This is a genomic window from Streptosporangium sp. NPDC051023 (genome assembly GCF_040689595.1).
Taxonomy (GTDB): domain Bacteria; phylum Actinomycetota; class Actinomycetes; order Streptosporangiales; family Streptosporangiaceae; genus Streptosporangium.
In genome coordinates this window covers 114,803-165,385 of record NZ_JBFBCE010000008.1, presented here as the reverse complement: position 1 = coordinate 165,385, position 50,583 = coordinate 114,803, and the positions used below count along the sequence as shown (strand labels likewise).

General features: G+C 69.1%; 45 protein-coding genes and 1 tRNA gene (1 of these 46 running past the window's edge). 15 read left to right on the top strand and 31 right to left on the bottom strand.

From position 1 onward, the window contains the following. From AB0395_RS07845 to AB0395_RS07805, 9 genes are all read right to left on the bottom strand, one after another. The coding region (locus AB0395_RS07845; protein ID WP_366278081.1) for a prephenate dehydrogenase at positions 1 to 1,123 on the bottom strand (1,123 nt) is incomplete at its 3' end. A 34-nt stretch (positions 1,124 to 1,157) separates the two neighbouring features. Continuing rightward, positions 1,158 to 1,517 carry a chorismate mutase gene (gene aroH, locus AB0395_RS07840; RefSeq protein WP_271219364.1) on the bottom strand — a complete coding sequence of 120 codons (360 nt, stop codon included), beginning with the start codon at positions 1,515 to 1,517 and terminating at the stop codon, positions 1,158 to 1,160. A 78-nt stretch (positions 1,518 to 1,595) separates the two neighbouring features. Beyond that, positions 1,596 to 3,185: a pseudouridine synthase gene (locus tag AB0395_RS07835; RefSeq protein ID WP_366278079.1), complete on the bottom strand. Its 1,590-nt coding sequence runs from the start codon at positions 3,183 to 3,185 to the stop codon at positions 1,596 to 1,598. Next, the gene (gene scpB, locus AB0395_RS07830; protein ID WP_366278077.1) at positions 3,185 to 3,742 is read right to left on the bottom strand and encodes an SMC-Scp complex subunit ScpB; all 558 of its coding nucleotides are present in this window, start codon (positions 3,740 to 3,742) and stop codon (positions 3,185 to 3,187) included. The genes AB0395_RS07835 and scpB overlap by 1 nt, the downstream gene beginning before the upstream one ends. After that, a complete protein-coding gene (locus AB0395_RS07825; RefSeq protein WP_366278075.1) occupies positions 3,735 to 4,559 on the bottom strand; it encodes a segregation/condensation protein A in 825 nt (274 codons plus the stop codon). The genes scpB and AB0395_RS07825 overlap by 8 nt, the downstream gene beginning before the upstream one ends. 44 nt (positions 4,560 to 4,603) lie before the next feature. Then, on the bottom strand, positions 4,604 to 5,551 hold the full coding sequence (locus AB0395_RS07820; RefSeq protein ID WP_366278073.1) for a ParA family protein: 948 nt from the start codon (positions 5,549 to 5,551) through the stop codon (positions 4,604 to 4,606). A gap of 99 nt (positions 5,552 to 5,650) precedes the next feature. Next, positions 5,651 to 6,577 carry a site-specific tyrosine recombinase XerD gene (locus tag AB0395_RS07815; protein WP_366278126.1) on the bottom strand — a complete coding sequence of 309 codons (927 nt, stop codon included), beginning with the start codon at positions 6,575 to 6,577 and terminating at the stop codon, positions 5,651 to 5,653. A gap of 12 nt (positions 6,578 to 6,589) precedes the next feature. Further along, positions 6,590 to 7,240 carry an NUDIX hydrolase gene (locus AB0395_RS07810; RefSeq protein WP_366278071.1) on the bottom strand — a complete coding sequence of 217 codons (651 nt, stop codon included), beginning with the start codon at positions 7,238 to 7,240 and terminating at the stop codon, positions 6,590 to 6,592. 44 nt (positions 7,241 to 7,284) lie between these two features. Further along, positions 7,285 to 8,955 carry a CTP synthase gene (locus AB0395_RS07805; protein WP_366278069.1) on the bottom strand — a complete coding sequence of 557 codons (1,671 nt, stop codon included), beginning with the start codon at positions 8,953 to 8,955 and terminating at the stop codon, positions 7,285 to 7,287. Positions 8,956 to 9,111: 156 nt separating this feature from the next. Here AB0395_RS07805 and AB0395_RS07800 point away from each other — a divergent pair, with 156 nt between their 5' ends. Beyond that, positions 9,112 to 9,921: an acyltransferase gene (locus AB0395_RS07800; RefSeq protein ID WP_366278068.1), complete on the top strand. Its 810-nt coding sequence runs from the start codon at positions 9,112 to 9,114 to the stop codon at positions 9,919 to 9,921. Here the strand turns inward: AB0395_RS07800 and AB0395_RS07795 are convergent. Genes AB0395_RS07795 through AB0395_RS07785 form a run of 3 tightly spaced genes read right to left on the bottom strand, consistent with a single transcriptional unit; the run spans position 9,881 to position 12,034 of the window. Beyond that, on the bottom strand, positions 9,881 to 10,696 hold the full coding sequence (locus AB0395_RS07795; RefSeq protein ID WP_366278066.1) for an ABC transporter permease: 816 nt from the start codon (positions 10,694 to 10,696) through the stop codon (positions 9,881 to 9,883). The two genes, AB0395_RS07800 and AB0395_RS07795, sit on opposite strands and share 41 nt — an antisense overlap. Before the next feature lie 4 nt (positions 10,697 to 10,700). Beyond that, positions 10,701 to 11,582 carry an ATP-binding cassette domain-containing protein gene (locus AB0395_RS07790; RefSeq protein WP_366278064.1) on the bottom strand — a complete coding sequence of 294 codons (882 nt, stop codon included), beginning with the start codon at positions 11,580 to 11,582 and terminating at the stop codon, positions 10,701 to 10,703. Further along, a complete protein-coding gene (locus AB0395_RS07785; protein ID WP_366278063.1) occupies positions 11,579 to 12,034 on the bottom strand; it encodes a MarR family transcriptional regulator in 456 nt (151 codons plus the stop codon). Before AB0395_RS07785 ends, AB0395_RS07790 begins: the two co-directional genes overlap by 4 nt. A gap of 250 nt (positions 12,035 to 12,284) precedes the next feature. On the opposite strand from AB0395_RS07785, the gene AB0395_RS07780 reads away from it, so the two are divergent. From AB0395_RS07780 to AB0395_RS07765, 4 genes are all read left to right on the top strand, one after another. Beyond that, the gene (locus tag AB0395_RS07780; RefSeq protein ID WP_366278061.1) at positions 12,285 to 13,469 is read left to right on the top strand and encodes a ScyD/ScyE family protein; all 1,185 of its coding nucleotides are present in this window, start codon (positions 12,285 to 12,287) and stop codon (positions 13,467 to 13,469) included. Between the two features lie 164 nt (positions 13,470 to 13,633). After that, a complete protein-coding gene (locus AB0395_RS07775) occupies positions 13,634 to 14,227 on the top strand; it encodes a DUF4126 domain-containing protein (RefSeq protein ID WP_366278059.1) in 594 nt (197 codons plus the stop codon). A 200-nt stretch (positions 14,228 to 14,427) separates the two neighbouring features. Further along, positions 14,428 to 15,042, top strand: a complete 615-nt coding sequence (locus tag AB0395_RS07770; protein ID WP_366278058.1) for a hypothetical protein — start codon at positions 14,428 to 14,430, stop codon at positions 15,040 to 15,042. Between the two features lie 199 nt (positions 15,043 to 15,241). Then, entirely contained in the window at positions 15,242 to 15,820 is a 579-nt protein-coding gene (locus AB0395_RS07765) for a Uma2 family endonuclease (protein WP_366278056.1), read from the top strand. A 79-nt stretch (positions 15,821 to 15,899) separates the two neighbouring features. Here the strand turns inward: AB0395_RS07765 and uvrB are convergent, their stop codons facing one another. Beyond that, positions 15,900 to 18,011 carry an excinuclease ABC subunit UvrB gene (gene uvrB, locus AB0395_RS07760; RefSeq protein ID WP_366278054.1) on the bottom strand — a complete coding sequence of 704 codons (2,112 nt, stop codon included), beginning with the start codon at positions 18,009 to 18,011 and terminating at the stop codon, positions 15,900 to 15,902. Between the two features lie 224 nt (positions 18,012 to 18,235). Here uvrB and AB0395_RS07755 point away from each other — a divergent pair, with 224 nt between their 5' ends. From AB0395_RS07755 to AB0395_RS07740, 4 genes are all read left to right on the top strand, one after another. Continuing rightward, positions 18,236 to 19,912, top strand: a complete 1,677-nt coding sequence (locus AB0395_RS07755) for an SPFH domain-containing protein (protein ID WP_366278053.1) — start codon at positions 18,236 to 18,238, stop codon at positions 19,910 to 19,912. 1 nt (position 19,913) lies between these two features. Further along, on the top strand, positions 19,914 to 21,161 hold the full coding sequence (locus tag AB0395_RS07750) for an SPFH domain-containing protein (RefSeq protein WP_366278052.1): 1,248 nt from the start codon (positions 19,914 to 19,916) through the stop codon (positions 21,159 to 21,161). Positions 21,162 to 21,186: 25 nt separating this feature from the next. Then, positions 21,187 to 21,960, top strand: a complete 774-nt coding sequence (locus AB0395_RS07745; protein ID WP_366278050.1) for a sporulation protein — start codon at positions 21,187 to 21,189, stop codon at positions 21,958 to 21,960. Between the two features lie 310 nt (positions 21,961 to 22,270). Beyond that, complete coding sequence (locus tag AB0395_RS07740; RefSeq protein WP_366278048.1) at positions 22,271 to 22,525, top strand: hypothetical protein; 255 nt, start codon at positions 22,271 to 22,273, stop codon at positions 22,523 to 22,525. Between the two features lie 325 nt (positions 22,526 to 22,850). On the opposite strand, the gene AB0395_RS07735 is transcribed toward AB0395_RS07740, so the two are convergent. The 6 genes from AB0395_RS07735 to polA all read right to left on the bottom strand — a co-directional run bounded on the left by AB0395_RS07735 (position 22,851) and on the right by polA (position 31,210). Next, positions 22,851 to 23,780, bottom strand: a complete 930-nt coding sequence (locus AB0395_RS07735; RefSeq protein WP_366278046.1) for a PIG-L family deacetylase — start codon at positions 23,778 to 23,780, stop codon at positions 22,851 to 22,853. Positions 23,781 to 24,040: 260 nt separating this feature from the next. Continuing rightward, a complete protein-coding gene (gene coaE, locus AB0395_RS07730; RefSeq protein ID WP_366278044.1) occupies positions 24,041 to 24,640 on the bottom strand; it encodes a dephospho-CoA kinase in 600 nt (199 codons plus the stop codon). Positions 24,641 to 24,739: 99 nt separating this feature from the next. Beyond that, positions 24,740 to 25,195, bottom strand: coding sequence for a GNAT family N-acetyltransferase (locus tag AB0395_RS07725; RefSeq protein WP_366278042.1), 456 nt, complete (start codon positions 25,193 to 25,195; stop codon positions 24,740 to 24,742). A 117-nt stretch (positions 25,196 to 25,312) separates the two neighbouring features. Continuing rightward, complete coding sequence (rpsA, locus tag AB0395_RS07720) at positions 25,313 to 26,800, bottom strand: 30S ribosomal protein S1 (RefSeq protein WP_366278041.1); 1,488 nt, start codon at positions 26,798 to 26,800, stop codon at positions 25,313 to 25,315. Positions 26,801 to 27,014: 214 nt separating this feature from the next. Beyond that, complete coding sequence (locus tag AB0395_RS07715) at positions 27,015 to 28,121, bottom strand: polysaccharide deacetylase family protein (RefSeq protein WP_366278039.1); 1,107 nt, start codon at positions 28,119 to 28,121, stop codon at positions 27,015 to 27,017. A gap of 377 nt (positions 28,122 to 28,498) precedes the next feature. Beyond that, positions 28,499 to 31,210 (bottom strand): DNA polymerase I, encoded by a 2,712-nt coding sequence (polA, locus tag AB0395_RS07710; RefSeq protein WP_366278037.1) that lies wholly within the window; start codon positions 31,208 to 31,210, stop codon positions 28,499 to 28,501. A gap of 68 nt (positions 31,211 to 31,278) precedes the next feature. On the opposite strand from polA, the gene AB0395_RS07705 reads away from it, so the two are divergent. Then, complete coding sequence (locus AB0395_RS07705; RefSeq protein ID WP_366278035.1) at positions 31,279 to 31,701, top strand: hotdog fold thioesterase; 423 nt, start codon at positions 31,279 to 31,281, stop codon at positions 31,699 to 31,701. 445 nt (positions 31,702 to 32,146) lie between these two features. Here AB0395_RS07705 and AB0395_RS07700 read toward each other — a convergent pair whose 3' ends face one another. The 3 genes from AB0395_RS07700 to AB0395_RS07690 are packed head-to-tail and all read right to left on the bottom strand — an operon-like array spanning position 32,147 to position 34,629. Further along, a complete protein-coding gene (locus tag AB0395_RS07700; protein ID WP_366278124.1) occupies positions 32,147 to 32,938 on the bottom strand; it encodes an amino acid ABC transporter ATP-binding protein in 792 nt (263 codons plus the stop codon). Then, positions 32,938 to 33,789 carry an amino acid ABC transporter permease gene (locus AB0395_RS07695; RefSeq protein WP_366278034.1) on the bottom strand — a complete coding sequence of 284 codons (852 nt, stop codon included), beginning with the start codon at positions 33,787 to 33,789 and terminating at the stop codon, positions 32,938 to 32,940. Before AB0395_RS07695 ends, AB0395_RS07700 begins: the two co-directional genes overlap by 1 nt. A 3-nt stretch (positions 33,790 to 33,792) precedes the next feature. Beyond that, entirely contained in the window at positions 33,793 to 34,629 is an 837-nt protein-coding gene (locus tag AB0395_RS07690) for an ABC transporter substrate-binding protein (protein WP_366278032.1), read from the bottom strand. A 456-nt stretch (positions 34,630 to 35,085) separates the two neighbouring features. Here AB0395_RS07690 and AB0395_RS07685 point away from each other — a divergent pair, with 456 nt between their 5' ends. Then, on the top strand, positions 35,086 to 35,640 hold the full coding sequence (locus AB0395_RS07685; protein ID WP_366278030.1) for a DUF4352 domain-containing protein: 555 nt from the start codon (positions 35,086 to 35,088) through the stop codon (positions 35,638 to 35,640). A 120-nt stretch (positions 35,641 to 35,760) separates the two neighbouring features. Here AB0395_RS07685 and AB0395_RS07680 read toward each other — a convergent pair whose 3' ends face one another. The 6 genes from AB0395_RS07680 to AB0395_RS07655 all read right to left on the bottom strand — a co-directional run bounded on the left by AB0395_RS07680 (position 35,761) and on the right by AB0395_RS07655 (position 41,707). Then, the gene (locus AB0395_RS07680) at positions 35,761 to 36,495 is read right to left on the bottom strand and encodes an ABC transporter ATP-binding protein (protein WP_366278028.1); all 735 of its coding nucleotides are present in this window, start codon (positions 36,493 to 36,495) and stop codon (positions 35,761 to 35,763) included. Continuing rightward, positions 36,485 to 37,297, bottom strand: coding sequence for an ABC transporter ATP-binding protein (locus AB0395_RS07675; RefSeq protein ID WP_366278026.1), 813 nt, complete (start codon positions 37,295 to 37,297; stop codon positions 36,485 to 36,487). Before AB0395_RS07675 ends, AB0395_RS07680 begins: the two co-directional genes overlap by 11 nt. Beyond that, complete coding sequence (locus AB0395_RS07670) at positions 37,294 to 38,439, bottom strand: branched-chain amino acid ABC transporter permease (RefSeq protein ID WP_366278025.1); 1,146 nt, start codon at positions 38,437 to 38,439, stop codon at positions 37,294 to 37,296. Before AB0395_RS07670 ends, AB0395_RS07675 begins: the two co-directional genes overlap by 4 nt. Further along, positions 38,436 to 39,404 carry a branched-chain amino acid ABC transporter permease gene (locus AB0395_RS07665; protein ID WP_366278023.1) on the bottom strand — a complete coding sequence of 323 codons (969 nt, stop codon included), beginning with the start codon at positions 39,402 to 39,404 and terminating at the stop codon, positions 38,436 to 38,438. The genes AB0395_RS07670 and AB0395_RS07665 overlap by 4 nt, the downstream gene beginning before the upstream one ends. Positions 39,405 to 39,588: 184 nt before the next feature. Next, on the bottom strand, positions 39,589 to 40,752 hold the full coding sequence (locus AB0395_RS07660) for a branched-chain amino acid ABC transporter substrate-binding protein (RefSeq protein ID WP_366278122.1): 1,164 nt from the start codon (positions 40,750 to 40,752) through the stop codon (positions 39,589 to 39,591). A 382-nt stretch (positions 40,753 to 41,134) separates the two neighbouring features. Beyond that, positions 41,135 to 41,707 carry a response regulator gene (locus AB0395_RS07655; protein WP_366278120.1) on the bottom strand — a complete coding sequence of 191 codons (573 nt, stop codon included), beginning with the start codon at positions 41,705 to 41,707 and terminating at the stop codon, positions 41,135 to 41,137. Positions 41,708 to 41,838: 131 nt separating this feature from the next. Between AB0395_RS07655 and AB0395_RS07650 the strand changes: the two genes are divergently transcribed. The 3 genes from AB0395_RS07650 (at position 41,839) to AB0395_RS07640 (ending at position 43,414) form a co-directional block, all read left to right on the top strand. Continuing rightward, positions 41,839 to 41,921 (top strand) — tRNA-Leu (locus tag AB0395_RS07650). Between the two features lie 52 nt (positions 41,922 to 41,973). After that, positions 41,974 to 42,741, top strand: coding sequence for a helix-turn-helix domain-containing protein (locus AB0395_RS07645; protein WP_366278022.1), 768 nt, complete (start codon positions 41,974 to 41,976; stop codon positions 42,739 to 42,741). 127 nt (positions 42,742 to 42,868) lie between these two features. Then, positions 42,869 to 43,414 carry a GNAT family N-acetyltransferase gene (locus tag AB0395_RS07640; protein ID WP_366278020.1) on the top strand — a complete coding sequence of 182 codons (546 nt, stop codon included), beginning with the start codon at positions 42,869 to 42,871 and terminating at the stop codon, positions 43,412 to 43,414. Positions 43,415 to 43,633: 219 nt separating this feature from the next. Here the strand turns inward: AB0395_RS07640 and pyk are convergent, their stop codons facing one another. Continuing rightward, entirely contained in the window at positions 43,634 to 45,064 is a 1,431-nt protein-coding gene (pyk, locus tag AB0395_RS07635) for a pyruvate kinase (RefSeq protein WP_366278019.1), read from the bottom strand. 251 nt (positions 45,065 to 45,315) lie between these two features. On the opposite strand from pyk, the gene AB0395_RS07630 reads away from it, so the two are divergent. Beyond that, the gene (locus AB0395_RS07630) at positions 45,316 to 47,418 is read left to right on the top strand and encodes a glycosyltransferase family 39 protein (RefSeq protein WP_366278017.1); all 2,103 of its coding nucleotides are present in this window, start codon (positions 45,316 to 45,318) and stop codon (positions 47,416 to 47,418) included. A 53-nt stretch (positions 47,419 to 47,471) separates the two neighbouring features. Here the strand turns inward: AB0395_RS07630 and AB0395_RS07625 are convergent, their stop codons facing one another. Next, positions 47,472 to 49,118 (bottom strand): S8 family serine peptidase, encoded by a 1,647-nt coding sequence (locus tag AB0395_RS07625; RefSeq protein ID WP_366278016.1) that lies wholly within the window; start codon positions 49,116 to 49,118, stop codon positions 47,472 to 47,474. 130 nt (positions 49,119 to 49,248) lie between these two features. Beyond that, on the bottom strand, positions 49,249 to 50,583 hold the 3' portion of the coding sequence (locus AB0395_RS07620) for a glutamate synthase subunit beta (protein ID WP_366278014.1). It continues 144 nt past the right edge of the window; 1,335 of the gene's 1,479 nt are visible here — the last part of the coding sequence; its start codon lies beyond the right edge, outside the window; the stop codon is at positions 49,249 to 49,251.

Genomic DNA, 50,583 nt, shown 5'->3' with positions numbered 1-50,583 from the left:
TCCGGTAGATGTCGCCATGCTCGGCAGTCAGACAGTCATGACCAGGATGCGCCCACCATGCTTTTCCCGGTTGCCGCAGCGCCTCGGAGAGCACGGGCACGGCCTCCGGCTGGACCAGCAGGTCGGCGGCGCCGAGCGGCAGGCCGGGGGCGTGCTCGAGACGGACGTCCTCGATGTTGACTCCGGCCGCCTCGGCCACCTGGAACAGCCTGGCCAGCTCGCCGGGACGGTCGCCGATGATGACCTGGACGGTCGCGTAGGCGCGCGCCGGCCCACCGTGCTTGCCGGGGATCATGGCTGTGCCCGCGACACCTCGGCGCAGCAGGTCGGTGACGTCGTTCATGGCGTCCGGGTCGGCGTAGGCGCGCAGCGAGGCCGCGGCGGCGGCCAGGTCGGCCGCGACCGCCTCCAGCACGTCGGCGACCGGCAGCGCGTTGCCCGACAGAATCCCGGTCCACAGCCCGGGATCCCCGGCCGCGATGCGCGTGACGTCGCGGACCCCCTGGCCGGCCAGGCCGAGCGCGGTCGCCGAGGCCTCCGCGAGCCGGGCGGCCACCGCGGAGGCGGCGACGTGCGGGGCGTGCGAGACGATCGCGACGGCTCTGTCGTGCTCGGCCGCGTCGACCTCGACGGCCTCGCCGCCGCAAAGCTTGATCAGGCCAAGCAGGATCTCGACGGCCTCTGGCGAGGTCTCCTCCGTCGGGCACAGCGCCCACGGCCTGCCCAGGAACAGGTCGGCCCTGGCCGCGGCGGGGCCGGAGCGCTCCCTGCCCGCGAGAGGGTGCCCCGCGATGTAGGTGGTCAGGTCGCAGCCCAGGGCGGAGGCCTGCCCGATCGGGAGCCGCTTGACGCTGGCCACGTCGGTGTAGAACCGGGCCGCCCCCTCCCGCTGGAGACGGGCGATCTGGTCGGCGACCAGGTGCGGCGGGACCGCGATGACCGCGAGGTCCACCTGGCGGTCCCCGCGCCACTCGATGCCCGCGCCGAGCTCCCGCGCCAGCCGTACGGCTCCCGCGTCGCGGTCGGCCAGGTAGACGGTGACGCCGTGCTCACGCAGGGCCAGGGCGACCGAGGTGCCGATCAGGCCCGTGCCGACGACGAGAACACTCTCAAGGCCACTCACACGCGCTCCTCTGACGTGGTGACGCGTGACGGGCTCACTGGGCGATGTCCACGCGCAGTGCCGCCGCGCCACGCAGGTAGACGTGCTGGATCTCCTGGCGCGGCCGGTCGGTCTCCACGTGCGCCATCAGCCGTACGACGTGGGGCAGCGCACCCGGGACGTCGATCTCGGACGCGCAGATCAGCGGGACGTCGTGGAAGCCGAGCTTGCGGGCGGCCAGGGCGGGGAACTCCGCGGTCAGGTCGGGCGTGGCGGTGAAGATCACACTGATCACGTCGTCGGTGGTGAGCCTGTTGCGCCCCATCACCTCGGTGACCAGCTCGGTCACCCCGGCCAGGATCGCGTCCCTGTCGTTCCCTTCGACCTGGATCGCACCGCGGATCGCCCGCACCATCGTCGTTCCTCCGTTGTCGTTCACGCCGGGCCGCCATGAGGCGGCCCGGCGTGTCCTGAACGTGTGTGTTCAGGAAGATTACAGGCCGACGGCGGCGTAGAGCTCGCCGACTTCCTTGAGCGTCAGCGCGCGGACCGTCCCCGGCTTGAGGCGGCCGAGCTTGACCGGGCCGAACTCGATGCGGGCCAGGTCGATGACCGGGTGCCCGACCTCCTCCAGCATGCGGCGGACGATGTGCTTGCGTCCCTCATGCAGGACGATCTCCACCAGGGCCTGCTGCCCGTGCTCCTGGACGAGGGCGAAGGAGTCGGCCTTGGCGATGCCGTCCTCGAGCTCGATGCCCTTCTTCAGGCGGCGGGCCAGGTCGCGCTCGATCTTCCCGGGGACCTTCGCCCAGTACTTCTTCTGCACGCCGTAGCTCGGGTGGGTGAGCCGGTTGGCCAGCTCGCCGTCATTGGTGAGCAGGATGAGACCCTCGGTCTCGGTGTCCAGGCGGCCGACGTGGAACAGCCGCTCGGTGCGGTCGGCCACGTAGTCGGCCAGCGACGGACGACCTTCGGGGTCGGACATGGTGCTGACGACGCCGATGGGCTTGTTGATGGCGAGGTAGACCAGGTCGGGCATCGTGGGCAGGCGCTTGCCGTCGACATGGATGACCTGCTTGGCGGGGTCGACCCTGGCGCCGAAGCGGCGGACCACCTGGCCGTCGACCGTCACCCTGCCGGCGCCGATCATCTCCTCGCAGGCCCTGCGGCTGGCCACGCCCGCCTGAGCGAGGACCTTCTGCAGCCGGACACCGCCGGGAACCTCGGTGGTGTCGCGCTCGTCGGTGTAGTCGTTGTCGTAGAAGTCGGAGTCGCGCCGGGGCTGGCGGGCGGTCTTGAAACGGTCGTTCTCGATGGCTCCCGGCCTGAGCTCGGCCTTCGCCGCGGGCCCGCGTGCAGGTGCGGGTGTGGTGCGGCGCTCGCCGTACGAGCCCGCCCGCTTGCCGCCGATCGTCTGGACCTCGTCGTGCCTGCCGGTCCTGCCGAACCGTCCGCGGGAGCCGCCGCTCCGCGTCTCGCCCCGGCCGCGCTCGGCGCCGGACCGGCCGCGCGAGCCGCCTCGGTCGGCGCCGAAGCCGCCGCGGTCGTCACGACGAGGAGCCTCGGAGCGGGAACCACCACGCTCGTCACGACGAGGAGCCTCGGAACGGAAACCGCCGCGGTCGTCCCCGCGCGATGCGTCGGACCGGAAACCACCACGGTCGTCCCTGGGCCGGAAACCATCGCGGTCGTCCCTGCGCGGCCCCTCGGACCGGAAACCACCACGATCATCACGACGCGGCCCATCAGAGCGGAAACCACCCTGCGAACCACCACCGGACCCGCCGAACCGGCCACGCGAGCCGCCTCGGTCGGCGCCGAAGCCGCCGCGCTCATCCCTACGGGGAGCCTCAGAGCGGAAACCACCCTGCGACCCGCCCGACTGGCCACGCGAGCCGTCACGCTCCGCGCGGAAACCGCCGCGGTCGTCCCTACGGGGGGCGTCGGAGCGGAAACCGCCCTGCGACCCGCCCCGGGATCCGCCTTTGGAGTTGCCGCCTCCACGAGAGGTGCCACCGCGCGGGGCGCCGCCACGGCCTCGACCGCGTCCATCACCGGACGGGGTGCTACGCCTGCTGTTCACTACTTCTGCTCCTCTAGGTTTTCCACGTCGTCGGGCAGGAACGGTGCCAGTTCGGGAAGCTCTTCGAGATCCCGTAGGCCCATTCGCTCAAGGAAATACGAACTTGTCCGGTAGAGCAACGCCTGGCTCTCCGGGTCGGTGCCGGCCTCCTCGACCAGCCCCCTCGCCACCAGCGTGCGCATGACACCGTCGCTGTTGACGCCTCGGATGGCCGCCACCCTGGCCCGGCTGACCGGCTGCCGGTAGGCGACCACGGCCAGGGTCTCAAGCGCGGCCTGGGTGAGCCGCGCCTGCTGGCCGTCACGGACGAACCGTTCGACGAGGGCCGCGCATTCGGCCCGCGTGTAGAACCGCCAGCCGCCCGCGACCTCTCTGAGGTCAAAACCCCGGCCCGCGCCGGTGTATTCCGCCGACAGCTCGCGGAGCGCGCCGGACACCTCGTGCGTTGGCCGTTCCAGCACCTGGGCGAGAGTCGTCTCGGTGACCGGCTCGTCGACCACGAGCAGGATCGCCTCGAGGCCTGCGCGGAGGCCGGGCTCGGTTACCGCGTCAGTCATCGGAAGACTCTTTCCCCGTGCTCTCGTCGTAGTCGTCGGCGACGGTGACATCACCGTCGTCGCTGCCGGTCCAGGTCACGTGCAGCTCCCCGAGGGGCTCCAACTGCTCGAAGGAGACGGCCGCCTCCCGGTAGAGCTCAAGGACGGCCAGGAAGCGCGCGACGACCTCGAAGGTGCCCGCGCAGTCGGAGGTGAGGGCTCGGAAGGTCGCCCGGCGCATCCGCCGCAGCCGCTGAACCAGGATAGCCGCCTGGTCGCGGACATTGGCGAGTGGTTGGTAGATGTGGGCGACGGAGACCGAGGGAGGGGTCTTGGGCGCGAATGCGCGCCGGGCCAGCTCCGCGAGGCGTTCCGGGCCGATGCCCAGAACCAGCGTCGGCAGGAGGTTGGCGAACTGGGCCTCCATCGGCACGATCCTGGGGAAGCGTAGGGCCTCCTCCGCCATCCGCCCGGAGAAGACCTTCACGACCTCCTTGTAGGCCCGGTACTGCAGGAGGCGGGCGAACAGCAGGTCACGGGCTTCGAGGAGGGCGAGGTCCTCCTCGTCGTCGACCTCGCCAGAGGGCAGCAGCCTGGCCGCCTTGAGGTCGAGCAGGGTCGCCGCGACGAGCAGGAAGTGGCTCGTCTGGTCGAGGTCCCACTCCGGGCCCCTGGCCCGGATGTAGGCGATGAACTCGTCGGTGACCTGGCTGAGCGAGACCTCGGTGATGTCCAGTTTGTGCTTGGAGATCAGACCGAGCAGCAGGTCGAAGGGGCCCTCGAAGACCTCCAGATGCACTCTGAAGGTGTCGTCGGCCGTCTGCGGCTGCTCGGTCATCCGGCCATTGTCCCGCACCCGGGACCCTGGTCACGGCTAACGAATCACGGTTGCTGGGCGTTCCACCTGGCCAGGACCTCGCGGGCCAGCTCACGGTAGGCGCTGGCACCGAGCGAGGAGGAGTCAAAGCTGGTGATGGGCTCCCCGGCCACGGTGGCGTCAGGGAAGCGGACCGTCCGGTTGATCACTGTGTGGTACACCTTTTCGTCGAACGCCTCGACCACCCGGGCGAGCACCTCGCGGCCGTGCAGGGTGCGCGCGTCGTACATGGTGGCCAGCAGGCCCTCGATGACCAGGTCCTCGTTGATGCGCTGCTGGACCTTGATGATGGTGTCCATCAGCAGCGCGACACCGCGCAACGCGAAGAACTCGCACTCCAGCGGCACCATGACGCCGTGCGCGCAGGCCAGCGCGTTGATCGTGAGCAGGCCCAGGGAGGGCTGGCAGTCGATCAGGCAGACGTCGTACTCGGGCAGGAGAGGCTTGATCACCCGGCCGAGCACCTGCTCACGGGCGACCTCTGTGACGAGCTGGACCTCGGCCGCCGACAGGTCGATGTTGCTGGGCAGCAGGTCCATGCCCTCGACGCCGGTCTCCATCAGCACGTCCCTGGCAGTGATCTGCCGCTCCATCAGGAGGTTGTAGACCGTCAGGTCGAGCTGGTGGGGGTTGATGCCGAGGCCGACGGAGAGGGCGCCCTGCGGGTCGAAGTCGACCAGCAGCACTCGCAGCCCGGCCTCCGCCAGTGCCGCGCCCAGGTTGATGGTGGTGGTCGTCTTGCCGACGCCACCCTTCTGGTTGACCATGGCCACCACACGCGCCGGTCCGTGCACGGTGCGAGGGGGCGGATCGGGGAACACCGGACGAGGTCGCCCGGTCGGGCCGAGGACTCCCCCGCTGCGAGGGGTCCCGGCGGTCTTGGTGTCCCCCCAGGGATTCTCGGGGTTTCCGGGGGTCGTTCCCCGGACAGAACCGTCGGTGGTCACAGTCACCAGTCGAACCTCCCTGACGGCCTCGAACCGGACCGTCCGGACGGACACTATGGCGTCAACACGTATGCGGCAAGGCGGCACGCCCGGACACAGCGAAGGTCAATGCCTCGCACGCGGATGCGCGGCGGCATAGACCTCACGAAGCTTGTCGACCGTGACCAGGGTATACACCTGGGTGGTGGTCACCGAGGCGTGGCCGAGTAATTCCTGAACCACCCTAACGTCCGCACCCCCATCCAGGAGGTGTGTTGCGAACGAATGTCGCAAGATATGCGGTGAGATTCCCGCCAGTCCCCCTCGCTCAGCCGCCGCCTGGAGAACCTCCCAGGCCCCCTGGCGGGTGAGCCGCCCGCCCCTGGCGTTGAGGAACAGTCCCGAGCTTCCCCTCCCCTGGGCGGCGATGCCGGGACGGGCGCCGGTGAGGTAGGCCCCCAGCGCCTCCCCGGCGAAGCGGCCCAGCGGCACCAGGCGGCCACGGCCGCCCTTGCCGCGCAGTCTCACCTGCTGTTTTCTCGGGCTCAGGTCGACGTCCTCGACCGCGAGCCCCACAGCCTCCGAGATGCGGGCGCCCGTGCCGTACAGCAGTTCGAGCAATGCTCGGTTGCGCATCGTGAGCGGCGAGCCCTCAGGACCTGATGCGGCGATCAACCGTTCCACATCGTCCACACTGATCGCCTTGGGCAGCCGCCTGAGCTGGCGCGGCGGCCGTACCCGGCGGGTGGGGTCGTGGTCGCAAACGCCCTCGCGCAGAGCGAAGCGGTGCAGACCTCGCACCGAGGAGACGGCGCGCGCCGCCGAGCTGGCGACGAGGGCCTGATGCTCCTCGTCGCCCTCCCTCAGCGCGGTGAGAAAGGCGGCGATGTCGGCCTCGCCGACCTCGCCGAAGGTGACGCGGCCACGGTCCTTGAGGTACTCCAGATACCGCAGGAGGTCACGGCGGTAGGAGGCCAGGGTGTTGGCGGCCAGGCCCCGCTCCACCGCCAGATGGGCGAGGTAGCTGGAGAGGACGGCCTCCGTCTCGCTCAGGGTCTCCTCCTGTCATGCCTCCGGTGCGTCGGCGGGCCGCAGCGAGGCGAAAGCATCCGCCGAAGCGGCGTATGCGGCGAGAATACCGGCCACGGCTTGGGAATTGTGGATCATTCCCTCCAGGGCACGCCGAACCGCGTCGGACAGGGGAATCCAGACCACCGGCATGTCGGACTCCTCGTGTCGCCTGACGAAGTCCAGCTCGTGCTCGGGGATGAGGGTGAGGTCCCTGGCGAGAAAGATCCGGGTCCGCTCGTCGGTCATTCCCGGCGAGGTGAAGGCATCGACCAGGGTGTGCCAGGTCTCCGCCCGGTAGCCCGCCTCCTCGGCCAGCTCCCGGGCGGCCGCGACCTGGAGCGGCTCATCCTCGACGTCCCGCAGACCGGCGGGCAGCTCCCAGAGCAGGCGCCGGACGGCGTGGCGGTACTGCCTGAGCATCAGCACCCGGTCCTGGTCGTCGAGCGCGAGCACCGCGACGGAGCCGGGGTGGAGCGCGTAGTCGCGGTTGACGACCTCTTCGCCCGGCATGAGGACGGCGTCGGTCACCACGGTGATCACGCGCCCGCTGAAGTGCCTGGTCGAGGAGACGACCTTCCACTCCTCGGGGACGTCGACGACGTCGGGCACGGGCCCGGACGCCGGGTCGCCCACGGGGAGGCTCACAGAGTCGTTCGCAGGGCTGTTCACAGGGCTGTTCACAGGGTCGCTCACTTTCCCCGGCCCGCCTTGGCCGCGGTGCCGCGGACGTCGGCGTAGGTCAGGGACGCCCCGATCAGGCCCTTGAACAGCGGGTGCGAGCGGGTCGGGCGGGAGCGGAACTCGGGGTGCGCCTGGGTGCCGATGAAGAAGGGGTGGACGTCGGCGGGCAGCTCTGCGTACTCCACGAGACGGCCGTCCGGCGACAGGCCTGAGAAGACCATGCCGATCTTCTCGAGCTGGTCGCGGTAGGAGTTGTTGACCTCGTAGCGGTGGCGGTGGCGCTCGTCCACCTTCGCCATGCCGTACAGCTGGCGGGCGAGGGAGCCCTCCGCGAGCTTGGCGGGGTACAGGCCGAGGCGCATGGTGCCGCCCATGTCACGCTCGCCGGAGACGACGTCCTCCTGGTCTGCCATGGTGGAGATGACCGGGTGCGTGGTCTCCGGGTCGAACTCGGTGCTGCCCGCGTCCTCGATGTCCGCCAGGTTGCGGGCGGCCTCGATGACCATGCACTGCATGCCCAGGCAGATGCCGAGCAGCGGGACCTTGGCTTCACGTGCGTGCCGGATGGCGCCCAGCTTGCCCTCGATGCCGCGCACGCCGAAGCCGCCGGGGATGAGCACGCCGTCGACGCCGTCCAGCTCGCGGGCGGCGCCCTCCTGGGTCTCGCAGTCGTCGCTCTTCACCCAGCGGATGTTGACGCGGGCGTCGTTGGCGAAGCCGCCCGCGCGCAGCGCCTCGGTGACCGAGAGGTAGGCGTCCGGCAGGTCGATGTACTTGCCGACGAGAGCGATCGTGACCTCCTTCGCCGGGCGGTGCACCCGGCGCAGGAGCTGCTCCCACTCCTTCCAGTCCACGTCACGGAAGGGCAGTCCGAGGCGGCGCACCACATAGGCGTCCAGGCCCTCCGAGTGCAGCACCTTGGGGATGTCGTAGATGCTCGCCGCGTCGATGGCGGAGACGACCGCGTCCTCGTCGACGTCGCACATGAGGCTGATCTTGCGCTTGAGCGAGTTGGTGATCGGCCGGTCGGAACGGCACACGATCGCGTCCGGCTGGATGCCGATGCTGCGCAGCGCGGCGACCGAGTGCTGCGTCGGCTTGGTCTTCAGCTCGCCGCTCGGCCCGATGTACGGCAGCAGCGAGACGTGCAGGAAGAAGACGTTGTCACGGCCGACCTCATGACGGACCTGGCGCACGGCCTCAAGGAAGGGCAGCGACTCGATGTCGCCGACGGTGCCGCCGACCTCGGTGATGACCACGTCCACGTCGGGGCCCGCCATGGAACGGATACGGTCCTTGATCTCGTTGGTGATGTGCGGGATGACCTGCACGGTGTCACCGAGATACTCGCCGCGGCGCTCCTTGGCGATGACGTTGGAGTAGACCTGGCCCGTGGTCACGTTCGCCGAGCCGTGCAGCTCGGTGTCGAGGAAGCGCTCGTAGTGGCCGACGTCGAGGTCGGTCTCGGCCCCGTCGTCGGTGACGAAGACCTCACCGTGCTGGAACGGGTTCATCGTCCCGGGGTCCACGTTGAGGTAGGGGTCGAGTTTCTGCATGGTGACCCGCAGGCCCCGCAGTTTCAGAAGGCGCCCGAGGCTGGAGGCCGTCAGTCCCTTGCCGAGACTGGAGGCGACGCCGCCGGTGACGAACAGATGCTTGGTGTGTGCGGCGCTGCGCAAGAAGTCTCCCGTGGTCGTCATAGATCAGTCGGCGCGCCCTGCTGACGGCCTACATGTCCACGGGCTCTCAGAATATCAAACGGTTACCGCGATCGGCCCGTACATCCCCTGACCCGCATTTCGCCGCGATATGACCAGGCGGTAACTTGGGCCGCTATGTCACTTCGTGGTGTGGTACGGCGCGCCGTGGGCGGCCTCGTACACCGTGCCTGGGCCGCGGTTCGCGCCGCGGGCGCGGTGAGCGCCGCCAGCCCCGCCGGCTACCGGTTCCGCCGTCTCGGCGAGGGGGCCTGCCTGGCGTTCCCCGTCGGGGCCATCTTCGGCGAGGCGTGGATCGAGATCGGCGACCACACCCTGGTCGGCGAGCGGGTGTCGATCTCCGCGGGCATGGGCCCCGGCGTCGACCTGGGACCCGACTCGATCGTGCGCATCGGCGGGAGCTGCTCGATCGGCAGGGGCAGCCACATCGTGGGGCACCAGTCGATCGACATCGGCGACCACGTCTTCACCGGCCCGTACGTGTACATCACCGACCAGAACCACGTCTACGACGACCCGGAGATGCCGATCGGCCGCCAGTGGCCGCGTAACAACCCCGTGGTCATCGGCTCGGGCTCCTGGCTCGGCACCGGCGCGATCATCCTGCCCGGGACCAGGATCGGCAGGCAGTGCGTGGTCGCGGGCGGGGCGGTCGTCCGCGGTGAGTTCCCGGACCACAGCGTGATCGCCGGGGTGCCTGCCCGGGTCGTCCGCCACTACGTGCCGGGACAGGGGTGGCTGCCGCCCCAGCCCGGCGGCACCCGTACCGAGCCTGCCGCGACCGGTGGCGACGATGTCCTGGCCGCCCAGGCCCGCGTCGTCCGCGCGGAGCCGGACGGCGCGGGCCGCACCGGCGGCGCCCCGCCCTCCGCCACCCAGCCCGCCGTCACCGCGCCAGCCTTCCCAGCAGGCTTGACGCCGCCGTGATGCCGAGCGCGGCGGCCACGAGCAGGACCGCGAAGTCCAGCGGCAGGTGGGAGGGCGTGCCGAGCAGCAGCCCGCGCAGGGCGTCGACCTGGTAGCTGAGGGGGTTGACCGCGCTGACGGCCTGGAGCCACCCGGGCATGACGTCGACCGGGTAGAGCGCGTTCGAGCCGAAGAAGAGCGGCATGGTGATGGCCTGGCCGATGCCCATCAGGCGGTCGCGGGTCAGGACGATCCCGGCGATCGTCACCGACAGGCAGGCGAAGAACGCCGAACCGAGGACCACCGCCGCGGCCACGCCGAGCAGGCGCAGCGGGTTCCAGGTCATGGAGACGCCGAGCAGAGCGGCGATGACGACCACGACGACCGCCTGGATCAACGCCTTGACCCCGGCCGCGAACGCCTTACCGGTGACCAGCGCGGCGCGGGGGGTCGGGGTGACCAGGAGCTTAGTGAGGACTCCGGAGTCGCGCTCCCAGATGATCATGATGCCGTAGAAGATGGCGATGAACATCGCGGACTGGGCGATGATCCCGGGCGCCAGGTAGTCCAGGTACGGGATGCCGCCGGTCGGGATCGCCCTGATGCGGGTGAACGTCTCACCGAAGATCAGCAGCCACAGGGCGGGCTGGACCGCGCGGGTGTACAGCTCGGTGCGGTCGTGGCGCAGCTTCTGCAGCTCGACGACGCACATCGCGACGACCCTGGCGGGCAGCACGCGCCACCCGACGCGGGGGCGCGGTGGGGTCAGCAGCAGGTCGAAGCCGGTGGTGTCCACGCCGTCAGCCGACGCGGGAGGCGGTGCTGCGGGTACGGCGGACATCGCGGAACCCTCCCCCTTCCTCGTCGAGGCCGCTGCCCGCGACGTCCCTGAAGACGTCCTCGAGCGTCGGCGCGGAGCCGTCGTCGCGGCGGGCGAGCAGGTCGGCCTTCAGCTGTTCCGGCGTGCCGAGCGCCCGTACGCGCCCCTGGTGCATCAGCGCGACCCGGTCGCAGTACTGGTCCGCCTCGTCCATGTAGTGCGTGGTGACCAGGACCGTCATCCCGGTGACGGCCCGCACCGCCATGATGTGCTCCCACACCCCGGTGCGGGCGATGGGGTCGAGCCCGATCGTCGGCTCGTCCAGCATCAGCAGGCGCGGTGCGCTGACCAGCGCCTGGGCGAGTTCGAGGCGGCGCACCATACCCCCGGAGTACGTCCCCGCCATCCGGTCGGCGGTGTCGGCGAGGCCGACCGCCTCCAGCGCCTGGGCGACCCTGGCCCGGCGCTCGCGGCGGGGGACGTCGAAGACGCGGGCGAACAGCTCGACGTTCTCCCGCCCGGTGAGGCTCGCGTCCGCGGAGAGCTGTTGGGGGACGTAGCCGAGCAGGCGGCGGACCGCCATACGCTCGGTCGCCGCGTCGCGGCCGAAGACCCGCACCATGCCCTGCGGAACCGGCAGCAGCGTCGTCACGCAGCGGATGGCGGTGGTCTTGCCTGCGCCGTTCGGGCCGAGCAGCCCGAACACCTCGCCCGAGGCGACCGACAGGTCGAGGCCGTCGACGGCCGTGGTCTGGCCGAAGGAATAGCGCAGCCCGCTGCAGACAACCGCGTCACCGTCGGCGTCACCCGGTGGACCCGGCGGTGCCGACGGCATCATGGTCGTCCTCACGTCGTCGCTCATGCCCTCTCCATCTCCTCGTGCAGGCCCTCCGCGAGCCTGCGCAGCACCGGAAGCGCGGCGACCAGCACCGCCCGGTCGTCGTCGCCGAGCCGTTCGACCTGCTCTCGGACGAGCGCGGCGCGCCGCTCCTGCCAGGCGCGCAGCCGCGCCTGTGCCTCTGCGGTCGGCAGCAGCCGCGCGGACCTGCGGTCGTCCTGGCCGGTCTCGCGGCGCAGCAGGCCTGCCCTGGTGAGCTGGTTGACCAGCGTGGACACCGAGTTCCCCGCGAGGTAGAGCTCCTTCGCCGCCGCGGAGACGCCGATCCCCGGCCTGGCGGAGACCAGCCGCAGCAACTCGACCTGGGCCCCGCGCAATCGTGGCCCTGTCATGCCCTGGCGCAGCCTGCGCCGGACGAGCCGTTGGATCCCGGCCAGGACGTCGGCCAGAGCCTCGGGAAGGTCCGTCTCGCTCATAGGGAAATATTAGCTCTTAATACGAGGTAAACAAGGAAGCACCCATATTGACGGACAAACGAGGGTCCTGGTGGCCGGGCGGCCCGTCGTCAGCCTGGGGACGGACGGACCGTCACCCGCTGGACGGAAATCGTCGCGGAGACCGGTGGATTACGGCGGTTTTCCCTTGTGAGGGGCTCAGCGCGGCTCGTAGCTTTCCCGTGTTCGCTCCTGCCGACGGATGTGGCGGGGGGTTGTGGAGGGGATTGCGTTGAGCGGAGTTCGTATCGGTCGCCAGCTGCTCGCGGCTGCCACAGGGGGGATCGCGGTGCTGGCCATGACGGCCGGTCAGGCCACGGCGGCGCACGCGACCGGCCGGATCGCGACGGCGCACGCGGCCGACGGCGCGGCCGAGGTCGTCGCCAAGGGACTCGACAGTCCGCGCGGGCTGTCCTTCGGCCCTGACGGCACGCTGTACATCGCCGAGTCCGGCCACGGCGGCAAGGTCAAGTGCGCCACGCCACCCGCCCAGGAGGGCGAGAAGCCGGAGAAGATGTGCCTCGGCCTCACCGGGCGGATCAGCACGCTCAAGGACGGCAAGACCTCCGTGCTCATCGACGGCCTGCCCTCGGCCGCCAGCGGCCCGTTCGCGCTCGGCCCGCACGACGTGACGTTCACCGCGAAGGGCGACCTGCTGGTGACCGTCGGCTTCTCCGGCGACACCGCCTTCCGCGCCAAGCTCGGCCCCAAGGCCGCAACCCTGGGCACGCTGCTGACGATCTCCAAGAAGGGCAGGCGGATCTCGATCGCCGACCTGGCCGCCTACGAGACCAAGCACAACCCCGACCGCAAGGACAAGGGCAGTGCCGTCGACTCCTACCCGTTCGGGGTGGCTCCGCTGCCCGGCGGCGGCGCGCTCGTCGCGGACACCGGCGGCAACTCCGTGCTGCGGGTGAACAAGAAGGGCCGCGTCAGCACGGAGGCGGTCCTGCACGCCAGGTCCGTCGACGCTCCCCCCGTGCTCAAGCTGCCCAAGGGCAGCAAGGTCCCGATGCAGTCGGTGCCGATGGGCATCGCCAAGGGCCCCGACGGCGCCTACTACGTCGCCGAGCACGGTGGCTTCCCCAACCCCGAGGGCGCGGCCCGGGTGCTGCGCCTCAAGAACGGCAAGGTCACCACAGCTGCGGGCGGCTTCACCACGGTCGCCGACGTGACCTTCGACGCCAAGGGCAGGCTGGTCGTCCTCGGATCCGTCGGGCCGCTCCCCGCGGACGGCATGAGCAAGAGCACCGTCTACCGGATCGAGAGCGACGGCACGCGCACCGAACTTCTCAAGCCCGGCACGCTGACCACCCCGCTCGGCGTGGCCGTGGGCCCCGACGGCGCCGTCTACGTGGCCGACAAGGCCATGGCGCCGGGTAAGGGCGAGGTACTCCGGGTCCCCGTCCCGGAGTAGCCCTCGGGAACACGAGGGGCGCACCCCGCCGCGGCGTGCGCCCCTCGTTTTTCGTGTCCGGGAACGTCACCTTCGTCAACTCACGCCAGGTAATCGGGGAGACGGGGTGGGATCGTTCGGCGGGAGGGAAACGTTGAGGGAGGAGAAGACACAACGGAGGTGCGATGCTCGCGGCACTGACTGGCCTGGGACTCTCCACGGCGGCGGGCCTCAACGCCTACATCCCCCTGCTCGTCGTCGGCCTGCTCGCCAACCTCACCGACGAGGTACGGCTGCCGCAGGAGTTCGCCTGGCTGTCCAACGGGTGGGTGCTCGGGATCATCGGCGTGTTGCTGCTCGCGGAGATCGTCCTCGACAAGGTCCCGGTGGTCGACAGCGTCAACGACATGATCCAGACCGTGGTCCGTCCCGCCTCCGGCGGTGTGGTGTTCAGCGCGACCGAGGCGGCGGCCCGCCTGGACGGCTCGAGCTGGATGAGCCACAACCCCTGGGTCGGCTGGATACTCGGCATCGGCATCGCGCTGGCGGTGCACGTGATGAAGACGACCGCCAGGCCCGTGGTCAACGCCACGACCGCCGGGGTCGGCGCCCCGGTGGTGAGCACGATGGAGGACGCGGGAGCGCTCGGCATGAGCCTGATCGCGATCTTCCTCCCGGTCCTGGTCGTGGTCGCGGTCGCCGCGCTGGCCGTGTCCGCCTGGTGGGCCATCCGCAAGGTGCGGCGGCGACGTCGCACGCTCCGGCGAAGCCCTGCCTGACCGGCCGCCGCGGCCGCCGGGCCGTACGCACGGCCCGCGCGCACGTGGACAGGCGGTGCCGCTCACGGTTCGGCGGCCGTTCGCCGTCGCACGGCCCGCGGGCAGGCGACAGCGGTGGCGATCCGGACTGCGGCGGTACGGCCCGCGCGTATGCGGTCAGGCGGGCTATGCTCGAAACACCCTGTTTTTCCCGTCAGGAGGTGGCTCCGATCGGCACTTTTCTCACCATCGTGCTGGTGGCTCTGCTGTTCTTCCTCCTGGCCGCCGCCGCGGGCGTCTACCTCCTGGTCAAGGTCGGCAAGAAGGCCACCAAGAAGGCCCGCAAGGTGACCGGCCGGGTTGCCTCCCACATGGCGGCGATGAGCCCGGGCGACGTGGGCGAGACCGAGCGGATGCGCCTCGACCTGCGGCGGGAGGTCTCCCTGACCCGGCAGGCCGTTGACCAGGCGCTGCGTGCCGGTTGGGGTCTCGGCGACCTGCCCCAGCTGGTGGCGGAGATCGGCGCGCACGCCGAGCAGCTGGACGGCCAGCTCGCCCTCTACGCCCAGCACAGCAGGGTCTCCGCCTACGTGGACCACGCCTCCCTGGGGCGCCTGCGCGAGCACCACGCCAAGCTGACCACGTCCTGCGCCCGGATCCGCGCCGACCTGCTCAACGACCAGATGGCGCACTCGGCGACCGGCATCGACGACATCCAGAGCCGGACCGACCTGGAGATCGAGGCGCGCCGCCGCGCCCCCGACCCCCTGGACGAGATCGACGAGCTCTACCGGCGCACGGCCGTCCCCCGCTCCCCCCGCGACGAGCACCGCTGAGCCGTCCCGTCCGGGGCGATCTCAGGCTTTCGACGGCTTCCGTGCTCCAGCCTCGCCGGAACCTTGTCCAGGTGTCATCCGGAGACAGACGGCAGCGGCATCGACCAGGCAATTCCTCCACTGCCTGTAGCACGACTACGGAAAGCGGCAGGATGGTCCTGTCGCGTGAGTTCCGTAGTGTCTCGAAGGAGGTCTTCTGATGACCACGGCGCTTCCTGAGTGGTTCTATCCAGGACCGCCCGGTGGGTGGACCGCCGACATGCTCGATCATCTCCCGCCCGACGCGCCCCGGCACGTCGAACTGATCGACGGGTCACTCATCATGATGTCGCCGCAAACCACGTTCCACATGTTCATGCTTAGACGTTTCGAGCAGCAGCTGAGTCCGCCGGACGATCTCGCCGTCGTCCGGGAGATGACGGTGACTCTCGGAATCCGGCAACGTCCCGAGCCCGACATCATGGTGGTGGACCGTTCGGCGCTGATGGGCATGAAGACGACCTCCTTCAAACCTGAGGATGCGCGTCTCGCAGTCGAGGTGGTGTCCCTCGAATCAATGGATCGTGACCGGGTCACTAAGCCGATCGGGTACTCGAACGCGGGAATCAAACATTTCTGGCGCGTCGAGGAGGAAGACGAACAGCCCGTCGTCTACACCTTCGAACTGGAGCCCGCCGTCAAGGCCTATGTGCCCACCGGGATTCATCGAAATCGTCTGCAGACGAACATCGGCTTCGATGTCGACATCGATCTCGATCTGAGAAAGTTCGTCCGCTGACGGCACCGCCGAGGTCCGACCAGGCGGGCGGGGTTACGGAAACCCCGCCCGCCCCGCAACGCGGGCTCACGGCCCCGGATCAGGAGACTCCGGCCTCGCGCATGTCGCGGACCTCTCGCTTGAGCTCCTTGATCTCGTCACGCAGCCGGGCGGCCACCTCGAACTGGAGGTCGGCGGCCGCCTGGTGCATCTGCTCGGTGAGCGACTCGACCAGGGCCTCCAGCTGAGCCCTCGGCATCTCCCCCGCGATGGCCTTGGCGTGCTGGCCGACCTGCTTGACCGCGAAGCCGGGGACCGGGGCCTTGCCGCGCGACTGCTGACGGCCGCTGCCGCCGAGGAGCTGGGTGGTGTCGGCGTCCTCGCGGTTGAGCGAGTCGAGGATGTCGGCGATCTTCTTGCGGAGCGGCTGGGGGTCGATGCCGTTGGCCTCGTTGTAGGCGATCTGCTTGGCCCTGCGCCTGCTGGTCTCCTCGATCGCCCGCTCCATGGAGGGGGTGATCCGGTCGGCGTACATGTGGACCTGGCCGGAGACGTTACGGGCCGCGCGGCCGATGGTCTGGATCAACGAGGTCTCCGAGCGGAGGAAACCCTCCTTGTCGGCGTCGAGGATCGCGACCAGCGAGACCTCGGGCAGGTCCAGGCCCTCGCGGAGCAGGTTGATGCCGACCAGCACGTCGAACTCGCCCATCCGCAGCTCGCGCAGCAGCTCGATGCGGCGCAACGTGTCGACCTCGCTGTGCAGGTAGCGGACCCGGATGCCCAGCTCGAGCAGGTAGTCGGTGAGGTCCTCGGACATCTTCTTGGTCAGCGTGGTGACCAGGACCCGCTCGTCCTTCTCCGTGCGCGTCCTGATCTCGTGGACCAGGTCGTCGATCTGGGACTTCGTGGGCTTGACGATCACCTCGGGGTCGACCAGGCCGGTCGGCCTGATCACCTGCTCCACCACGTCGCCCCCCGAGCGGCCCAGCTCGTAGGATCCGGGGGTCGCGGAGAGGTAGACCGTCTGGCCGATCCGCTCCAGGAACTCCTCCCACTTCAGCGGGCGGTTGTCCAGGGCGGAGGGCAGCCGGAAGCCGTGGTCGACGAGCGTGCGCTTGCGGGAGGCGTCTCCTTCGTACATCGCGCCGATCTGCGGGACCGTCTGGTGCGACTCGTCCAGGACCAGCAGGAAGTCCTCGGGGAAGTAGTCGAGCAGGGTGTTCGGCGCGCTTCCCGGGGAACGGCCGTCCATGTGCCGTGAGTAGTTCTCGATGCCGGAGCAGGTGCCGATCTGGCGCATCATCTCCAGGTCGTAGGTGGTGCGCATGCGCAGCCGCTGGGCCTCAAGGAGCTTGCCCTGCCGCTCCATCGTCTGCAGGCTCTCGGCGAGCTCGGCCTCGATGTCCCGGACGGCCCTGTCCATCCGCTCGGGACCCGCCACGTAGTGGGAGGCGGGGAAGATGTAGAGCTCCTCGTCCTCGGTGATCACCTCGCCGGTCAGCGGGTGCATCGTGGAGAGCTTCTCGATCTCGTCGCCGAACATCTCGATGCGCACGGCGAGCTCTTCGTACTTCGGAATGATCTCGATCGTGTCGCCGCGCACCCGGAAGGTGCCCCGGGTGAAGGCCAGGTCGTTACGGGTGTAGTGCATGTCGACCAGGCGGCGCAGCAGCGTGTCACGCTCGATCTCCTGGCCGACCTTCAGAGCGGTCATGCGGTCGACGTACTCCTGGGGGGTGCCCAGGCCGTAGATGCACGAGACCGACGCGACCACGATCGTGTCACGGCGGGTCAGCAGCGAGTTGGTTGCCGAGTGGCGCAGCCGCTCGACCTCCTCGTTGATCGAGGAGTCCTTCTCGATGTAGGTGTCGCTCTGCGGGACGTAGGCCTCGGGCTGGTAGTAGTCGTAGTAGGAGACGAAGTATTCGACCGCGTTGTTCGGCATCATCTCGCGCAGCTCGTTGGCGAACTGCGCGGCGAGCGTCTTGTTCGGCTGGATGACCAGGGTCGGCCGCTGCAGCCGCTCGATCAGCCAGGCGACCGTGGCTGTCTTGCCCGTGCCCGTCGCGCCCAGCAGGACGTTGTCCTTGTCGCCCGCCTTCACACGCCGCTCAAGCTCGGCGATCGCGGTCGGCTGGTCGCCCGAGGGGGTCATGTCGGTGACGGCCTCGAAGGGGGCCACCTTGCGCTGCAAATCTGTTACCGGCCTCACCTCAACCACTGTAGGGGGCGCCACCGACATTCCCGCTCCCGTTCGCCGGCCGGGCTCTTTCCCCGCCTCACCGCGCCGACCGCTCCCCGTCGTCTTCTCCGCAGCACGCCCTTCAACTGCATGTCAAGCCGATCGCAAGCCACATGTCCTTTACTGTCACCCGTGCACGCGGTCACCAAGCGTGATATATCGGGCTTTTGATAAACGGATCCACCGGAGGTGTGATGTCCCGGCCAAGAGAGGCCATCCAGTCGGCGATGGCGGCTGCCCAGGCATACGGTCAGGGGGCCGACCTGCGCCAGGTCGCGGGGCAAGTGGCGGGCCAGGTGGTAGGCCAGGTGGCGGGGCAGATCGCCGGGCAGGTGACGGGACAGCCGGCGGAGAAGGGGTTCGCACTCAACCCCGCCGACTTCCTCGCCGCGCGTGAGCAGGGCACCTCCGTCGGCACGCTGATCGAGGCTCGCAGCGCCTCGCTGAACGAGGCCGGAGAGATCGTCAACCGTAGCTTCGCCGGTGACGGCCAGAACGGCGAGACGGTCCACGTGATCTCCCCTGTGGTGATCCCCAAGGGCACGACGGCGCGGGTCGTCGTCCCCCTGGTGGCCCTGGCGGGACTCGGCCTGGTCGGCCTGATCGCCACCGGCCTGCCCGAGGGCGCGCGAGTGCTCTTCGGGCCGCACTACTGGGCCGTGCTGGTGCTGGCCGCCGCGTTCCTGTGGTGGCGGCGGAGCGTGGTCATGGTGCCGGAGGGCTGCAAGGCGCTGATCACCAAGTTCGGCAAGCTCGTGCAGATCGCGGAACCGGGGCGGGTGACGCTGCTCAACCCGTGGAAGCGGGTCAGCTACATCGTCAACACCACCCGCGAGTACCCCTTCAACGCGCCCATCCGCGAGGCCCCGACCCAGCAGGGCGTCAAGGCGAGCGTCGACCTGTTCCTGCAGTTCCGGATCGAGGACCCGGCCGAGTTCATCTTCGTCCTCGGCTCGGTCGGCGGTTTCCAGGCCAAGCTGCAGAACGCGATCAGCGAGGTGACCCGCTCCCTCATTTACGCCCAGCGCGCCGAGGACATCTACGACCTGGTCGGCGAGAGCACCCTGGGCATGCTGGACAATCTGAACCAGCAGTTCCTGCCCGCCGTACGGCTCACCGATGTGAACATCACCCACGCGGAGCCGTCCAGCCAGGAGTACCGGATGGACCTCGCGGCGCCGGAGATGATCAGGGTCGCCAAGGAGGCGTACACCTACGAGTACGAGCTGCAGCTGCGCAAAGAGCAGAACGAGGGCGACCTGGTCAAGGAGCTCGCCGGACTGCAGGAGCAGCTGTCGGCCATCCACGCGGAGATCGCGGGCTACCAGGCGCGGATGGACACCGCGCTGGAGCGCGCCTCCCACCAGGCCAAGGCCCAGGCGAGCCAGCGGCTCGTCGAGGCGGAGTCGACCGCGAAGGCCAATGCGGCGCTGCTTGAGGCCCAGGCGCTGGACATCAGGGCACTGAGCGCGGCGGAGGCGCCGGAGATCCTGGACTACCGGTTCCAGCAGGACCTGCTCGACAAGCTGGAGGCCGTGGCCGCCCACCTGCCCCGTGTGGTGCAGGTCGGCGAGAGCACGGACATCGACCTTCTCACCCTGGCCAGGCAGCTCGTCGGCAGCCGCGAGACACAGCTGTTCTCCGAGGCCGACATGTCGGCGATCAGGGCACGGATCACCGAGATCGGTCTGCGGGTCGAGGGCCGGGAGGCCGAGATCGCGGCCCTGCTCAACCCGGCGACGGAGAGCACGGAGAGCAAGGCCACAGCGGCCGCCGGCCCCTCAGGGACGCCTGGAATCCCCGTGACGGCCGGTGGAGACGCCGCAGCCGCCACGCACGCCGTACCGTCCGCCGCGCAGGAAGACATCTGAGATGAGCCGAGAGTTCTCCAAGATCAAGGAATCCCTGGCCTCCTGGTCGGAGATCCGCCAGCTGCTGCGCGGCGGTGAGTCCGGCCAGCTCGTCCCGGTCGTCATCCCCAAGGACCGCAGAGGCTTCGCCTGGGTCGCGCTGCTGTTCCTCGCGCTCTACCTCGCGGGCACGGCGCTGCTCGGTGGCGGGGTCCTCTCCGCCCTGGCGGCCTTCGGCTCGGCGCTGTCGCTGCTCACCGCCCTGGTCTGGCTGTGGCGCAGGGCCATCATCGAGATCGAGGAGGGCACGACCGGCGTGCGCAGCCGCTGGGGGGCGATCGTCGGCACGCTGCCTCCGGGGCGTCACTATCTGTGGCTGCCGTGGGACCGGGTCGACGCGGTCGTGGACACCTCGACCGAGATCCCCTACTCCGCCCCGATCGTGGCCTGCCCGACCGCGGAGAACGTGCCGCTGAAGTCGATCGAGTTCTTCCTGAAGTTCCGTATCGTCGACCCGGTCGCCTTCGTCAAGACGATCGGCGCCGGCAACTTCGACCTCGTGCTCAGCAGCGCCGTACAGGACGCCATCCGCCAGCGCAGCCGCAGGGTCAACACCGAGCGGGCCTACGACCTGCGCGGCTCCGACGTGGGTGACATGCAGGAGCTGCTCACCCGCCAGCTCGGCAGGTACGGCGTGCGCATCACCGGTGCGAACATCCCCGACGTGCAGCTGCCCGACCAGTACCAGCAGCACCTGGCGACCCGCGAGAAGGTCGCCAAGGAGCTGTCCGCCTTCGAGCGGGAGTGGGAGCTGACCCGCAAGCGGCGCATCGACACCCTGCTCATGGAGATCGAGCGGGCGAAGAAGACGAGGGATGCCCGCATCGTCGAGGTCAGGGCGGCCGCCAACACCGCGCGCAAGGACGTCGCCCGCATGCTCGAGGAGCACGAGACCGAGGCGCAGCGGGTGCGCTGGGAGATCGAGGCCAGGGGCAGGGCCGAGCTGACCTCGGCGGAGAACGAGGCCAAGGGGCTGCGCAGGCTCGCCGACTCCTACCGCGACAACCGCGCCGTGCTCCAGTACGAGCTGGCCCGCCGCCGCCTGGACGTGGGCGCCAAGCTCGCGGAGAACGCCCCGCGTCCCGTCGTCGTGCGCACCGGCGGCACCTCCGGTGAGACCTCCGTGCTGTCCACTATGCTCATGGCCCAGCTCCTGCCGCAGCTCAGCGGGGGGAACGGCCAGGTCAAACCGTCCGTTGAACCCAACTGAAACCTTCAACCTCCGGGAGTCCCCCATGGTTTTCCGTAAACTCATGGCCGCCTTCGGCGCCGGTGTCGAGGTCGACACGGTGCTGCTGAACTCCAACGTCCGCCCCGGCGAGATCCTGCGCGGGCAGGTGAACTTCCGCGGCGGCGGCTCCGACTACCGGGTCGAGGGCATCTTCATCGACTTCACCGCGGTCGTCGAGGTCGAGAGCGGAGACAACGAGTACAGGTCGACCTACAGTTTCCTGCGCCAGCAGATCACCGGGTCCTTCCATCTCGCCGCGGGCGCCCCGCAGTCCGCGTCCTTCGAGATCCCCGTCCCGTGGGAGACCCCGATCAGCGCCATCGGTGGCCACCCGCTGCGCGGCATGCAACTGGGTGTCTCCACCGAGCTGTCCCTGGCGGGGGCGCTGGACAAGGGCGACCTCGACCCGCTGTTCGTCAACCCGCTGCCCGCCCAGGACCACGTGCTCGGCGCGCTGGACCACATGGGTTTCCGCTTCAAGAAGGCCGACCTGGAGCGCGGCACGCTGCGCGGCTCGCGGATGCCGTTCTTCCAGGAGATCGAGTACTACGCGGGCCACGAGTACGCTCGGCACTTCAACGAGCTCGAACTGACCTTCATCTCGGGTCCGCAGGCGATGGACGTCATCCTGGAGGCCGACAAGCGCGGCGGCTTCCTGAGCTCGAGCCACGACACGTACAACCGGTTCACGGTCCACTACAACGACCACCCGGGCCAGGTCGAGCAGTCGCTGCGCGCCGGCCTCCACGCGATGGCCCAGCACCGCGGCTGGTTCTGACCGCCCCCACCATACGGCTGCGCCCCGGTCGTCACCACCCGCCGACCGGGGGCGCCGCCCCGTTCCCCACGCCCCTCGGGCGCGCAGCCTCCCCGCCGAGACGCCGCCCACCCGAAATCTCGGAGATCTCGGAGATCCCGAAGATCCCCGAGAGTCTCGGGAGTCCCAAGATCCCTGGGATCACGATCCGGTCACGGACGCACTCCGTGTCTCCCCCGGCTACGAACACCCGGCGAAGAGTCGCCGGCCCGTCCGAGATGACCTGGGGAGGCCCGTGATGGTGCCACAGGAAAGGTGCCTAAGTCCGCACGTGACCGTGACGGAGGGCGACGCGGCGCGGCTGGACTGGCGGACGCCGTACCGGACGCTGGAGCGGGTGCGGCCGCTGGAGTGGACCTGTGCATGCAGGGCGACGGTCTACGAGCTGTGCGAGGGCGGCGGGCAGGCGTTCATCAGGCGGACCGTTCACTCGGGGGAGGTGTGCGAGACGCACGAGACCCCCCACTCCTCGCTCAGTGAGATCCGGGTGGCGTGGGCCGAGCTGCTGGCGGGAAGGGCCAGATAGCCCACTGCCCGGCTTCGAGGCGCCTGTCTCATGACGGTCGCGGACACGTTCCCCGGTCCGGCCGGACAGGCCAGATACCTGCTTCCGTTCCAGGACCGTTGAGATCTTTCACCCGAGACCGGTGCCGTTGCCGATTCGGCCGGACGGGGACGTGCCGCACCTGGTAGATCGTTGTCTCAGACCCGCGCAGACGCGTGGGCGACGGTGAGCATGTGGCCGCCCGGGGCCGCCAGAACTCCAGCCTGTCCCGGCCCTCACGGAGCCGGTCGTGCTCTCTGCCTTACTCGTAGTAGGCGAGCAGCTCCGGTGTCACGATCATGCTTCATCATCGCGAGGACAGCGGGGTGGGAGCAATGGGTTTGTCCGGCCGGTGGCGGTACATGCGTTCGAGCCAGGCGTCGTAGCGGCGGCCTGTGCCCGCCCGGTAGTCGTACTGCCGGTAGATGGCGAAGGCCTTGCGTTTGACCTCGCGTTCCGCCGGGTGGAGGTTGGGCGGGAGGAACTGGATGGGGTACCCCCGGTAAGCGATCACCTCGACGCCCTCAGGCGCGGCCGCGGCCGCGAACCGGGCGGCGGCGACGTGGTCGGGGTGGTCGGCGGCGCCCAGCGGCGGGGCGGGGTCGAGGGTGTTCAACACGCTGGGTCTGAAGGCGCGCACCAGCGCGCGCAGCATGTCCAGCACGTCGTCGTGGGACAGGCAGGTGGCACGGCGCACGAAGGCACGCACGCAAGTGCGGCCCCCTGGGTCGGCCCACAACCGGGTCAGCGCGCCGCGCCCGCCATCCGCCCTGGGATCGCCCCCGTCCGGCAACCCGGCGAAGACCAGCTGAACGCGGGGCAGGTCCGTCAGGGTGTCCACCTCGACCTGCGTCCGCCCGGCCGCCATCAGTTCGTGCCGCCACCGGTCACGGACCCCGGCGACCCAGGCGTATGCGGCTCTGACGCCCCGCTGCCTGTCGGCGACGTACCGTCTCGGCAGGTGTCCGTCGCGTATCCCCGCCATCCCCTCCCCCGCGGTGAGGTAGATCGTGACGGTGCGCGCGCCGCGCGCGACCAGCTTCAGCAGGTCAGGGCTCATGAACAGCAGGTCGTCGTCGGGATGGGCGGCCACCTGAAGGTAAAGCCCCTCGGGCGCCCTCCCGGAAAGCAGTTTCTCCGGGCCGGGAATGCGGGCCAGCGGCAGAACCAGCGGCAGGACGAGGGCAACGACGGCCGCGACCGCCACGACCCCGCCCACGCTTCGCACGCCCCGCATGCCGACCCCCGTCGCCGCTGAAAAGTACTTCGACGGTAGATGACGGGGATGCCGGATCACATGAACCGCGCGGATGACCTTTTATCTGGGCGAACTCATCCAGGAGACCTGCGTGAACTCGTTCCGGAGAGGGAGCCAGGAGTGCTACCAAGGTCTGGTCTCACCGTCAGTCCATGGGCCCTCCGGACCGGCCGTACCCGGTGCGGGATCGGCATGAACCCGGCAGAGACGGCAGGGCCTGGCATCGTGTCCCAGACGACTCAGGTGCCCGCGCGGGCAGACAGGTCTGCCCAGAGCTCGTCGACCCGGGCCTCCAGCTCCTCCAGCGACCCCTCGTTGGGTACCACGATGTCGGCGATCTTCAGCCGATCCTCGCGGCTCGCCTGCGCGGCGAGCCTGGCTCTGGCGTCTCCCTCGGCCATGCCCCGTAGCCTGACCAGCCGGTCGAGGCGCACCTCGTCAGCCGCGTCGACCACGACCACGACGTCGTACATAGGGGCGAGGTTGTTCTCAACCAGCAGCGGCACGTCGTAGACGACGATCGCGTCCTCGTCCGCCTGGCGTTGCAGCTCTGCAACCCGTGCCCCGACCAGCGGGTGCACGACGGCGTTGAGGGAGGCCAGCTTGTCCGAATCGGCGAAGACGATGGAGCCGAGTCTCTCCCGGTCAAGCGACCCGTCCTCGCGTAGCACCTCGGCCCCGAACAGGGCGATGATCCGCTCAAGCCCCTCGGTCCCCGGCTCGACCACCTCCCGGGCGACCTTGTCGGCGTCGATCACCACGGCCCCCCTGGCCGACAGCCTCCGCGACACCTCGCTCTTGCCGGAACCGATCCCGCCGGTAAGCCCCACCTTCACCATGAGCCGCAGCATACGCGGTACGGCCCACGCCCCTAGGCCCCGGGGCGTGAGCCCGCGTGAACCGGGAGACACCCGCCAGGAGCGCCTGTCCGGCCGCGGCTACAGCTGCCTGCGCATGTGGATCAAGGTCAGGTGGTCGCTCATCCGTTCCCTGTGGGTCTCCCGATAGCCGTACCGCCGGTAGAGCCGCAGGTTGCCCTCGGACTGGTGCCCGGTGAACAGGTCGAACGCCAGGGCGGAAACCATCTCGTCGTGGAGGGCGGCCAGCAGGGCGCCGCCGATCCCCCTGCCCTGGAGGTCCGGCGCGACCACCAGACGGCCGACCAGGCAGGTGGCGCCGGACATCCGCCCGCGGACCGCGCCGACGACGCGCTCCCCCTCACGGGCGACGAGCACGACACCCGCCCTCACCACCTTGCCGACCTGCTCAACCGACTCGACCAGGGGCGGGATGAACGGATCGCCGTACAGTTGGGCCTCGCTCACGTAGGCGGCCCGCTGCACGGTCAGGATCTCGCCTGCGTCCCCGGGCTTCGCCCGTTCGATCACGCTCACCCCGCAACCCTAGCGTGTGGGCAAGAATGCCCTGACGCGCGGAAACGAAAAAAGGGCCCCGCCTGAGCGGAGCCCTTTTCTCGGATCTTCAGATCGCCACATCAACCGCCGAAGGCGTCAGCTCTGACCGCCCGCGAGCTTCTCGCGCAGGGCCGCGAGAGCCTCGTCGGAGGCGAGGGCACCCGCCGCCGGAGCGGAGGAGCCGCTGCTGGAGCCGGCGGCCGGGGTCTCACCGGAGTAGGAGGTGGGAGCTGCCTCGCCCGCCTCCGCCTCGGCCTTGCGGGCCTCCTCGACCTGCTTCTTGTGCGCCTCGAAGCGGGTCTGGGCCTCGGCGTACTGCCGCTCCCACTCCTCGCGCTGGCGGTCGAAGCCCTCGAGCCACTCGCCGGTCTCGGAGTCGAAGCCCTCGGGGTAGATGTAGTTGCCCGAGTCGTCGTAGGTCGCCGCCATGCCGTACAGCGTGGGGTCGAACTCGACGTCGGCGCCGATCGCGCCCTCGTTCGCCTGCTTGAGCGACAGCGAGATCCGGCGACGGTCGAGGTCGATGTCGATGATCTTCACGAAGATCTCGTCGCCGACCTGGACGACCTGCTCGGGGATCTCGACGTGGCGCTCGGCCAGCTCGGAGATGTGGACCAGGCCCTCGATGCCCTCCTCGACGCGGACGAACGCACCGAACGGCACCAGCTTGGTGACGCGACCCGGAACGACCTGACCGATCTGGTGGGTGCGGGCGAACTGCTGCCAGGGGTCCTCCTGCGTCGCCTTGAGCGACAGCGAGACCCGCTCGCGCTCCATGTCGACGTCGAGAACCTCGACGGTGACCTCCTGGCCGACCTCGACAACCTCGGAGGGGTGGTCGATGTGCTTCCAGGACAGCTCGGAGACGTGAACCAGTCCGTCGACGCCGCCGAGGTCCACGAACGCACCGAAGTTGACGATCGAGGAGACGACGCCCTTGCGGACCTGACCCTTCTGCAGGGTGTTGAGGAACGTCTGGCGAACCTCGGACTGGGTCTGCTCAAGCCAGGCCCGGCGGGAGAGAACCACGTTGTTGCGGTTCTTGTCCAGCTCTATGATCTTGGCCTCGAGCTCACGGCCCACGTAGGGCTGCAGGTCGCGGACGCGGCGCATCTCGACCAGCGAGGCGGGCAGGAAGCCGCGCAGGCCGATGTCGAGGATCAGGCCGCCCTTGACGACCTCGATGACGGTGCCGGTGACGATGCCGTCCTCGTCCTTGATCTTCTCGATCGTGCCCCAGGCGCGCTCGTACTGGGCGCGCTTCTTGGACAGGATGAGGCGCCCCTCCTTGTCCTCCTTCTGGAGAACGAGGGCCTCGACGTGCTCGCCAACCTCGACGACATCCGCCGGGTCGACATCGTGCTTGATCGAGAGCTCACGCGAGGGGATGACGCCCTCGGTCTTGTAGCCGATGTCGAGCAAAACTTCGTCTCGATCGACCTTGACGACGGTGCCCTCGACGATGTCGCCGTCGTTGAAGTACTTGATGGTCAGGTCGATCGCTGCGAGGAACTCTTCCTCGGAGCCGATGTCGTTGACCGCTACCTGCGGGGTGCTCGAGGTGGCCTCAGTGCTGCTCGTCATGTGTGGAATTGCTCCGAACGCGGACAGATGTCGATGTGGCGAACACGCAGCAGGCCTCTTATCGTCCAGCCGATCCATCGGCTTGATCGAGCGCGAGCCCACTCCGTCCGAGACACGCGCGAGCCCACAGCGCAGCGATCAGCATATGAGAACAGACGAGCCTGGTCAATCCGGTGGCACGACACGCCGACGCCAAAGCCTTGATCCAACGCCCTCAATAGGCGTTGATCTGCTGCCTCCGCTGCGGGCTGATATTACCTCGAAGTCTCTCCGGCACGGAGATGTGTTCGGGATCCCCGTCCGCCGTGTATCGACGATCCGGATGTTTGTTGAGCCACTCCAGCCAGTACTGCGAGCACCATTTGCGGCATTCACCCTTCTTGCCGTTGCTCTGGACCCGCTGGATGGCCCGCCAGTCGTAGTCCTTGGTGAAGGGTGAGGACGACGGCTGCGCGCCGGCCAGGAAGACGCCCTTGAACGCGAACGAGGTGCCGTCCCACTTTCCCGCCTGGACGGTCGACTTCTTGCGCGGCATCGCGCCGAAGGGCAGCGCCAGCGTGTCCGAGGAGCCCGCGCCGAACTTCTCCAACAGCCGTTGGATCCGGACGACCTGCTCGGCGATCTTCTTCTTCGACAGGCCGGGCAGATAGGAGTGATTCCAGGTGTGGTTGGCCACCTCGAAGCCATGCGAGCTCAGCCACCGCACCGCGCGCTCCTGGTCGCGCCCGTCGCGCAGGCCAAACGGCTGCCGGTTGACCCAGAACGTCGCGACGGGGCGGAAGCTCGGATACTTCTTCGCCACCTCGTAGATGATCCCGACCGCGGTGTCCTTGACGGGCACGCCGTCGCCGTCCAGCGCGAAGTGACTCGGGTGGCCGTCGTCGAAGGTCAGCACGACCGGGTGCTTGCCCGCGGGGATGTCGATGTTCCCGTTGACGAACTCGCGCGCGGTGATCGGCACGTAGCCGTCCCTGGCCAGCTTCTCCATCTCCTTGCGCACTTGGTCGGGGGTGCGGTCGATGGAGGCCAGCCGCTTCTTCATGATCCGGTGGTACATCAGCACCGGGACCATTCCCGCCTCGTTGGCCTTGATCTGCCGCGCGAACTCCGCGGAGGCCACGACGGGCGGCGGCAGCTCGGCGGAGGGCAGGCTGACCGTGGGCGAGGGGGTCGGTGAGGGGGTCGGCGAGGGCGGGGATGACGGTGTGGCCGTGCCCGCGGGGGTGGTCGGCGCCGCCGTGCTCGCGAGCGAGGCGGAGGTCGGGGCCGCGGCGGTGGGGAGCACGAGAAGCACCACCACTGCGGCGATCACAACAACCACGTTGGCAAGCATGATGATCTGCGTGAGTGGCGCTGAACTCCGCACAAAACTCCCGTACCCATCGAGATATCGGCTGGATTACCACCCTAGAACAGACTCGGGCAGGCCGGGCAATCAATCAGTGATCCACACAGTCACCACTCGGTGACCACACGGTGACCGCACGGTGACGGCCCCCACGTGACCACCGCGTGACCACCGCGCGGCCACCGCCGGGTGACGGCCCCCGCGCGATCACCGTGTGAGGACTGTGTGAGGACTGTGTGAGGACCGTGTGAGGACCGCCGCACGCACGGCCCCCGCGCGCGGCCACCACCGCGCGGGGCCGTACAGTAGCCGTCCGGTGGGCGCCGTGACGGCCACCGTGTGGCGGGTGCTCAGTGCCCCGCGTCCTCCCAGGTGCGGCCGATCCCGACGGAGACGTCCAGCGGGACGCGCAGTGAGTAAGCGGCGTTCATCCGGTCGACGACCAGCTCGCGCAGCGTCTCCAGCTCCCCGGGCGCCACCTCGAACACGAGCTCGTCGTGGACCTGGAGGAGCATCCGGGAGCGCAGCGCCGCCTCCTTGAGCGCGCTCTGCACGTTGAGCATGGCGACCTTGATGATGTCCGCGGCCGACCCTTGGATCGGCGCGTTGAGCGCCATCCGCTCGGCCATCTCGCGTCGCTGCCTGTTATCGCTGTTGAGGTCGGGAAGGTAGCGGCGGCGGCCCATGATGGTCTCGGTGTAGCCGTCCTGCCTGGCCTGAGTGACGATCGCGTTGAGGAAGTCGCGGACGCCGCCGAACTCCTCGAAGTACTCGTCCTTGAGCGCCCTGGCCTCCTGCACCGGGATGCCGAGCTGCCCGGACAGGCCGAAGTCGGACAGGCCGTAGGCGAGGCCGTAGTTCATCGCCTTGATCTTGGCCCGCATCTCACCGGTGACCTGCTGGGGCTCGATGTCGAAGACCCGCGCGGCGGTGGCCTGGTGAAAGTCGTGCCCGGACTCGAACGCCGCGATCAGCGACTCGTCTCCGGACAGATGCGCCATGATCCGCAGCTCGATCTGGCTGTAGTCGGCGGTCAGCAGGGTCTCGTAGCCGGGGCCGACCACGAAGCCCTGCCGGATCCTGCGGCCCTCCGCGGTGCGGATCGGGATGTTCTGCAGGTTGGGCTTCTCCGAGCTGATCCGCCCCGTGGCCGCCATGATCTGGTTGTACGTGGTGTGGATCCGTCCGTCGTCGGCGATCTCCTTGATCAGCCCCTCGACCGTGGTGCGCAGCTTGGCCTGGTCGCGATGCCTGAGCATGATGGTCGGCAGCTCGTGGTCGGTCTGGGTGGCCAGCCACACCAGCTGCTCGGCGTCCGTGCTGTAGCCAGTCTTGATCTTCTTGGTCTTCGGCAGCGCGAGCTTGACGAACAGGATCTCCTGGAGCTGCTTGGGCGAGCCCAGATTGAACTGCTCCCCGACGGCGGCGTGCGCCGCGTCGACCGCCTGCTTGACCGCGGCGCCGAACTCGGCCTCCAGGCCGCTGAGATACTCGCCGTCCGCCGCGATCCCGGCCCGTTCCAGCTCGGCCAGGACGGTCACCAGGGGCAGTTCGACGTCGCCCATCAGGTGGGTGCCGCCGCGCGGCTCGAGGAAGGCCTCGAGCGCGTCGGCCAGCTCCCGCACGGCCATGGCCCGCAGCCCGAGGTCGTGGGCGGTGTCGGCGTCCTGGTCGTCGAACAGGCTGGCCTGGCCGCCGCTCTCGGCCTCGCTGCGCAACTCCCGCTGCAGGTAGGTCCGCACGAGGTCCTCCAGCGGGAAGGAGCGCTGCCCCGGCATCGCCAGGTAGGCGGCGAGCGCCGTGTCGCACGTCAGGCCGCGCAGGTCCATCCCCTGCGCCCACAGCGCCAGCATCGGCCCCTTCGCGTCGTGCACGGCCTTGGCCTTCGACGCGTCGCACAGCCAGTCGCGAAGGGCCGCCTCGTCCGCCTCCGTCAGTGTGGCCGGGTCGATGAAGGCGGCGCTGCGCCTGCCGCCCGCGCCGCCGTCGCCGGGCGCGGCGATCGCGATGCTGTCGATCCGTCCCGTGCCGCTGCCGTAGGCGCCCCTGAAGGCGAGCCCGGCCCTGCCCTCGGGCAGCAGCCGCAGCCACGGGGCCACCTGGTCGGGGCCGAGCACGACGGTCTCGACCTCGAAGCCCTCCCCCGTCTCCGGCTCGGCCGAGGAGAGCGTCTTGAACAGCCGGTCGCGCAGCTCACCCCTGAACTCAAGGGCGTCGAGGATCTTGTCGATCTCGGCGCGCTCGCCCTGGCCGACCGTCAGGGCGGAGACCTCGAGGTCGAGCGGGACGTCGCGGGTGAGCTGGGTCAGGCGGCGGTTCATCAGGACCTGGTCAAGGTGGTCGCGCAGCTTGTCGCCAACCTTGCCCTTGACCTCGTCGATCCGGTTGACCAGCTCCTCCAGCGAGCCGAACTCGCGGATCCACTTGGCCGCCGTCTTCTCCCCGACGCCCGGAATGTTCTTGAGGTTGTCGCTGGTGTCGCCCCTGATGGCCGCGAAGTCGGGGTACTGGGTCGCAGTGAGCTCGTACTTCTCCAGCACGGCCTCGGGGGTGAACCTGGTCATGTTGCTGATGCCGACCCGGGTCATCAGCACCGTGACGCGCTCGTCGACCAGCTGCAGCGCGTCGCGGTCGCCGGTGACGATCAGCACGTTCATGTCCTGCGCGGCGGCGCGGGTGGCGAGCGTGGCGATCAGGTCGTCGGCCTCGTAGCCGGCCAGCGACAGGTGCGGGACGCGCAGGGCGTCGAGCATCTCGTGGATCAGGCTCATCTGGCTGCGGAAGCTGTCGGGGCTCTCGCTGCGGTTCGCCTTGTACTCGGGATACTCCTCGTGCCGGAACGTCGGCTCTGAGCGGTCGAAGCAGACCGCCACGTGCGTGGGCCGCTCGTCACGGAGCACGTTGACCAGCATCGAGGTGAACCCGAAAACCGCGTTGGTCTTCTGGCCCGTCGTGGTGGAGAAGTTTTCCTCGGGCAGGGCATAAAAAGCCCGGTATGCCAGGGAATGCCCATCCAGCAGCAACAGACACGGACGCGAGGGGGTCGCTTCGTTCTTCGGCACACCGGAAGCCTAGTCTCCTGGTGCGACAGAAAAGCTGGTCCAGCGCTATAGGAGACATCCCCTTGACCATGACAGACCCAGAGGAAGTCGCCCGCATCCTCGAGGAGCGGCTCGGCGGCACCTACGGCGGCACGCTCGTCGAGCGGATGGGCATCGAGATCACCGAGGCGACCCCGGAGCGGGTCGTCGGCCGGATGCCCGTCGAAGGCAACACCCAGCCGTACGGCCTGCTACACGGCGGCGCCTCGTGCGTGCTGGCCGAGACCCTCGGCTCGATCGGCGCGGCCTTCCACGCGGGCCCCGGGCGCGGGGCGGTCGGCATCGAGATCAACGCCACCCACCACCGCTCCGTCACCTCCGGCCACGTCACCGGCGTCGCGACCCTGGCGCACGGCGGCAGGACGGTCGCCACCTACGAGATCGAGATCACCGACGACCGGGGCCGCAGGGTGTGCACCTCGCGCCTTACCTGTGTATTGCGCGATCTCTGATCCCATACGTTTTCGATCATAATCGGACCTCCCCTTTTTGCACTCTTGCCACACGGGTCGCTACGGTGGGTGACATCGATGCCCGTGGGGGGACCGAGTAGAAAACGCGCAGGGTCGGGGAAGTCCTGTGCGGCGCCAAAGGTTCCCCCCGGGCTCGTGCTCGCCTCCCGTCCCCACGTCCGCCCCGCTCGGGGACACCGGACGGATCCCGGGAAAGGCCCTCAGAGCCTCCTCAGCCGCCCTCTGGGCCGCACGTCGTGGGCGGGTGCACAAATATGCGGCGACGGTCCGCCGACCTCTCTGAGAAGCCCTGAGCGGCTCAGGGAGAGGATCTCCGCGAAAAGGCCCGGCCCACCCCCGCGCGACCATCCCCTGGCCTCGGGCGGTGACGCGGCCCGCGCCGTCGCGGGCGCGGGCCGCAGCCGGGGAGCACCGGCGGCCGGGCTCAGACGTCGGTGTGCGTGGGGTCGAGCACGCGACGCAGGAAGCTCCTGGTCCGCTCATGCCGCGGGGCGCCGATGACCTGAGCCGCGGGACCGTCCTCGACGATCACTCCGCCGTCCATGAAGACCACCCGGTCGGCCACGTCCCTGGCGAAGGCCATCTCGTGGGTGACCACGAGCATGGTCATGCCCTCCTCCGCCAGTTTGCGCATAACCGTGAGCACGTCGCCGACCAGCTCGGGGTCGAGCGCGGAGGTCGGCTCGTCGAAGAGCATCAGCGCGGGGCTCATGGCCAGCGCCCTGGCGATGGCCACCCGCTGCTGCTGGCCGCCGGACAGCTGGGCGGGGTAGGAGTCCGCCTTGTCCGAGACGCCGACCTTCTCTAGGTTCTCCCTGGCGACCCGCTCCGCCTCCGCCGCGCCCCGCTTCAGCACCCGCCGCTGGGCGATCACCACGTTCTGCAGGACGGTCATGTGCGGGAAGAGGTTGAACTGCTGGAAGACCATGCCGACACGGCGGCGGGCCGCGTCGATGTCGACGTCGGGATCGGTCAGCTCGACGCCCTCCAGGACGACCCTGCCCGAGGTCGGCTGCTCCAGCAGGTTCACGCAGCGCAGCAGCGTCGACTTGCCCGACCCTGAAGGGCCGATGACGCACACGACCTGCCCCTGCTCGACCGCGAAGTCGATGCCCTTGAGCACCTCGAGCTTGCCGAAGTGCTTGTGCAGGTCCCTGATCTCGACCGCGTGGGCCACTGGAGCCACCGCCGTCGCCGAAGCCGCCGGGGTCGCCATCACCGCCCCCTCCCCTGACGTTTCTCCAGCCGGCTCGCGAGGTAGCCGAGCGGGATCGTGACGAGCAGATAGGTCACGCCGACGACCAGGATGGGCGTGGCGTTGGAGTACGTGGAGGCCAGGTCGTTACCGAACTTGGTGAGCTCGACGTACTCACCCGTGACGCCGAGGAACAGCACCAGCGAGGAGTCCTTGAGCAGGGAGACGAACTGGTTGGTCGTCGGCGGGATGACGATGCGGACGGCCTGCGGGATGACGATGCTGATCATGGCCCGCGCATGCGACATGCCCAGTGAGCGCGCCGCCTCCATCTGCCCCTTGGGAACCGCCTGCAATCCCGCGCGCAGCGTCTCGGCCATGTAGGCGGATCCGACGATGGTCAGGCCCAGGATGCCTTGGCCGTAGGTGCCGCCCGGCACCTCGAAGCCTGGCAGCGCCAACGGCAGGAACAGGATGAGCAGGAAGATGAGCAGCGCGGGCAGACCACGGAAGATCTCGATGTAGGCGATCGCGATCCACCTGTACGGCAGCACCGACGACAGCCTCATCAGGGCGAACAGCAGGCCGAACAGGAACGCGAAGAAGAAGCCGCCGACCGAGTAGATGATCGTGTTCTTCAGGGCGACCGTGAACACGTCCGGCCACGCCTGCACCGCGACGTCGGGCTTGGCGAAGTTCTCCGCGAGGCTGCCCCACTCGATGCGCAGTACGAGGAAGACCGCGACGGCGACCAGCACGACATACTGGACGATCCGGCTGATCCTCTGTTTCTTACGGGGACTGAACCTGGCCCTGCCGGGGGGCGGCCCCGCAGGGCCCGGTGGCTCAGTCGCCGTCGACTGGTCGGTCATGGATCAGCCGAGCTCTCCGGGCTTCTTACCGAACCACTTGACGTAGATCTGCTCGTAGGTGCCGTCGGACTTAGCCGTCGTGATCGCGTCGTTGACGGCCTTGAGCAGCACCGGATCGGCGTTCTTCTTCAGGCCGATGCCGTACTGCTCGCCGGTGTTGAGGCTCGCGACGAGTTCGAACTTGTCAGCGATCTCCGGCTTCTTGAGCCAGGTCAGCACGACCGGCAGGTCCTGGACGATCACGTCGACCTGACCGGACTGCAGGCCCAGGAGCTCCTTGGGCGAGTCGGCGAACTCCTTGGGGTTGAGCCCCTGCTTCTTGACGTAGTCGAGGCCCGTGGTTGAGGCCTGGGCGCCGAGAGGGGTCCCCTTGGCCTTGATCTCCTCCAGCGTCTTGACGCCCAGGCCCTTCTTGGCCAGCAGTGCCTGGGTGGCGTCGAAGTAGGGCACGGAGAAGGTGATGTTCTGCTGACGTTCAGGGGTGATGGTCATGCCCGCCGCCGCCACGTCGCACTTGCCCGCGGCCATCGCCGCACCGCTCTTGATGACGGCGAAGTCGATGTCGACGATGTCCTGCGTCAGACCGAGCTTCTTGGCCGCCAGGTCGACGATGTCCACGTCGAAGCCGACGACCTTGTTGCCCTGCTTGAACTGGAAGGGTTCGTAGGGCAGGTTCGTGCAGGTGGTCAGCTTGCCCGGGTGAACCAGCTTGGGGCCACCCGCCGCAGCGGGGGTGTTGGACGAGGCACCGCCACCGCCACAGGCCGCCAGGCCGAGCGTGCCGGCGACCACCACCGCACCCACCGCGAGCGCACGGCGGGAAACAAAACTCAGGCCCACAAAGGCCTCCTCACGGTCAACGTCGCGTCGTGGACAGTTACCTCCGGGTAATACTGCCCCACCTGCGCAGACATATAGATCACCGCTATGACACGATTCGGACAACAACCCCTTTCGGGGGCGCCCGGCTCGGTGCTCTGCTCCGACATAGATCCCGGCACCTCCGCTCATCGGACGGTCAACGCCCCTGCGGGGCCCGGCCCTGCGCCGGCGACACCCCCTCAAAACGGTGCAAATATTCTATATTTGCACTTCAGATGGGTTAAGCATCGCCTCCAGGCGTGTCGACGGCAACCCCGAGGTGACCGGCAGCATACCCGCGAGGACAGCCGGTGAACGCCCGCCGCCTCCAGAATCTCCGCGCTCTCCCCGCATCCCGGACGGGGAACCGCCCCGCTTAGGCAAGGCTCGCAAGGACATTGAGGGCGGAGCCCCGCCTCGGCTACGTTGCCCGGTGTGCGCAACCTCCCAAAGCTGTTCACCGGTGCCACCCTGTCCGTCGCGCTCCTCACCGGCTGCTCCGGGCAGGGCGCGGCGGCCCCCGCCCCCTCCTCCCCCACCCCGACCTATCGGCTGACGCCGCGCCCGGTGCGCCCCGGCGAGCGCCCGATCACCGCCGCGCCCGTGATGGACGGCGACACCCGTTTCCAGGTGATCGGCCTGCAGACCGGCCTGAGCGAGTTCGTCGGCAGTCACGGCGAGTGGCAGGCCAAGGGCCAGTACGTGGTCGTGCGGATCGTCGCCGACAACCCCGGCCGCACCAACTCCCGCTACGACGCCAAGCGGCAGAAACTCCTCACCGCCGACGGCGCCGAGTACGGCATCGACAGGTTCGCCCAGGCCATCAAGCGCCAGCCGGACACCCTCCCGCTCGGCGCCGAGGTCAGGATCGAGATGGACCTGTGGTTCGACGTGCCCAAGACGGCGCAGGTCATCGGGATCCGGCTGTACGGCGACCCGCCCCTCGGCGTCGGCGGCACCACGAAGGGCGTCACGGTCCCCCTGGCCTGAACGGCCCCCCGGCCCGCGGTCACAGCATCCCCCCGGGGAAACACGTGTCCCCGCCGCGCACGGACGCGACGGGGACACGGAAAACTGTCCGGAAACTGTCCGGAAACCGTTCGGCGCGGTCTACGCCCGCTCCTCCGGCACGTCGTGCCCGAGACCGCCGCCCAGATAGGCGGCCTGCACGTCGGGGTCGTCGAGCAGTTCCGCGGCGGGAGCGCTCTTGACCACCTTGCCGGTCTCCAGGACATAGGCCCGGTGGGCCAGCTTCAGCGCCTGCTGGGCGTTCTGCTCGACCAGCAGCACCGTGGTGCCGCGGCGGTTGATCTCCTCGATGATGGAGAAGATCTGCTGCACCATCAGCGGCGCCAGGCCCATCGACGGCTCGTCCAGCAGCAGCACCTTCGGCTTGGCCATCAGCGCGCGCCCGATGGCCAGCATCTGCTGCTCACCGCCGGACATCGTGCCGCCCGCCTGTGTCCTGCGCTCGGCCAGCCGGGGGAACAGCTCGTAGACCTCCGCCAGGTCGGCGGTGAAGTCGCCTGAGCGCGTGTAGGCGCCCATGAGCAGATTGTCGTGCACCGTCATGCCGGGGAAGACGCCCCGGCCCTCCGGCGCCTGCCCCAGGCCCGCGATGACCCGCTTGTGACCCGGCATCTTGCTGATGTCCTGGCCGTCGAAGGTGATGCTTCCCGACGTCAGGCCACGCAGGCCGGAGATCGTCTTCAGGGTCGTGGTCTTGCCCGCCCCGTTCGCGCCGATGAGCGTGACGATCTCGCCCTCGTTCACCTCGACCGAGATGCCCTTGATCGCGGCGATCTTTCCGTAGTGGACGTGGATGTCCTTGACCTCAAGAAGCATCTGCGGGAGCCCCCAAATACGCCTCGACGACCCGGGGGTCGTTCCGCACCTCGTCCGGCAGACCGTCGGCGATCTTCTGGCCGAAGTCCAGCACCGCGATGCGGTCGCTGATGCCCATGATGAGGCTCATGTCGTGCTCGATGATGAGAATCGTCCGGCCCGCGTCACGGATGTCGCGGATCAGCTGCTGCAGGGCGACCTTCTCCGCCGGGTTCATACCGGCGGCGGGCTCGTCGAGCAGCAGCAGCTTCGGCCTCGTCGCCAGCGCGCGGGCGATCTCCAGCCTGCGCTGATCACCGTAGGGCAGGTTCTTGGCGTGGTCGTTCGCCCGGTGCGAGATGCCGACGAAGTCGAGCAGCTCCATCGCCAGCGCGCGTCCCTCCCGCTCCGCCTTACGGTGCAGCGGAAGGCCGAGCGCCACGCTCAGCATGCCCGACTTGTGATGGGCGTCCGCGCCGACCATGACGTTCTCGATGGCCGTCATGTTGTGGAACAGCCGGATGTTCTGGAACGTGCGGGCGATGCCACGCTTGGTGATCTTGAAGCGCTTGACGCCGCTGATCTTCTCGCCCTGGAAGCGGACCTGCCCCTCCGTCGGCTGGTAGACCCCGGTCACCACGTTGAAGACCGTGGTCTTGCCCGCGCCGTTCGGGCCGATGAGGGCGAAGATCTCGCCCTCGTTGATGGTCAGGTCGACCTCGCGCAGCGCCGTGACGCCGCCGAAGCGCATGACCAGACCCTGCAGCTCCAGCATCGCGCGGCCGCCGCCCTCGCGGACCGCTCCGCTCACCTCGGCGCTCATTTGGAGGCCACCTCCTCACCGTGGGACTCGGGACCGGGAACCTCTGCGCCGAGAGTCCCCATCCCTCCTGATCCCTCTTTCAGCTCCGCCCTGCGCTGACGCGACGGCAGCAGCCCCTCGGGACGGAAGATCATCAACGCGACCAGCACCGCACCGAAGATCAGCATGCGGTACTCCTGCAGACCACGGAACCGCTCGGGCAGCCACGCCACCACGAACGCGCCCAGCATGACGCCCGGCAGGTTGCCCGCACCACCCATGACCACCGCGGCCAGGATCGTCGCCGACAGCAGGAACTGGAAGTCGTTCGGGTTGATCGAGATGGCCTTCGCCGCCCACAGCACGCCCATCGCGCCGCCGATGGAGGCGCCGATCGCGAAGGCGAGCATCTTGAAGCGGAACGTCGGCACGCCCATGACCTCGGCCGCGTCCTCGTCCTCGCGGATGGCCGCCCACGCGCGCCCGACCCTGCTCTTCTCCCAGCGCTTCACCAGGATGATCACGATGACGGCCAGCGCGACCAGCAGGTAGTAGTAGGGCCGCGGGTCCAGCACGCCGTACTTGAAGATCTTGATTCCGAACAGCTCGACGTCCGGGAGGCTCGGCGGGTGCGGAATGCCGCGGATGCCGTTCGGGCCGCCGATCGAGTCGGTGTTGCGCGCCGTGATCCGGATGATCTCACCGAAGCCCAGCGTGACGATCGCCAGATAGTCACCGCGAAGCCGCAGCGTCGGCGCGCCCAGCGTGACGCCGGACAGCGCGCACAGGCCGATCCCCACCAGCAGGATCAGCCAGAAGTTCCAGCCGAGCCTGGTGCCGATCAACGCCATCGCGTAGCCGCCGACCGCGTAGAACGCGACGAACCCCAGATCGAGCAGGCCCGCCTGACCGACGACCACGTTGAGGCCGATGGCCAGCACCACATAGGTGCCGATCGGGAAGAACAGGATGCTCGCCCAGTCGGTGTAGGGCGACATGAAGGAGCCGAGGCTCTCCGACGGCAGCAGCAGCGCCCCGACGATCAGAAGCGCGTAGACGATCCACCGCTGCCAGCCGGGGGTGTTCAGCCAGCGGTCGTGCACGGTGTCGCCGTACCGGCTGAGCCGATGGCGGAAATCTGCCAGGGAATTCTTCTCGTTCATGCGCGCGCCTGCTGAAGTGATTCACCGAGGATTCCGGTGGGGCGGAACATCAGGACCAAGACGAGGATGCTGAAGGAGATCACGTGCTTCCAGTCGGAGCCTGCGAAGATCGCCCCGTAGTTCTCCACCAGACCGAGCGCCATACCGCCGACCAGGGCACCGCGCAGGTTGCCGATGCCGCCCAGAACCGCCGCGGTGAACGCCTTGATCCCGAAGAGGAAACCGATGTAGTAGTACGTGTTCTCGTACGAGATCAGGTACAGCGCGCCGGCCACACCGGCCATGCCGCCGCCGATGAGGAACGTCATCCGGACGATCTTGTTGATGTCGACGCCCATCAAGACGGCCGCCTCGGGGTTCTGCGCGGTGGCGCGGATACCACGACCGATCTTCGTACGGTTGACGAGGGCGTCGAGTGCGATCATCATGCCGACCGCCGCCACGATGACGAGAACCTGGTCCACCCTGACCGCATGACCGAAGATCGAGAAAAGCTCGGTCCTCTCCATCAGCCGGGGCAGGCCCATCTGGATGCGGCCCTGCTGCGGACGGTTGAACACGTTCGGGATCACCAGGAGCGCGAACAGCTCCTGCAGGAAGATCGAGGCACCGATCGCCGAGATGAGCGCTGCGAGACGCGACGCGCCGCGCTTGCGCAGCGGCCGGTAGGCGATCCGCTCAAGCGCCACCGCGGTGCCCGCGGAGGCGAGCATCCCGGCCACGATCATCAGCAGGATCACCCCGACGAGCGCGATGCCGGTCAGCGGGGAGTTGATGCCGAAGACGAACGGCACGAACATCGCACCGAAGGTTCCGATCATGAACACTTCTGAGTGCGCGAAGTTGATCAGCCGGAGCACGCCGTACACCATGGTGTAGCCGAGCGCGATCAGGGCGTAGATCGATCCGAAGGACAGGCCGTCGATCGTGGCCGGCCAGAACTGATTGACGAAGTCATTGAGCACTAGGGTTTACCACTTCTAGCGGGGGTCGCCTGCACTGCCGGTAGCACACCGCTTCCAGCAGAACCTCGTGGACTCTGGTGGAAGTACGCGGAAAGACCCGGGTGGAGGTACGCGGAAAGCGGGACCGCACTGCGGCGACCCCGCTCCCCGCGCGTCAACTACCTTCTCTTCTCGCGTTCTGGCCCTAGCCCAGCTTGGCCTCTGCGGCCTTGCCCAGCAGCGTGATGACGCCGCCCTTGACCTGGTAGATGTAGATGTCCTTGGCCTGGACCTCACCGTTGTCGCCGAACTTCACCTGCTTGGAGACGCCCGCGAGGTCAATGGTCTTGATGAACTCGTTGATCTTGTCCGTGGTGGTGTTGCCCGCCTTGACCGCCTCGGCGAAGACCGTCGCGGCGTCGTAGCCCTCGGCCGCGTAGATCGCCGGGTCGGCGCTGAAGGCCGCCTTGTAGGCGTCGGCGAAGCCCTTCACCTTGGGGTCGGTGACGTCGGGCGTGGCGATGTAGCAGGGGCAGCCGACCAGGGCGCCCTCGGCGTTCGCCGCACCGGCGCCGTCGATCAGGCCCTTGTCCAGCGAGCCGTCGCCGGAGAAGAACTTCGCGTCCTTCACACCCTTGTCACGCAGCTGCTTGAGCAGGTTGCCGCCCGCCGCGTAGTAACCGCCGAAGAAGATCGCGTCCGGCTTGGCCGCGGCGACCTTGTTCACCACCGAGGAGAAGTCGCTCTCGGCCGGGTCCAGCGAGTCGTTGGTCACCTTGGCGCCCTTGACGCCGAGCTCGGTGCGGACCGCGTCGGCCAGCGGCTTGCCGTACTCCGACTTGTCGTCGATGACGAACACGTTCTTCGCCCCGGCGGCACCGGCGATGAAGTCCGCGATGCCGGGGCCCTGGACGCCGTCGTTCGGCAGCACGCGGTGCCAGAACTTCCAGCCGTTCTCCGCCAGCTTGGTGTTCGTCGCCGAGGCGGTGATGCTGGGGATCCCGGCCTCCTCGAGGACCGGGGCAACCTGCGCGGACTCGCCGGAGAAGGCGGGGCCGATCAGACCGGCGATCTTGTCGGTCTTGATGGCCTGCTGGGCCAGCGCGACCGCCTTCGAGGCGTCACCCTGGCTGTCGTACTCGACCAGTTCGATCTTCACCGGCGGGTTGGTCTTGTTGTACTCGTCGAAAACGAGCTTCGCGCCGTTCCGCGGGGGAATGACGATACCGGCGTTGGCACCGGTCAGGTCACCCATGAAGCCGATTTTGACGGTGCCGGCAGCGGGAGCGGCAGCGCTGGAGCCGCCGTCCGACGGCTTGGCCTCAGAGCCACCGTTACCACAGGCAGCGAGACCGAGGGTAAGCGCCACACCGGCAGCGAGCACTCCACCGAGGCGAGCAGTCTTAGGCCGCAAGGTTGCCTTCCTTTCGCCCGACCCCTCATCGGGAACGGGTTCACAGATGCCCCCTGGCGGAGTGGCCAGGAGGTTGTGTCGGTTAGTACAGCCAGCGGATGTCACGGGTCGATACAGGACAGCCCCCCGTAACCGTTTCGTTATTACACCGATTCTTTTCAGCTATAAGCGACAAAAGCCATGGTCACTGGCAGCATCACCCCCCTCACATAGATCGCTTCCGGACACGCGAAAGCCCGCGTCACACCCCGGACACCGGAGCCGCGCGGGCTTAACAAACAGGAAACCTTCCTAAGCGACGGGTCGGCCCCAGCCGCGGGCCAACCCCTGGGACCCCCTAGGCACCACCCGTGCCCGAAACCCCGTCGACCACGATCTGCGCCACCTGACGCATGCTCAACCGGCGGTCCATCGACGCCTTCTGGATCCACCGGAACGCCTGCGGCTCACTCCACCCGTGCTCCGACATCAGCAGACCCTTCGCCCGCTCAACCAGCTTGCGCGTCTCCAGCCGTTCGGAGAGCGTCCCCACCTCCCGCTCAAGCGCCGCGATCTCCTCATGCCTGCTCACGGCCATCTCGATGGCGGGCACCAGATCCGACTTCGTGAACGGCTTCACCAGATACGCCATCGCCCCCGCGTCCCTCGCCCGCTCGACCAGGTCACGCTGCGAGAACGCGGTGAGGATCAGACACGGCGCGATCCGCCGCGACACGATCTGCTCGGCGGCCGAGATCCCGTCCAGGATGGGCATCTTCACATCCAGGATCACCAGATCGGGCCGATGCTCGGCGGCCAGCGCGACCGCGGCCTCCCCGTCTCCGGCCTCCGCGACGACGGCGTACCCGTCCTCTTCCAGCATCTCCTTGAGATCGAGGCGAATCAGGGCCTCGTCTTCCGCGATCACCACTCGCCGCTGCGTACTCACGAGCAAGAGAGTACCGATGTCCGCTAGATTAGGACCACGCCGGTGTCCACAGCTGATCCAGTTCTGGGTAAGCTCGCTACCGGCACACAATCCGGACAAGTCCGGAAAAATAAGCCGGAATGGTGAAATGGCATACACGGACGCCTCAAAAGCGTCTGCTCGAAAGGGCGTGCGGGTTCGAGTCCCGCTTCCGGCACACATTCGGTAGTCGCTCGAAAACTGTCGGTGACCATCGGCATGCTTGGCGCATGCACTCCCGAGAAACCGTCGAACGCGCTCTTCGACTCTCCGCTCAGGGCCTCGTCGATCGCCAGGTGGCAGCGCTTTGCGGCGTGTCGCTTGGCGCGGTCCAGAAGTGGCGCACCCGGACACGGCGAGCAGGCGAAGAGGAAGACCGCCGACGTTTTCACTCCTGCCCCCGATGCCACGGGCGGACGCTGGACCACAGCGCCTACGCGTACCTGCTCGGGCTCTACCTGGGCGATGGGCACATCCTGTTGTGCAAGAAAGGCGTCTACCAACTCTCTCTGGCATGTTGTGACGACTGGCCAGGGCTGATGGAAGCCGCGGCGGAGGCCATGACGACGGTCATGCCGACCTCGTCAGTCAGCCGCCGTCAGCTTCAGGGATGCACGGAGATCAAGAGCTACTCCAAGCATTGGGCCTGCTTGTTCCCCCAGCACGGTCCCGGACGGAAACACGAGCGCAAGATCGCGTTGGAAGAATGGCAGCGTGAGATCACCGAAGCGCATCCTGACCTCTTCGTGCGGGGCCTGATGCACTCAGACGGCTATCGCGGAGCGAACCGGGTACGCCGCCATTTCAACGGCAGCGATCACTGGTACGAATACCCTCGCTACCTTTTCAAGAACGAGTCGGGGGACATCCTCGAACTGTGCGGCCAAGCTCTCGACCTGCTGGGGGTCGCGTGGCGCCGTTCCAAGCCCAACACCATATCGGTCGCGCGGCGGGAGGCCGTCGAGCGGCTGGACGAGTTCGTCGGGCCGAAGCACTGAAGGCCCGCAGGCGTCGGGACGCGCGGGAGGAAGCGGGAAGGAGGGGGGTGGGTTGCCCACGGGGGGAGGGATCGGGAAGAGTCGGCGGCACCGGGTCTCTTCGGGCCCTACGGAGTGAGAGGCAGCCATGACTTGTGACGTCGTTCCCGGTGAGCTCCGCCTGAGCGGGCACGGCCTGGTGTTGCGGGAGTGGGAGGACGACGATCTGGCGGCCATGGTCGGCCTGTTCGATGATCCCGAGGTGGCTTACTGGACGCCGCTGGTCTCCCCGTTCGATCTGGAGGCCGCCCGGGTCTACCTGAAGCGGGCACGGGAGAGGCGGGCCGCGGGGCAGCGGATCCAGCTGGCCATCACCGTGGACGGGGGCGAGGCTCTGGGCGAGGTGCTGCTGATGCGGAGCGGGTCCGGCCTGGAGGTCGCGGAGATCGGATACAGCGTGGGGGCGGCGCACCGGGGGCGGGGGCTGGCCGCGCGGGCGGTGCGGGTGATGACGGAGTTCGCGCGCGGCACGGTGGGGGTCGAGCGTCTGCTGCTGGAGATCGAGGCGGGCAACGCGGCGAGCGCGGCGGTCGCGCAGGCCGCGGGTTACCGCTTGACGGACGCGCCGCCGATTCCCACGGAGGAGAAGGGCAGGACGTTGTCGCTGCGGACGTGGGAGTACGGCGGGCTCTAGCGAGAGCGGCCGGGGAGGTCGGGGGGCGGGAGCCGGGGAGATCGGGGGCGGGAGGATGCTTCCCGCCCGTTCACCGGCCACGCCGCAGGTGAAGGCGGGGCCGGGACCATGGCGTCATGGTCGTGGCCCCGGGTGTGGGTTCGGGACTGAGACGACGGTACGGCCGGCGCTGGCGGCCGGCCGTACCGGATGGAGCTGCCGTACCCGATGGGGCCGGGATCAGGCGGGGTGGGAGACGGCCGCGCCGATGGTGTGGACGCGCAGGGCGTTGGTTGAGCCCGCGGTGCCGGGAGGGGACCCGGCGACGATGACGACCTTGTCGCCCTTCTCCAGGCGGGCGTTGGCCAGCAGGGAGGCCTCGACCTGGCGGACCATGTCGTCGGTGTGGTGGACGAAGGGCACCTCGAAGGTCTCCACGCCCCAGGTCAGCGCGAGCTGGTTGCGGACGTGGGGGGCGGAGGTGAAGGCGAGCAGCGGGATCGGCGAGCGGTAACGGGCCAGGCGGCGGGCGGTCTCGCCGGACATGGTGAACGCGACGAGGGCCTTGGCTCCGACGATGGCGCCGACCTCGGCCGCGGCGCGGGCGATGGCGCCGCCGGTGGTCTCCGGCAGCCGGTCGAGGCTGTGGGTGGCCTGCAGTGAGGTTCTCTCGGCCGCGAACGCGATGCGGCTCATGGTCTGCACTGCCTCGATGGGGTAGTTGCCGACCGAGGTCTCGCCGGAGAGCATGACGGCGTCGGCGCCGTCCATGACGGCGTAGGCGACGTCGGAGGCCTCGGCGCGGGTCGGGCGCGGAGCGGAGATCATCGAGTCGAGCATCTGGGTGGCGACGATGACGGGGCGGGCCTTCTCGCGGCAGAGCTCGATGGCTCGCTTCTGGACGATCGGCACGTCCTCGAGGGGCAGCTCGACGCCGAGGTCGCCGCGGGCGACCATGATGCCGTCGAAGGCCTCGATGATCTCGGGGAGCCGCTCGACGGCCTGAGGCTTCTCGATCTTGGCGAGCAGCGGGAGGCGGACGGCCTCCTGTTCCATGATGTTGCGCACGACGTCGGCGTCCGAGGGGCGGCGGACGAAGGAGAGGGCGATGAGGTCGAATCCGGTGCGCAGGGCCCAGCGGAGGTCGGTCTCGTCCTTGTCGGTGAGCGCGGGGGCGCTGACGTTGACGCCGGGCAGGTTGAGGCCCTTGTTGTCGGAGATCATGCCGCCGATGATCACGCGGGTGGTGACGCGGGGGCCGTCGACGCGGGTGACCTCCAGGTGGACGCGTCCGTCGTCGACGAGGATGCTGTCGCCGGGGCGGACGTCCTTGTGGAGGCCGAGGTAGGTGGTGGAGACCTGTTCGCGGTCGCCGGGGACGTCTTCGGTGGTGATGGTGAAGACGTCGCCGAAGCCGAGGCGGACGGGGCCTTCCTCGAACTTGCCGACGCGGATCTTGGGACCCTGCAGGTCGGCGAGCACGCCTACGCCGCGGCCGAGCTCGGCGGCGACCTCCCTCACCCTGTCGTAGACCTCCTTGTGCAGCTCGTGGCTGCCGTGGCTGAGGTTGAAACGAGCCACGTCCATGCCTGCGGCTATGAGCTCGCGGAGGCGTTCCGGGGAGGAGGTGGCGGGGCCGAGAGTACAGACGATTTTTGCGCGACGAGTCACGGGTCCCACCCTAATTGGTACAGACCACTTGGTCGTTACGTTGGTCCGGAGCGGGGATGAAAAACTCGGTGACATCACGTTACCGTCGCGGCCCGCGGGGAGTGAACGGATCCTTGCGCGGGGGCCGGGTGGCGTCTGAGGGGCGTGGAGCGGGACTCGGGGGCGGTCCGGCGGTTTTCTCCGGGGTGTTCTCATCGGATCCTCATCGAGCGCCAAGGGGGTGTTGAGGCGGCCGCTCAAGGGTGTGGCGCATGGATGTGCGCAGGGAACCGCGGTGGTCGAGGTGGGTGCTGGTCGCGGCGTGCGGGCTGGCCGGGGTGTTGTACGGCTGGGCGCTCGGCTCGGTGGAGTTCGGCAACTCCTACTACGCGGCGGCGGTCCGCTCGATGAGCATGAGCTGGTCGAACTTCTTCTTCGGGGCGTTCGACCCGCTGGGAGTCTCGACGGTGGACAAGCCGCCGGGCGCGTTGTGGGTGCAGGCCCTTTCGGTGCGGGTTTTCGGGTATCACGGCTGGGCGCTGATCGTGCCGCAGGTGGTCGAGGGGGTGCTGGCGGTCGTCGTGCTGCACCGGGCGGTCGTGCGCTGGGCCGGTCCTGCGGCGGCGTCGATCTCGGCGGTGGTGCTGGCGTTGACGCCGATCACGGTCGCGGTGAACCGGAACGACAATCCCGACACGTTGCTGGTGTTGTCGCTGGTGTGCGCGGCCTACGCGGTGACGCGGGCGGTGCAGGGTGGCCGGGCGCGCTGGCTGGTGGCGGCGGGCGCGTTCGTGGGGCTGGCGTTCACGGTGAAGATGGTGCAGGCGTGGGTGGTGGTTCCCGCACTGCTGGGGGCGTGGCTGGTGGCCGGGGTCTCGTGGCGGCGGCTGTGGGCGGCGGCGGTCGCGGGGGCGGTGATGCTGGTGACGTCGCTGGCGTGGGTGGTCGCGGTCGACGTGTGGCCGGGGGCGAAGCCGTACGTGGGAGGGAGCAGGGACGGCGGCGCGTGGGATCTGGTGGTCGGTTACAACGGCCTGGGGCGGCTGCTGGGAACGCGTGACGGCGCGGGGACGGGGCTGGGGAACGCGGGGCCGAGCATGGGCGGGGAGGCGGGCCTGGGCCGGATGTTCAACGAGCAGGTGGCGGGACAGATCAGCTGGTTGCTGCCGTTCTGCCTGGTGGGGGCGGTGGCGGTGGTCGTCACGATGGTGGTGCGCGGGAGGGGGGCCGAGGGGACCGCGGGGGCAGGAGCGGACAGGCGGGATGCGGCGGGCTGGGTGCTGTGGGGCGGCTGGCTGGTGCTGTGCTGGGCGGTTTTCAGCTTCGCCGAGGGGATCTTCCATCCGTACTACACGACGCAGCTCGGCCCGGCGGTCGCGGCGGTCGCGGGGGCGGGCGCGGTGACGATGTGGCGGCTCTATCTTCGGCCTGCGGGGTGGGCGTGGGTGTTGCTGCCCGCGGCGGTCGGCGTGTCCGCGCTGTGGGCCGTGGTCGTGGTGCGGCGGACGCCGGACTGGCTGCCGTGGCTGGCTCCGCTGGCCGGGGTCGCGGGGGCGCTGGGTGTCGCCGGGCTGCTGGCCGGGCGGTTGTCGCCGCGGGTCTTCCGTGGCCTGTCCCGGCGTTTCTCGGTGGTCTCCGCGGTGGTGGCGGCGGTGGCGGTGCTGGTCGCGCCCGCGGCGTGGTCGGCGGCCGAGCCTCTCGACGGGCCCGGTGGCATGGGCGGGGTGAATCCTGCGGCCGGGCCTGAGGCGGGGTTCGGCGGCGGTGGGCCGGGGCGGGGAGGCGGGGCCTGGGCGGGTGGCCCGGGGCGTGGGGGCCCGGGTGACGGGGGTCGTGGTCCGGGGGGCGGGGCCGTGTCCGGTGGTTCTTTCCAGGCGGGCGGCCCGGGGCCGGGCGGCGGTCCCGGAATGGACGGCTCAGGCACCGGGGTGCCGGGGAGCGGGGGGCCGGGCGGTGCCGGTGCGGGCGGGGGCCGTACCGGTGCGGGCGGCGGGTCGCGGGGCGGCGGTCTGTCGACCTGGGGGGTGGCGACCGGGACGTTGACGGCCGGGCAGCGCGACGTGCTGGAGTACGTCACCGCGAGGCGGGACGGGGCCAGGATCCTGCTGGCGACGCTGTCGGCGACCGGTGCCGCGCCGTACATCATCGCGACGGGCGGGGACGTGGTCGCGATGGGCGGCTACAACGCGACGGACCAGGCGGTGGGCCTGGAGGAGCTCAAGCGCCTGGTCGCGGGCGGTGATCTGCGGTTCGTCCAGCTGTCGGGCTTCACCGGTCAGGGGGCGGAGTCCGATCCGCGGCTGGCCTGGATCGAGGAGAACTGCTCCCCGGTCGCGCTGGACGGTGTCACCGACCTGCGCCGGTGCGGCGCGTAGGGCGGTGACCACGATGTCCCTCGGGGCACGGCGGTCACCGTGCCCCGGGGGTTTCAGCGGCTGGTGGTGGCGGCCTTGGCCGCGTTGACGATGCCGTGGCCGTAGAAGCCGTTGCGGGATGTGGACCCCTCGCAGGTGTGGACGGTCTCGTCTCCCGAGGTGTGGTAGGCGTATCTGCGCGGGGTCGGGCAGGGTTTGCGGGTCGCGGTGGCGTAGAGCAGGCGCTGGACGTCCGCGGGGGGCATGGTGAGGCCGTCCTTCGCGGGTTTGCCGAAGCGGCTGATGAGGATGGCGGCGACGCCGGTGGCGTGCGGGGCGGCCATGGAGCTGCCCGCGAGGTACTGGTAGTAGGCGCAGGTTCCCTCGTGGCAGTCGCGGACGACGGAGGAGCTTCGTGGCTCGCCGTTCGCGCCGATCAGGCCCTTGGCGCGGAGCATGTGCTCGGGGGCGGCGGCCAGGACGGTCCGGGTGACGTCCGGATCGGCTCCGCCGTCGTTGCCGTCGCCGCCGGGGGCCGACAGGTCGGTCTGTTCGATGCCGTAGTCGGAGTAGGAGGCCTTGCGCCCGCTCGGGCCGAGAGCCGAGATCGAGATGACGCCCTTGGACTCGGCGGGGACGTTGAGGCAGGAGTTGTCGATCTTGCGCAGGCGTTGCGAGTCGAGGGGGTAGTCGGGGCTGGTGAGGTCGGCTCTCGGCTTGCCGAGGTCAGTCCCCTCGTTGCCGATCGCGCTGATCAGGGTGACGCCGTGTTCGCGGGCGTAGTCGAGGGCGCGTTGCATGCCGGTGATGATGCCGCGCTGTTCGAGCTGTTCCGCTGTGGAGTCGCGGGGGTTGGCCTTGCAGTTGAACAGCCAGGGATCGACGTAGTAGCTCATGTTGACCACGTCGATGCCGTTGTCCGCGGCGTAGGTGAGGGCGTCGAGGCTGGGTTTGAGGAAGAACACGCCCGCGTCCTGGCCCGCGCGGAGGTTGACGAGGGAGACGCGGGGGGCGACGCCCGCGATGCCCAGGCCGTTGATCGGGGAGGCGATGGTGCTGGCCACGTGGGTGCCGTGGCCGTCGTCGTCCCAGTCTGCGGGGTCCTTGCAGCCCTTGAACTCGCAGGGGCCGTCGAATTCCTTGCCGTTGGGGTCCTTGGGCTTGTCGGTCACGAAGTTGCGGCTGAGGGCGCGGTTGAAGTTCGGTGCGATGTCGGGGTGTTTCCCGTCGATGCCGGTGTCGATGACGCCGACCAGCACCTTCTTGTCGCCGGGGGCGGTGGCGTAGGAGCCTGCGGCGGTGGCGCCGATCATCTTCATGTCCCACTGCCGTCCGGCGAGGGGTTCGGCTCCGGGGAGGCTGAGGGTCCGGATGTCGGAGGCGTTGACGCCGGTGGCGGGGGTCGAGGTCGCGTAGCCGACCCTGCGGTCGGAGGAGATGCCCGCGACGGCCTCGTTGTCCGCGAGGGCCTCGGCGAAGCGGATGCCGGGGCCTCTGGCGATGACGTAGCCGAGTTTCGGCTCGGTGGACAGCGGGACGCCGCCGCCGGCCCTGATGGCGTCGACGGCTCTGGCCTGGGCGCCGTGGGTGTAGAAGACCAGGTAGTCGCGGAGGCCTGTGCCCTCCGCCGCGGCTCCGCCGGCGGGGGTGCCGGTGGTGAGGGCCGCGGTGATGACGGTCGCGGTCGCCGCTCCCGCCAGGCGTTTGCTCCAGCGATTCATCGATCCTCCGTGTCTGTCAGACCCGGAGAATCATCCTTCAGCCATATAACTGGCAAAGCAACCTGATCAGCATTTGACCGATGTTTCCGGTACGGCAGGCGGAAGCCGTACCGGAAACATCTGCTCGTGATCAGACCAGGGGCCGGGCGGTGGGCGGGATCGCCACCGGCAGGGCCGTCTGGCCGGTGAGGTGGCGGTCGACGGCCGCGGCGGCCGATCGGCCCTCGGCGATCGCCCAGACGATCAGCGACTGGCCGCGGCCGACGTCCCCGGCGACGAAGACGCCGTCGACCCGCGACGTGTAGTCCCTGTCCCTGACGACGTTGCCCCGCGCGTCGAAGAAGTCACCCTCGGCGATCGAGGCCAGTTCCTCGAGCAGGCCCGCCTTCTCCGGGCCGACGAAGCCCATCGACAGGGTGACCAGCTCCGCGGGAATCTCGCGCTCGGTGCCGGGGATCGGCTTGAAGCCGGTCGCGGGGCCCTCGACCTCGGCCAGGCGCAGCGCCCTGACGTTGCCGTCGGCGTCCCCGACGAACTCGGTGGTCGAGACCGCGTAGACACGGTCGCCGCCACCGTCGGCCAGTTCCTCGTGGGCGCTCTCCATCTTGAACAGGATGGGGAAGGTGGGCCACGGCTGGCTTCCCGGGCGTTCCGCCGGGGGCTGGGGCATGATCTCCAGCTGGGTGACCGACGCGGCCCCTTGGCGGATCGCGGTGCCGATGCAGTCCGCGCCGGTGTCGCCGCCGCCGATCACCACGACGTGCTTGCCCTCGGCGTTGATCGGCGAGACCGGGTAGTCGCCCTCCTGAACCTTGTTGGACGGCGGGAGGTACTCCATCGCCTGGTGGATGCCCTTCAGGTCGCGCCCGGCGACGGGCAGTTCCCGCCACTGGGTCGCGCCGCCCGCCAGGACGACGGCGTCGAACTCCTCGCGGAGCCGGGCCGCGGTGATGTCGACGCCGACGTTGACTCCGGTGCGGAACTCGGTGCCCTCGGCCCGCATCTGCGCGAGCCTGCGGTCGATGTGCCGCTTCTCCATCTTGAACTCGGGGATGCCGTAGCGGAGCAGGCCGCCGATCCGGTCGGCGCGCTCGAACACCACCACGTCGTGCCCGGCCCTGGTGAGCTGCTGGGCGGCGGCCAGGCCCGCGGGACCGGAGCCGACGACCGCGACCCGCTTGCCGGTCTTCGAGGCCGGGATCTGCGGGGTCACCCAGCCCTCGTCGAAGGCACGGTCGATGATCTCAACCTCGACGCGCTTGATCGCCACTGGGTCCGAGTTGATGCCCAGCACACAGGCCGCCTCGCAGGGCGCCGGGCACAGGCGCCCGGTGAACTCGGGGAAGTTGTTGGTGGCGTGCAGGCGCTCGACGGCTTCGCGCCAGTCGTCGCGGTAGACCAGGTCGTTCCACTCGGGGATGAGGTTGCCCAGCGGGCAACCGTTGTGGCAGAACGGGATGCCGCA

Excerpts from the sequence above, each read along its gene's own strand:
- AB0395_RS07750 (WP_366278052.1), top strand. The coding sequence starts at position 19,914 with ATGAGCCGAGAGTTCTCCAAGATCAAGGAATCCCTGGCCTCCTGGTCG.
- rpsA (WP_366278041.1), bottom strand. The coding sequence starts at position 26,800 with ATGACGAGCAGCACTGAGGCCACCTCGAGCACCCCGCAGGTAGCGGTC.
- AB0395_RS07765 (WP_366278056.1), top strand. The coding sequence starts at position 15,242 with ATGACCACGGCGCTTCCTGAGTGGTTCTATCCAGGACCGCCCGGTGGG.
- AB0395_RS07745 (WP_366278050.1), top strand. The coding sequence starts at position 21,187 with ATGGTTTTCCGTAAACTCATGGCCGCCTTCGGCGCCGGTGTCGAGGTC.
- coaE (WP_366278044.1), bottom strand. The coding sequence starts at position 24,640 with ATGGTGAAGGTGGGGCTTACCGGCGGGATCGGTTCCGGCAAGAGCGAG.
- AB0395_RS07775 (WP_366278059.1), top strand. The coding sequence starts at position 13,634 with ATGCTCGCGGCACTGACTGGCCTGGGACTCTCCACGGCGGCGGGCCTC.
- scpB (WP_366278077.1), bottom strand. The coding sequence starts at position 3,742 with ATGACTGACGCGGTAACCGAGCCCGGCCTCCGCGCAGGCCTCGAGGCG.
- AB0395_RS07625 (WP_366278016.1), bottom strand. The coding sequence starts at position 49,118 with ATGAATCGCTGGAGCAAACGCCTGGCGGGAGCGGCGACCGCGACCGTC.
- AB0395_RS07675 (WP_366278026.1), bottom strand. The coding sequence starts at position 37,297 with ATGAGCGCCGAGGTGAGCGGAGCGGTCCGCGAGGGCGGCGGCCGCGCG.
- AB0395_RS07790 (WP_366278064.1), bottom strand. The coding sequence starts at position 11,582 with ATGAGCGACGACGTGAGGACGACCATGATGCCGTCGGCACCGCCGGGT.
- AB0395_RS07800 (WP_366278068.1), top strand. The coding sequence starts at position 9,112 with ATGTCACTTCGTGGTGTGGTACGGCGCGCCGTGGGCGGCCTCGTACAC.
- AB0395_RS07630 (WP_366278017.1), top strand. The coding sequence starts at position 45,316 with ATGGATGTGCGCAGGGAACCGCGGTGGTCGAGGTGGGTGCTGGTCGCG.
- AB0395_RS07645 (WP_366278022.1), top strand. The coding sequence starts at position 41,974 with ATGCACTCCCGAGAAACCGTCGAACGCGCTCTTCGACTCTCCGCTCAG.
- AB0395_RS07640 (WP_366278020.1), top strand. The coding sequence starts at position 42,869 with ATGACTTGTGACGTCGTTCCCGGTGAGCTCCGCCTGAGCGGGCACGGC.
- AB0395_RS07785 (WP_366278063.1), bottom strand. The coding sequence starts at position 12,034 with ATGAGCGAGACGGACCTTCCCGAGGCTCTGGCCGACGTCCTGGCCGGG.
- AB0395_RS07695 (WP_366278034.1), bottom strand. The coding sequence starts at position 33,789 with ATGACCGACCAGTCGACGGCGACTGAGCCACCGGGCCCTGCGGGGCCG.
- aroH (WP_271219364.1), bottom strand. The coding sequence starts at position 1,517 with ATGGTGCGGGCGATCCGCGGTGCGATCCAGGTCGAAGGGAACGACAGG.
- AB0395_RS07680 (WP_366278028.1), bottom strand. The coding sequence starts at position 36,495 with ATGCTTCTTGAGGTCAAGGACATCCACGTCCACTACGGAAAGATCGCC.
- AB0395_RS07670 (WP_366278025.1), bottom strand. The coding sequence starts at position 38,439 with ATGAACGAGAAGAATTCCCTGGCAGATTTCCGCCATCGGCTCAGCCGG.
- AB0395_RS07825 (WP_366278075.1), bottom strand. The coding sequence starts at position 4,559 with ATGACCGAGCAGCCGCAGACGGCCGACGACACCTTCAGAGTGCATCTG.
- AB0395_RS07705 (WP_366278035.1), top strand. The coding sequence starts at position 31,279 with ATGACAGACCCAGAGGAAGTCGCCCGCATCCTCGAGGAGCGGCTCGGC.
- AB0395_RS07700 (WP_366278124.1), bottom strand. The coding sequence starts at position 32,938 with ATGGCGACCCCGGCGGCTTCGGCGACGGCGGTGGCTCCAGTGGCCCAC.
- AB0395_RS07755 (WP_366278053.1), top strand. The coding sequence starts at position 18,236 with ATGTCCCGGCCAAGAGAGGCCATCCAGTCGGCGATGGCGGCTGCCCAG.
- AB0395_RS07735 (WP_366278046.1), bottom strand. The coding sequence starts at position 23,780 with ATGCGGGGCGTGCGAAGCGTGGGCGGGGTCGTGGCGGTCGCGGCCGTC.